Raw genomic sequence first — 56070 nt, forward strand, 5'->3', positions numbered from 1 at the left:
GCGATCGCCGCGCTGGCTGCCGACCTCATAGCCTGGACCCAAATGCTCGCCCTGACCAGCCATGATGCCCGCCGGTGGGAACCCAAACGACTGCGCCACCGACTCTTCTGCATCGCCGGATCCATCGCCCGGCACGCCCGCCGCACCCGCCTGCACCTCGCCGCGACAGCCCCCGACACCGGCCTGCTGATCGCCGGCCTACAGCGCCTGAACCGGATGCGAGCACCCACATGACCGACACGACTTCCTTGACAATCCGATCACGAAACACCCCCACGGGACAGTGGAACCCGACGCCACCCGACGCAACACCGGGCCGCATCACCATGCCCACGAACGAAACCCTCACTCGAGGACACCAATCCGAAACCGATCAGGAGGGGACGACCACCTCACGAAAGATCGAGGCTAGTGCCCCGCAATGCCGCCTACTGGTTTCGTTGAGTGCCGGTAACCGACCAGTAGCTGCCATTTCTGGAATTTACTGGTCGGATATAGTAGCGACACAGTAGTAGCGCTCCGCAATGCCGCCTACTGGTTTCGTTGAGTGCCGGTAACTGACCAGTAGCTGCCATTTCTGGAATTTACTGGTCGGATATATTAGCGACACAGTAGTAGCGCTCCGCAATGCCGCCTACTGGTTTCGTTGCGTGCCGGTAACTGACCGGTAGCTGCCACGCCCACGACCGACGGAATGGCGGACAACCGCGCCCCGAGACGGCAACACCCCCGTCGCAGCGAGCGTGACGGGGGTGTTGGGATACTGCTCAGGCTTTTCTCGCGGCCTGCGCCATTTCCATCTCCTTGCGGGGGAGTTTGGCGTGTGGAAGGGGAATCTCCACCAAATCCGGCCAACGGCGCCAGGACTTGCACAGGTTGAGAGAGTTTTCAAATGCGATCCTGTTGGCGTTAGCCGCGAAGTGAAATTCGCCATTGCTAATCTCGCCGCGAACATTGCTTACATCACGTCGATGGTCCTCGATTGCCTCCGCGTATTCTTCGTCGGAAAGCTCGCTTTCAAATTCGATCGACAACGCGCGACGAAGAATCGGCTCAGTCAATTCTTCTACCGTAGCATTGCGCCAATCTGACGCGGACACAATCTCGCCGTCCTCATTCATCACTTGATTGCCGGGCTCCACGATCCCGACCTCCCCGGCCGGGCCGAACATGATCAACGACGCGACGCGGTATTCCCGAGCCTGCCGCACGCCCGGCAATCCCCGCGAAATGGCGATCATGTCTATCACGTCGTCTCGCCGTTGCAGCGTTTCACGTTTCCGATTGGATTCTTCGCGGGACGCTGCGGCCTCGGCGGTAATGCGCTCCTGCTCGGCCATGTATTGCTGGCCCTCGGCGCCCTCGTACCAATCCATTTCGGCCTCCAGCCATTCGTCGCAAAGCGCCTCGTGCGCGGCAGCCTCGGCGGCAACGCGGGCCTGTTCAGCCCGGGCGTCGGCCGCGGCAGCCTCGGCGGCAACGCGGGCCTGTTCAGCCCGGGCGTCGGCCGCGGCGCGGTCCTCCGCATCGCGGCGCTGCCACTCGATCCGGTTGCGCATGTCGGCGCCAACCACCGCGGCTTCCTCGAATCTCCGGCGGTGCTTCTCCAACAGTTCCGGCCACTGCTCATACACGGATTCGATGGTGATGGTTCCCGCCATGAGGTCGCGTGCGATCGTGTCCGCCGACGGCCGGCGGCGTGCCGGCACCGCATCGACCACCGCGACGAAATCGAAGTTTGCGACGACCGCTTCACGGGGATATGGAGCCTTTCCGGGGACCAGGTGCTCGCCCTCGTGCAGGAGGTATCGGATGTACTTCGGGAACGCTCCGCGGCCACGAAGGATGCGAACCGAAGGTTCGGGCACCCCGAGATACCACGCAACGTCCGCGACGGTGCGCGCGGTCGCGCACCGTATCGCGAACTGGTAGTGGTCGTCGGCATCGTCCCGGTCGTGGAGGATGTACGCCCACGCGGTCAGCGACCTATGCGTCTCCAGGCCGCGGATCACCGATGCCACGCGCGGGTCATCGGCCCGGAAGCTGAGGGCGAAGCATCGGTATCGTGGTGCTGAAACCTTGACCTTTGTTGAGGCCGGTGTGGTAATATTGGTGCCGTGACGGCGTCGCATCGCCGCCTCCCTTCATATTGAATCTGGTTCCCATTACGACCCTCGGAGTTCCCCGCTCCGGGGGTCGTTCGCGTATGTCGAGTCGGCTCTGCGGCGGGGGTCAGCCTGCCGCGGCCCCGACTCGAATCAGCGTGCGATGGGGGAGGTCGAGTCGTATGGGTGATCGAGGTGAGGGTCGTCACGGCCTTGACTCGGAGCCCTCGAAGCTGACCTGCGGTTATATGCTCTGGCCTGCGGAAGTGTTTGCACACTTGGGTAGGTTCCAAAGTGTGCAAAGGTGTGCAAGCGTTATTGCAGGTCAGGATACCAATGTCCGATTCTTTGCACAGTTTCTGCACTGTTGTGAAATCAAGTGGTGTGCAAGCGCGCGTGCAGGTCAGACGGGGTAAAACCCCTGATTTGCACACTTCGGACACGGATTTCGGCGCTGGGGTGTCCAGGGCGGGGCCGAAAAAGTTAAGAAGTTCAACACCGTAGTAGTTACTACAGTAGTAGCCGCCCCGTTGCCCCGAATCATGGTTCGGGACAAGGTCGTCCGGTCGGTCGCGGACCATGCGCCAGAACGTCATCAAGTTCGCGTCGATGTCGTTGACCGTCTCGTGGGTGCTCGGCCGCTTGGCCAACAGGACCGCCAGCGATCCGCCGCAAACCTCGACGTAGTGCCTGTGCGGCGGGAACATCCCGGCAATCGCCTTGGCCAACCGCTGCTTGCCGCCGAAATATGTGATCGGCGGTGCTATACCGTCGGCGCTCATCGTGCACCACCCGTCACGACGTGATCCGCGATGTACCGGTCCAGGTCGCTGATCCGGTACCGGACGATGCGGCCGATCCGCACATGCGCGGGACCGGCGCCGGTCGAGCGCGCCGTGTCGAGGTACGACTTCGTCACCCCCAAGTACGCGGCGGCGCCGACCACGTCGGTCAGGGGCGATTCGATGGTGGCCGGGACGACCGGCGCGGGGGTGCGGGTGGACGGCGATGCCATGATGCGAACTCCTCAGATGAGGAGCGCTTCCCCCGGTGCCACGTGGCCTTGGGGTCGTATCCATGATCGCGTTCGCCCGGCGGGCGAACGAAGCTCGGGCACGGTCCCGCCGAATGCGGCGGGCGTCGATCCGCGGCCTTGACGCGGCCAACGGGCGGAACGACACCGAGCGGATCAGCTGTCGCAATGCAACAACGCTCTGTAGCACCAAGATACCGTGAATCCGGACACCGTGCAACGCGCGGCACGCATCCGGTTGACTTCCCGACCGTGAACCGCATACCGTAGCTGCATGGCTACAGCATCGAAATCCCGCCTGGCGCCGGGGGAGCACAGCATCGATCGCAACACTCCGCGCGAAAAGCCGGACGGCACTTGGGTTCTTGTTTGGTCGATCCGGTTGCCGAATGGCCGCATCGTCGAGAAGCGCTCTCAGGCAGACACCAAGACCCGGGTGCGCGCCAGGGCGAAGGCCACCGCTGAGAAGCTGCTGTCCACGCGCGAAAGGGCGCCGTGGGCGCCGACCATGCCGGTCGAGAAGTTCATCGACGACGTGACCGTGCCGTCGATCACCGCGGCCGGGCTCGCGGCGTCCACGACCACGCTGTACACCACCGCCATGACCCGCGCGCGCACGGAACTGCGGGGCCTGCCGCTGGCCGACGCCGCCACGTACGGCGAGCTCGAGGCTGCGCTCCAGCACATCGCCGAGCGGTACGGCCTGGGCGCCGCGAAGAACGCGAAAAAGGCCCTGAACGGGCATTTCATCGCCCCACTGCTCCGCCACGGCGTGATCGACCGCAACCCGCTGCAGGCCACGATCGACCTCGTGAGCATGGCGAAGGAAGCGACCGAATCGCCCCGAGGATCGGCGGACCTCACCGATGCGCACCGGCGCGCCGTCGTCGCGCACCTGCTGGCGATCGACCCCACCGACGGCGTGCCGGTGAAGTCCAAGTCCCGCTGGTCCTATGCGCATCGCCTCGCGGTGCGTCGCAACGCGATCGACCAGTGCCTGTTACAAGCCGCGACGGGGCTGCGGCTGCAGGAAGCCGTCAATCAACGCTGGTCCGACATCACGGGCGACGGCATCCTCACCACCACGTTCCCCAAGCCGGTCCGGGTCGGTGGCGAATCCGTGCGCAAGCCCAGGACGATCCCAATCTTGTTGCCCGAGGTTGCCGCTCACCTCCGGGATCGAGCCGGCCATGCGGCAGGCGAGTACGCGATCCCGCACCCGGCCGACGCGGATCGGCCGTGGGGCCTCGCCGCCGCGAAAGAAGGGATGGCGGCGCTTTACGTCGAGCTCGCGGAGACCCTCAAGATCGACCCGCTGCTCACGTTGCGATCGCACGCATGGCGAACCGTCATCAACCGCGCGTTCATCGCGGCCGGGGTGCCAGCGGCGCAGCGGGTCGCGTATCTCGGTCACACCGAAGGCGTCAACGCCGCCAGCTACACCCACGGGGTGTCGCTGACCGCCATCCAGGCACTCATCCCGAGCGATCCAAAAACTACGGTATAAACTACGGTATAGCCGGTGCAATTCAGTGCAATTCCATGCCACTCAGTGCAACGCGGATCATGTCATTCGAGGCTGTGACCTGCATGTATCCGTTTTCGACCTGCACGTTAGCAAAGTATTTGATTGATCTGCGCGGCAAGGCCGCCAAGATCAAGGAGAAGCGCTGACACCAGCGCCGGTCACCGTCCGCCTGGACGAGACCGACCCGCCTGCTCGGTAGTGTGTACCCGTGCCCGAGCAGACGAACTCCCCGGAGACCCCCGAGCCCAGCGATCCCGTATCGCCGGCCGGGGGTCCCGGCATTTCCGGGGCCGACGGCCCCGCCGAGCCCGCCCGGAAGGGCGGCCGACACTCCGCGCCGGACCCGGCACCGTCGGACGGTGAGGGGGAGAAGAAGGCCGGGCGCGAGAAGAAGACCAACTGGCCGCTCGAGGTCGGGGCGATCATCCTCGTCGCGCTGGTGCTGAGCTTCTGCCTGCAGACCTTCGTGGGTCGGCAGTGGTACGTGCCGTCGGAGTCGATGGAGCCCACGCTGATCGGCTGCGCCGGCTGCACCGGCGACCGCATCGTGACGCAGAAGATCAGCTACTTCGCGGGCGACCCGAAGCCGGGCGACGTGATCGTGTTCAAGGGCCCGACCTCGTCGTGGGGGCTGGATCCGGTGCAGAAGGTGCGCTCGGACAACACCGTGATCCGCGGCGTCCAGGAGGCGCTCTCGTACGTGGGCCTGCAGCCGCCGAACGAGAACGACCTGGTCAAGCGGGTGATCGCCGTCGGCGGTCAGACCATCCAGTGCCGCCCCGAGACGGGCGTCACCGTGGATGGCAAGAAGATCGTCGAACCCTACCTGGCGGAGAACGCCAAGGAGTACGCGAAGACGAACGGCTGCTGGCCGATCAACGGCAGCGAGAACGGTGCCTTCGGCCCGATCACCATCCCGAAGGGCAATGTCTTCGTGATGGGCGACAACCGGATGGCCTCGGCGGACTCGCGTTTCCACCTCGAGGACGAGCTGCAGGGAACGATCCCCAAGGCCGACATCCGCGGCAAGGTCGTCGCGATCATCTACCCGTTCAGCCGCTGGCAGACGGTCAAGGCGATCAACCCGCAGCAGGGCTGATCGACCGTGCGGGACCGGTGGCCTCCGCGGCCGGTGGTGCGGGCATCGTCGGGCCTGAGCACCCTGGAGACGGTGCTGGGTCGGGCGGGGCTCGGGCCCGTCGCGGGGATCGACGAGGCCGGGCGCGGCGCCTGCGCGGGCCCGATGACGGTGGCAGCGTGCATCCTGCCGGCGCGGATCCCGCCGTCGCTGGCGCGCCTCGACGACTCGAAGAAGCTCACCGAGAACGTGCGGGAACAGCTGTATCCGAAGATCCTCGACCTGGCCGTGAGCTGGTCGGTCGTGTCGATCCCGGCGCCGGAGATCGACCGGATCGGGGTGCACGTGGCCAACATCATGGGCATGCGTCGCGCGGTGGCGGGCCTGCAGGTGCGTCCCGGGTACGTGCTCATCGACGGTTTCACCGTGCCGGGCCTGGGCGTGCCCTCGCTACCGGTGATCGGTGGCGACGCGTCGGCGTCCTGCATCGCGGCGGCCAGCGTTCTGGCCAAGGTGACGCGCGATCGCGTGATGGCCGAATTGGACGACGATTTCCCGGGATACGGCTTCGCCGTGCACAAGGGCTACTCGACGGCGGTGCACATGACGGCACTGGGGGAGCTCGGCCCGAGCAGCCAGCACCGCATGCGCTACCAGAACGTGCGGGCGGCCCTGGCCGCGTCGGCGGCCGGCGCCGCGGCGGCGCGGTAATCTGGAGCGGTTACGAACGGTGACCCGAGGTGAGGAGGACGACGTGAGCGCAGAGGATCTCGAGAAGTACGAGACCGCGATGGAGCTGTCCATGTACCGCGAGTACAAGGACGTGCTGAGTCAGTTCACCTACGTGGTGGAGACGGAGCGTCGGTTCTACCTGGCCAACGGGGTGGACCTGATCCCGCGCAACGCGGACGGCGAGGTCTACTTCGAGGTGCGGATGACCGACGCGTGGGTGTGGGACATGTACCGCCCGGCGCGGTTCCTCAAGCAGGCCCGCGTGGTGACCTTCAAGGACGTCAACATCGAGGAGTTGGACAAGCCGGAGTTGCGGCTTCCGGACTGACCGCTCCACTGATCCATCCGCCGCAGGCGCCGTTCCCGTTTCGGGGCGGCGCCTGCGGCGTTCTGTGACGCAGATAACGAGACTTGATGTCTCGAATTTGTTAGAGTCTTATATCGAGTCACATTGTCTCGATATAGAAGGAATTTCTCATGTTGCTTGATCGCACCGATCGTCCCAGGGGTGCCTACCGCACAGCGCCTGCCGTGGTGAGCACGGCCTTCGCGTTCCTGGTCGTCATGATGGGTACCACCCTGCCCACGCCGCTCTACTCCCTCTACTCCGCGCGGCTCGGGTTCAGTTCGCTGACGGTGACGGTGCTCTTCGCCGTCTACGCTCTCGGCGTGGTCGCCGCGCTGACCGTCTTCGGTCGCCTGTCCGACGACGTCGGCCGCCGCCCCGTGCTCCTCCTCGCGGTGCTGTTGGCGATCGTCAGCGCGCTGCTGTTCCTGCTGCCGCCCTCGTTGCCGTTGCTCATCGTGGCGCGTGTGGTGTCGGGGCTCGGTGCCGGGCTCATGAGCGGCACCGGCACGGCCGCGGTGATCGACCTGTTCGCGCCCGAGAACAAGGGCGCCGCCGGAACGCTCGCGGTCGCGGTCAACACGGGTGGGCTCGCGGTCGGGACGCTGCTGGCGGGTGTGGTCGCGGACCTCGCGTCGGCCCCGCTCGTCGTGCCTTTCGCGGTGCACCTCGGCCTGTCTCTGACGGCGTTCGCCGGGCTGTGGGCGTTCTCTCCTCGGGCCGCGGTGGCGGGCCGGGCGCGGCTGCGACCCCGTCCGCTGCGCGTGCCCGCCGAGATCCACGGCGCGTTCGTGCGGGCCGTGCTGGCCGCGGGGTCCGCGTTCGCGGTGACCGGCGTGCTCACCGCGGTCTCGGCGATCTTCCTCGCGCGGTTCCTGGACCTGCCCTCGCACGCTCTCGCCGGCGGTGTCGTGTTCCTCGCGTTCGCCGGGATGGCGATCGGGCAGCTCGTGGCCCGCCGACTCGCACCGCGCACGGCGCTCGTCGCCGGGTGCGGCGGGCTGGTCGTGGCGGCGGCGCTGCTCGCGACGGCCCTGGCGGCGCAGTCCCTGGCCGCGCTGCTGGCGGCCGCCGCGGTGCTCGGCGTGTTCGGTGGCCTCTGCATGAACGCCGGCATCGCGACCACCGTCGAGCAGGTGGCCCCCGCACACCGCGCCGAGGTCTCGTCGTCCTTCTTCGCAGGGCTGTACGTGATGCTCGCGTTCCCGGCCATCGGGGTCGGTGCCCTCTCCGCGGTGCTCGGGCTACGGGCGTCCGGCCTGGTCTTCTGCGCTGTCGTCGCCCTGCTCGCAGCGTCGGTCGGGCTGATCGAGATGCGGTCGGAGGCTCGGGCCGGGGCGGCCGGATCGCTGCTACGGTGACGCGATGACGCAGACCGAGCGGCACGTCGGACGGCCGCGCAGTGAGGAGGCGCGCGCCGCCGTGCTGCGGGCCGTCGACGACATGCTCGTCGAACAGGGATACGCCGCCATGACGATGAAGGGCATCGCTGAGCGAGCCGGGGTCGGCCGGCAGACGGTCTACCGATGGTGGTCGACCAAGGCCGAGATCCTGCTCGAGGCGAGTGCCACGGACGCCGCGGGCGAGCTCACCGTCGAATCCGGTTCGACGGTGCGCGGCGAGGTCGAGCACTTCCTCGCGGCGGTCGTCCGGTTCCTCACGGAATCCGATGCGGGCCTGGCCTATCGGGCGCTGATCGGGGAGGCTCAGCACGACGCGAAGGTCGCCCGGCTGATGGCCGGTGCCGACCCGCTGGGCGACGCCGCGCGCGCCGTCGTCGCGCGGAATCAGCAGGCCGGGCGGTTGCCTGCCGGGCTGGATCCGTCGGCGGCCGCAGCCGAACTCGTGGGGCCGGTCGTGTTCCGGGTCCTCGTGCAGGGGGCGTCCGTCGGCCGGACGGAGATCGCCGCGATGGCGGGACGCTTCGTCCGACAGGAATGAGTCCACGGCGCGCGCTGTCCACAGGTTTGCGTACATAACCTTTTTCCTCCACAGGCACCGCTTTCCCGGGCGGTGCCTGTGGTGTCCGCGGCGCATGATCGGCGCATGGGGAACAACGAGGTGGGGCGTGCGGGTGAGGACGTGGTCTGTCGATTCCTGGCGGACCGCGGCTGGACGGTGCTGGCCCGGAACTGGCGGTACTCGGGTGGAGGGCTGCGCGGCGAACTGGACGTGATCGCCCGCGCGCCCGATGGCCTGCTCGCGATCGTGGAGGTGAAGACGCGGACGGGGACAGCGTTCGGTACGGGCTTCGACGCGGTGACGCCGCGCAAGGTCGCGCAGCTGCGCGCCCTGACCTCGCGCTGGCTCGCCGAGACGGAGGGCGCGTTCGCGCAGGTCCGCATCGACGTGGCCGCCGTCTTCACGCCGCCGGGCGGACCCGTCACGCTCGAGTACCGGGCCGGGGTCGCGTGATGTCGGCGCTGAGCAAGGTGCACACGGTGGCGATCACGGGCGTCGACGGTGCCGTGGTCGAGATCGAGGGCTGCATCGGCGCGGGGCTGCCGGCCGTGCACCTCGTGGGCCTGCCCGACACGGTGCTCAAGGAGTCCCGCGACCGGATCCGCGCCGCCGTCGTCAACATCGGCATCCGGTTCCCGGACACCCGGGTCACGGTGGCCCTCTCGCCGGCCACGCTGCCGAAAGTGGGCTCGGTGTACGACCTTCCGCTGGCGGTCGCGATCCTGCTCGCCGCGGAGCGCGTGCCCGTCGGCCGGCTCGACGGTGCCGTGCTGCTCGGGGAGCTGGCGCTCGACGGCCGGGTCCGGCCGGTCCGCGGGGTGCTGCCCGCTGTGCTGGCGGCCAAGGAGTCGGGCTTCTCCCGTGCGGTCGTACCGCTGGCGAATCTGGACGAGGCGGGCCTCGTGGACGGCATCGAGGTGCTCGGCGCCGCGCACCTCGCGGAGGTCGTCGCGTGGCTCGACGGCTCCGGTGTCCTCGCGGAGCCCGGTCCGCTCGTCGTCGACGACGTGGATCCGACGGTGGCAGACCTGGCCGATGTGGTCGCGCAGCCGGAAGCGAAGTTCGCGCTCGAGGTCGCCGCTGCGGGCGCCCACCACATCATGATGACGGGGCCGCCGGGGATCGGGAAGACGATGCTGGCGTCCCGCCTGCCGGGCATCCTGCCCCCGCTCGGGCGGAGAGAGGCCTTGGAGGTGAGCGCGATCCACTCGATCGCCGGCGACCTCCCGGCCGATCGGCCGCTGATCACCGTGCCTCCCTTCGTGGCGCCGCATCAGACCTCGACGGTGAGCGCACTCGTCGGTGGCGGCAGCGGCTTGGCCCGGCCCGGTGCGGTCTCGCTCGCTCACCGTGGCGTGCTGTTCCTCGACGAGTGCGCCGAGATGGGGCCCAAGTCCCTGGAGGCATTGCGGACCCCCTTGGAGGAGGGGCAGATCCGGCTCGCGCGGCGCGACGGCGTGGTCAAGTACCCGTCCCGGTTCCTGCTGGTGATGGCGGCCAACCCCTGCCCGTGTGCACCCGCGCGGGACAACGACTGCACATGCACGGCGACGGTCCGCCGGCGCTACCTGGGCAGGCTGTCCGGACCGCTGCTGGATCGGGTGGATCTGTGGGTGCGGATGGAACCGCCCACGACCGGCGCTCTCCACGCGGAGGACACTGCGGAGGAGCCCAGCGCGGTGGTGCGCGAGCGAGTGCGCGCGGCGCGGGAGGCTGCGGCGTCCCGGTGGGCGGCCGAGGGCTGGTTGACCAACTCCGAGGTGCCGGGTGTGGTGCTGCGCCGCCGATTCCGACTGCCCGCGAAGGCGCTGCGCCCACTGGAGACCTATCTGCGGCAGGGGAAGGTCACGGCGCGGGGCGCGGACCGCTCGCTGCGGCTGGCGTGGACGCTCGCGGACCTGCAGGGTCTGGACCGGCCCGGTGAGAGCGAAGTGGGGCTGGCACTGCAGTTCCGGGAGAAGGGGTGGACATGAACGACGACGGCCGACGCGCATGGGCGTACCTGAGCCGGGTGGCGGAGCCGCCGTGCGGGCCGCTGGTCGCGCTGATCGATCTCGTGGGTGCCCCGGAGGCCGCGGAGATGGTGCGGCGGCGCGAGTTCCCCGAGGGCTTCGAGGCGGTCGCCGATGCGACCACGGGCCGCGCTGCTGCTGATCGTGCAGCCGCCGATCTGGAACACGTGGCACACCTCGGCGGCCGGCTGGTGACCCCGGACGACGACGAGTGGCCGGAGTACCGCTTCCAGCCGATGGCGGCCCGGATTCCGCCGGAGGCCCCGCACCACGAGGACGAGGTGCGCGAGCTGCGGCCGGTCGCGCTGTGGGTGATCGGCGAGGGCCGGATCGACGAGCTGCTCGAGCGATCGGTCGCGATGGTGGGCACGCGCGCACCGTCGAGCTACGGGGAGCGGGTCACCGACGATTTCGCGGGTGACCTGTCGGCGGAGGGGTTCACGATCGTCTCCGGCGGCGCGTACGGGATCGACGGTGCCGCCCACCGTGCCGCGCTCGCGGCGGAGGGGCGCACGATCGCCTTCGTCGCGGGTGGCCTCGACCGGCCGTATCCGGCGGGCCACGCCGGGTTGTTCCGGCGGATCGCCGAGTCGGGCGTCGTGGTGTCCGAGTATCCGCCGGGGACGGTGCCCGGCCGGCACCGGTTCCTGAACCGGAACCGGATCGTCGGCACCGCGACCGGGGGAGTCGTGGTGGTGGAGGCGGGATTCCGGTCGGGGACACGGAACACCGCCACCTGGGCGGGGCGACGGGGCGTCCCGGTCTGCGCGGTCCCCGGACCGGTCACGGCGGCCACCTCGGTCACCTGCCACCAGTTGATCCGGGACGGCGCGAGGTTGGTCAGCAGGTCGAGCGAGGTGATCGAGGAGGTCGGCCGGATCGGCGAACTCGCGCTCGAACTCGAGGTCCCCGAGCGGCCGACGGACGGCCTCGAGGGGCCCGCGCTGCGGGTGCACGACGCGCTGCCCGCGAGGTCGGGACTGCCGGTGTCCGAGATCGCATCCATCGCAGGGCTTCCGGCGCGGGCGGTCATGATGCAGCTGGCCGTGCTCGAGACGAAGGGCCTCATCCGCCGCGATGGAGCGCTCTGGCGGCTGGCGAACTAGGACGTGCCGGACGGGAAGCGTAGGCACGGCGAGGAACGGCGCCGCGGCCACCCTGGCGGCCCTGATGGACATGTTCCGCGAGATGGCCCGCCGTCGGACGGTGGTCGTGGCTACTCCTCGGACGTGCGAGAACGATTTCTCGAGTGGACGCTGGACGACGCGATGCGGAGCCGGATCAGGCGGCCGGCAACGACGTACGCGGACATTCACGTCCACGTCGAGGTGCTGCAGCGATACAGGCTGTCTCGCAATATCCGGGGCAGGCTCGATGAACGCGTCGGGCGGGCGCTGGACATCGATGAGAGGGTGGTCGTCGATCGGCTCCTGCGCGAGGGACGGAACGTGACCGTGCTGGCGCGCTCGAAGAGCGGGAGCCCTACTCCCGACATCGCGGTCGACGGTGAACCGTGCGAGATCAAGACCTCCACCAACGCGAATGCGAAAGCGTTCGGACGGCGGGTCGCGGACGTGCGACAGAGGCAGGGGACGGGCCGTGTGTTCGTGAATGCGATGCGCAGCGGGATCCCGACTGCAGAGCTCGCCGCGGAGATGAAGGCGGTGGTCGAGGTCGGCGACGCGACGTATATTCGGATCATCGCTCGTGAGGTCGATCAGGAGTACGGGAGGTGGTCCTAGTGCGGTACGACATGGTCCTCACCGGAACCGGCAGCGGCGCGATCCACGGTGATTTCGGGTTGTTCGCCCGTGCCCTCGCCACGCGCCTTCGAGCTCGATCGCTCTCGATCACGGAGAACGGACGACAAGCCGATATTCGCGTCGGGGACCACGGACGGGTCGCGCCCGGCATGGTGGCGACTGCTCCTGACGAGTTCGCGGTGCTCATAGAGTCGGATTGGGCCGACGATATGGAGCACAACGCGTTCGGCGATCTGGTCCACACCGCCGTCGCGGACGTCCTCCCCGGCGTGCAGGTCGTGCTGCTCAACCCGGCCGACGACGAACCGCTCCGGACGATCGTGCGTCACGGTCCGAGCGCTGCGTAGTTCCGCCACGGCCCTCAGTCGCCGTCGACGAGCTTGCCGCTGCGGGCGAGTTCGGGATCGGTGCAGGAGGCGAGGTCGAAACAACAAGGGCGGCGCTTGCCGTTGCGCATCTTGTCGATCGTCACGTCCACCCGCTTCGAACGAGTCGCGGGGTTACGGGTCGCGCCGATCCACCGCACCCATTCCCATCGGGCCATCGACGTGATGCCCATCCACACGTCCGAGGTATCCGGTGCGGCGTCGAGCGCCGCGCGCAGGTCGTCCGGGACCTCGGGCTCGGGCCAGTCCTCGGAGGGGGTCACCTCGAGGGCGACGGTGTCGCCGGGCACGGCCGTCGCACCGTCGATCCCGTCGAGATCGAGCCAGTGCCCCTTCCTCCCGTCGGGCTCGACGACGTCGGCGAAAGCGGCGCCGTCGACGGATCCGACCACCGCCACCTGCCCGCGGGAGGGGAGCGCCGCGCTCGCGGCGTCCGGCAGCCGGACGATCGTGCGATCACCGATCCGCTCGACGACGGCGGTGCACCGGACGGGGTCGAAGGTCTTCGCGGCCATGGGGATCTCCTCGGGGCGGGTCGGGACGGTCTGCGCTCCACAGTAGGAGGGCCCCGGGGCGGGCCGCTTCTCGATTCGTGATCGATGCCGGGTCGGCCGTCTCAGCCGGACGGTGCTGCCGACTCTGTATCGTTCTCCCGTGACCGAGTCCCTGGTGAGCGCATCGCGCGACGAGCGCCCGCAGCGACGGACCCAGATCCTCACCGGATCGGTGGGGCATCTTGTCGAGTACTTCGACTGGAGCGCGTACTCGTTCCTGGCGATCTACTTCTCGCGGCAGTTCTTCCCCGGCGACGCGGACTCGGTCGTGCCGCTACTGGCGACCTTCGGCGTGTTCGCGGTCGGTTTCCTCGTGCGGCCCGTGGGTGGCGTGCTGATGGGTCGGCTCGCCGATCGCTACGGGCGGCGACCGGTGCTCGCCGGCGGCGTCGCGCTGATGGGGCTGGGCAGCCTCCTCATCGGGCTCGCGCCGACCTACCAGCAGGTCGGCCTGCTCGCGCCGGTCATCCTGACGGTGGCGCGCCTGATCCAGGGCCTGTCGACCGGGGGCGAGCTGTCGACGGCAACGGCGTTCCTCGTCGAGTCGGCCCCCGGGGACCGTCGGGGCACGTACGGCAGCATCACGAACGTCAGCTCGAGCCTGGGCAAGGTCCTCTGCCTGCTCGCGATCACCCTGCTCGTCCGGTCCATCGGTGCCGACGCGATGGCGGACTGGGCGTGGCGGGTGCCCTTCCTCATCGGCGCGGTGCTCGCCGTCGTCGCGTGGTGGATCCGGCGCAGCGCCGACGAGACGCTCGAACCGGCCCGCGCGCAGTCCGCGGCGAACCCCTACCGGGAGATCCTGACCGACCACCGGGGCGCGTTCTGGCGGGCCTTCGTCCTCGCGTCCGCCACCGCTGCGGTGTTCTACACGTGGAGCACCTACGTGCCCACGTGGGCGATCCTCACCGCGGGCCTGAACAAGGCCGACGCGGTGACGATCTCGGCGATCGCGTTCGTGCTCTACGGCCTGGTCCAGATCCCGCTGGGCCGGCTGTCCGACCGGATCGGGCGCAAGCCGCTGATGTACGCCTTCCTCGTGGCCGGCGCGGTCTGCACGGTCCCGCTGTTCCTCGCGATCAGTGCCGAGCCCGGCGTCGTCCTCGCGGTGCAGAGTGCGGGGATGGCGATCACGGCGCTGATGATGGCGTGCCTCGGCACGGCGCTCGCGGAGATGTTCCCGGCCCGGGTCCGCGTCCTCGCCACGGGTGCCGCGTTCGCGCTGGCCACCGCGGTCTTCGGCGGCACGGTCCCCGCGATCGGCACGGCGCTGCACGGCGCGGGCCTCGACCTCGTCTTCCCGGCGTACCTCGTCGTTCTGCAGCTCGTCGCACTCCCGGTGGTCCGACGATGCCCGGAGACGGCACACGCGCCCCTGCCCGATTGAACACCGTTACGGAGGGAGAAACCGCAGGTCGGATTCTCCATAACGGTGTTCAATCCGGGTGTGGGGGCGGAGTCGCCCTAGGCTGGGACTCATGAGCGGTGCGTTGGCGGAGTACGAGACGTATCTGCGTCTCGAGCGAGGGCGCAGCGAGAACACGGTGCGCGCGTACCTCGCCGACCTCACCGCCCTACTGGCCTTCGCCGAGGAGCGTGGGGTGGCGGCGGACCGTCTGGACCTGGCGACCCTGCGCGCCTGGCTGGGGGAGCGGGCGGCGTCCGGTGCCGCCCGCACCACGCTGGCCCGGCAGGCGTCCTCGGCGCGGACCTACACCGCCTGGGCCGCCCGGCGCGGGCTGTTGCCCGAGGACCCGGGGACCCGGCTCAAGGCCCCGCGCGCGCACCGCACGCTGCCCGCGGTCCTCTCCTCCGACGATGCCGCCCAGGCCCTGCGCAACGCGGCGTCCGGTGCGGCCGAGGGCGACCCGATCGCGGTGCGGGATCTCGCGATCGCGGAGGTGTTGTACGCCACGGGGATCCGCGTGAGCGAGTTGTGCGGGCTCGACCTCGGCTCGGTCGACCACGGGCGTCGCGTGCTCAGCGTGATCGGCAAGGGCGACAAGGAGCGGACGGTGCCCTTCGGCGCGCCCGCTGCCGCTGCGCTGCGGAGGTGGCTCGACGAGGCCCGGCCCGGCCTGGTCGGCGCGCGCTCGGGCAACGCCCTGTTCCTCGGGGCGCGCGGCGGACGGCTCGACCCGCGGCAGGCGCGCACCGTCGTGCACGAGATCACCGCGTCGGTGCCGGGCGGGCGCGAGGTGGCACCGCACGGGCTCCGGCACACCGCCGCCACCCACCTGCTCGACGGTGGCGCGGACCTGCGCGTCGTGCAGGAGCTGCTGGGCCATTCGTCGCTGGCCACCACCCAGCTCTACACGCACGTGAGCGTGGCCCGGCTCCGGGCGGCGCACGAGCAGGCGCACCCGCGCGCGTGAGTCTCTAGTCGCGCCAGCTGCGCTCGAAGGGCAGTCGCCAGGCGTTCGGGGCGATGAGCTGGTGGATCGAGTTCGGGCCCCACGAGCCCGGCTCGTACTGGCGCACGGGCGGCGGGTCGTCGAGCAGCGGAATCGACCGCTCCCACAGGGATTCGATGCCCTCGGCGGTGGTGAACAGCGTGTGGTCGCCGTTGATCGCGTCGAGGATGAGCCGCTCGTACGCCTCGAGCACATCGTCGGCCTGCTCGGTGTCCTCGGTGGAGAACTGCATCGACAGCTTCGACAGGCGCATGCCCGGTCCGGGGCGCTTGCCGTAGAACGACAGCGACACCTTCGACTCGTCGGCGAGGTCGAAGGTCAGGTGGTCCGGGCCCTGCTGGCCGATGCCCGAGCCGGACGGGAACATCGACTTCGGCGCCTCCTTGAAGGCGATGGAGATGATCCGCATGCCCTGTGCCAGCTTCTTGCCGGTGCGCAGGTAGAAGGGCACGCCGGCCCAGCGCCAGTTGTCGATCCGCGCCTTGAGCGCGATGAAGGTCTCGGTGTCGGACTCCGGGTCGACGCCCTCCTCCTGCCGGTACCCGGCGTACTGCCCGCGGATCACGTCCTCGGGTCGGATCGGCTCCAGCGAGCGGAAGACCTTGTTCTTCTCCTCGGAGATCGCGCGCGGCTCGAGCGCCGTCGGCGGCTCCATCGCGACGAAGGCCATGACCTGGAACAGGTGCGTGACCACCATGTCCTTGTAGGCGCCGGTGGGCTCGTAGAACGCGGCGCGCGCGTCGAGTCCCAGCGATTCGGGGATGTCGATCTGGACGTGATCGATGAAGTTGCGGTTCCAGATCGGCTCGAACAGACCGTTCGCGAACCGGAACGCGAGGATGTTCTGCGCCGCCTCCTTGCCGAGGAAGTGGTCGATCCGGAAGATCTGCTTCTCCTTGAAGGTCCTGTGCACCTCGTCGTTGAGGGCCAGGGCGGACTCCAGGTCCTCACCGAAGGGCTTCTCCATGACCACGCGCGAACGGTCCACGAGGCCGGCCTCGTTCAGGGTCGCGATCACCTTCGTGGCGGCCTTGGGCGGGACGCTGAGGTAGTAGAGGCGACGCACCCGATCGGGATCGCCGTGCTCGTCGGTGTCGGCGAGCACCTTCTCCTCCGCCGCGACCTTCGCGGCCAGCGCGTCCGGCCCGGCGGAGGTGTTCACGTAGGACAGCTTGGGCGCGAACAACTCCCACTGCGCGTCCGTGAGCTTGCGATTGCCGAGCTCGTCGATCGCCTTCTTCGCGAAGGTGCGGAACTCCTCGTCCGTCATGTCGTCGAGACTGGTCCCGATCACGCGCATGTCCGGCGCGAGCCCGGACACCGCGAGGTAGCCCAGGCCGCACAGCAGCTTGCGTCGGGACAGGTCGCCGGTGGCGCCGAACAGCACCACCAGGGTCGGGTCGTCCTGCGAGGTCTTCCGGGAGCGGCGCGTCGATCCGCTCGGGTAGGCGATGGTCTGCGCCTCCTCCAGCCGCTCCGCGTTCGTCTCACCGTCGCCCGTGCCCGACGGTGCGCTGTCCGGGGTCTGTTCGTCCGTCACGGGACCATCGTTGCACTCCCGCTCCGCGTGCGCCGTGTTTGGCATTCCCTCGGCGGAGGCGACACCGCCCGTGTCGTCATGCGCCGCCGGCGTCCGGGAGCAGTCGCACGGGCGCGGCACCCACGAGCAGCAGCGGGTTGAAGTACTCCGCGGCGTGGCCGGACCCCCGTCGCAGGCCCCAGTGCAGGCAGGCGCTCGCCGGACAGCCCTCGTGCCCTGCGGCGACACGGCCGAGCGCGGTACCCGTGCCGACCTGGTCGCCCTCCTGCACGAGCGGACCGTCGATCGGCTCGTAGGTGGTGAGGAGGCCGTTCGGATGCAGCACCGAGATGACGACCCGGTCGTCGACGCGTCCGACGTGATTCACCCTGCCCGCGCCCGCGGCGTACACCGCCTGCCCCGGGGCCGCAGCGAGGTCGGCCCCGCGGTGCCCGGGCTGCCACCGCTTCTGGGGGTTCGCGAAGGGCCGCGCCACCGACGGGCGGGGGTCCAGGGGCCAGTCGTAGTCGAGCGCCGTCGCCGACGGTGCGCCCGCGCCGACGAGCAGAACGGCGAGGGCGGCCAGGGACGTTCGGGTGACGGTGCGCATGCCCCGACGATGCCGGACGGCACCGTCGGGAATCGGGCCGGAAGCGCCCGCCTGTGGAGGAGAACCGGTTGTCCACAGGCGCCCCGTGAGCAGGTCTTTCGGACCGCGGTCCGGAGTCCTCGGGGAGTACGATGCGACTCCTGAGCGTGCGCGCCCCGCCGTCGTGCGCGTCTACTCCGAGCCGGTGCCGTCCTGCTTGCGCTGGGAGTTGCGCCGCCACTCGTCGATCTTGCGGCCCATGCCGGTGGCGACATCCGTGACGCCCTGCCCGACCGTGTTCACGGCGGACGAGCCGAAGTCGCGGAGCGTGGTGATCAGCGGGTCCGCCGAGGCGTCGAAGCCCTCCTTGTAGCCGCGCGCAGCGGTGCGGAATTCGTCTGCGGCGCTGGCCTTGTCGTCGTCGGCCCGCTGCGGGTACTCGCCGCCGACGATCCGCCCGTAGTCGCCGCGCTCGACCCATCGGTTCAGGTCCGCGGCGCGCAACACCGAGAACGGGTGCGACTGCAGCTCCAGGTTGAGCAGCTTGAGGACGCCGTCGCGCAGGTCGCCGGTGCGCTCGTACTCGGCCGCCTGCGCGAGGAAGCGCTGCGTGTCCATCTCGGAGATCTTCGTGCCGCCCGCCGTCTTCATGTGCACGCGCATCGCCACATCGGGGTCCTGGACGCAGAGCAGGCCGGCCCGGTCGCCGGACAGCTCGGACTTGCGCTGCCACTCCATGAGCGCCGCGACGATGGCGCGCAGCGCCCAGCCGCCGATCGGCACCCAGCCGAAGCTGCCCGCCAGTCGCAGCAGGTGCATCAGCATCGTGCGGTACACCGCGTGCCCGGACATCGCGTGACCGAGCTCGTGGCCCACGACGAACCGCTGCTCCTCCTCGTCGAGCAGTTCGAGCAGACCCGTGTTGATGACGATGAAGGGCCGGTCCATCCCGATGGTCATGGCGTTGACCGTCGGGTCCTGCACGACGTACAGCTCGGGCGTCGACGGGGCGTCCAGCACGCGCACGCAGTCGGCGAGCAGGTCGTTCAGGTGAGGGAACTGGCGATCGTCCACGCGGACACCGGAGGCCAGGAACAGCAGCCGGTGCTGACGTTCGCGCAGCAGCGAGGAGATCGCCTTGAGGACCGTGTCGAAGCCCTTGAGGTTGCGCAGCGCGACGAGCGCTGCGCGGTCGGCCGGGTGCTCCCATGCGCGCGTGCTGATACCGGGGACTGAGCGATACGTTCGGGACACTGAATCGGTCATGCCTTGAATCTACAGAAGTCTCGGTGGGTAGGGGTTGCTCCTGCACATGTCATACGGAACCCGTTGTGTCGCTGCTCTTCCGGGCCGGTGTGCTTTGCCATTGCAGTGTCGGGGACGATACGGGCCGACACAGTGATCGAGGGGATGACGGCATGCGGACCGTGGCATTGATCGTGCTGGTACTGACAGCGCTCACCGGCCTGGTGGTGCTTGGGGCGTGGCTCGCGCTGTCCAGCGTGCGGCGGGCCCGCACGGGTTCCGGCCGGCACCGTCGGCTGCCCCCGCTCCTGGTGTTCGGGCACGTCGGCTTCGCCGTCTCCGCCGCCACCGCGTGGATCGTCTACGTCTTCGGCGGCCGCGCCTTCGCGGGGTGGCTCAGCCTGGCTCTGCTGGTGATCGTGGCCGCGTCGGGACTGACGATGTTCGTGCGCTGGGTGCCCAGCTACCGGTCCCGCGAGGCGTTCGACGGTGCGCGCCCCTCCGGCCGGCATCGCGCCCGCGATCCGCGGGGGTCGCGGCGCCGGGGATCCTCGGAGCGGAACCTGCCCATCACGGCCGTGCTGGCGCACGGCGCGCTGGCGCTGACCACGGTGACGCTGGTGATCCTCACCCTCCTCGGCTGAAGTCCGCGATACCGCAGGGCCCACGCCGGGGGATCCGCTCAGTGCACAGGTCGCCGGGCCAGGACGAAGGACGCCGCGGCGCCCACCGCGCACAGCACCATCACCGCGCCGAGGACGACGGGGTCGCCGCCGATCCCGGCGAACAGCGCCGCGACGCCGCCGAGCACCATGCGGGCCGCGCCGAGCGCGGCGGACGCGGTGCCGGCGAGCGAGCCGTGATCGTCGAGGGCGAGCGCGGCCACCGTCGGCATCACCAGGCCGAGGCTCGAGACCGTCACGAACAGTGACGCGATCACCAGCGGCGGATGCCCGATCGTCAGGGTGATGAGCGAGGCGACGGCGCCCACGACCATGCCCGCGAGGCCGATCCGCACGAGCGTCGCCACCGGCACCCGCCCGACCAGCCGGCCGCCGATCAGGTTCGTGGCGAGCAGGCCCACCGCGTTCACCGCGAACACCACGCTGAACGCGGATTCGGAGTAGCCGTAGTGGCTCTGGAAGACGAACGCCGAGGTGGAGATGTAGGCGAACATCGCCGCGAAGGCGAGTCCGCCGGTCAGCGTCAGTGCGACGAACCGACGGTCGCGCGCGAGGGACGCGAAGCCGTTCGCCACGGACCGCCAGCCCACCGGTCGACGGTCCGCCTTCGGCAGGGTCTCCGGCACCTTCGCCGCGGCGATCGCGAGCAGCGCCACGCCGAGCACCGCGAGCACCACGAACAGGCCGCGCCAGTCGGTGACCCGCAGCAGCTGCGAACCGGCGAGCGGGGCGATGATCGGCGCGACGCCGCCCACCGCCATGAGGGCCGCGATCATCCGGGCGGCGGCGACACCGTCGAACATGTCCCGGACGATCGCCAGGCTGAGCACGATCCCCGCTGCGCCCGCCAGGCCCTGGAACAGGCGCGCGGCGTCCAACAGGTACACCGACGGCGCCACGGCGCACAGCAACGAGCTGACGACGAACAGTGCCATCCCGACCACCATCGGCCGGCGCCGCCCGATCGAATCCGACAGCGGCCCCACGAACACCTGCCCGAGGGCGAGGCCGATGAGGCAGGCGGTGAGCGTGGCCTGGATCGCGGGCTGCGAGGCGCCCAGGTCGTCGGCGGCGGCGGGGAGCGCCGGGAGGTAGAGATCGGTCGTGATGGGACCGAACGCCGACAGCGAGCCCAGGATGAGGGCGAGCCGCACGTTCCCCTTCTGTGCGCGGGAGGTGGAGTCTGACACCCGTCAATCCAACCGCACGTGCGCGCTCTCCGCGAAATCCGGGGCGAGGAACAGGGTTCCGTCCGGCCCACGCCGGCAGGCGGCGACCGCGAGGTGCGCGGGCCGGGCCAGGTCCGCGGGCAGCGCCGCGCCACCGTCGATCTGATAGCGCGTGTTGGTGACCTTCCAGGACCGCGCCGTCGGGTCGGTCGGGGAGCGCGGCGGCCCCGCGACCCGCGCGGCGACGTACACCTCGGTGACCTCGGGCGGCCAGTCGAACGTGAGGCGTCCGCTCGTCATCGCCACGTTGGTCACGGCGGGGAAGTCGGCCGGGGGCGCCGCCGGCGGTCCCGACGGTGCCCGCGTCGCCGGCGCCGGGGTGACGGGGACGGGCGGCGCCGCTTCGGCGCGGGGCGCGGCGCTCGAGCGGGCCTCGTCGGACGCGACGCCGTCGACGACCGCGATCACGGCGTAGGTCGGGACCGTGCGGCGCGGCGCACCGCCGTCCTCGAGTTCGGTGGCGCGGGTGCGCCCCACCACCTTCCACGCACCGTCGGGCTGCTGCCGGCTGACCCGGTAGTCGGCGGTCGAGTGCGGCGAGGCCCACGTGACGAGAACGGCACCGTCGGCCTGGCGGGCCGTGACCGCCGTCGGCGCCGCGGGCCTCGCCGAGGGTGCCGGTGCAGGGGGTGCGCCCGCGGCCGGGGTCGCGGCGGGGACCGGCGGCGGAGGGGCGACGGGGGCCGGCGCGGGGCCACCGAGCGCGCGCTGCGCCTCGTCGATCGCGGTCTGGAGGTCGGGCTGGCCGGGCGGCGCGGGCGCGTCCACGGCTCGCCGCTGCAGCTGCGCGAGCACGCGGGCGGCGTCGGCATAGCGTCGGTCCGCCCGCGCCGCGGCGACCTCGCGCCAGAGGGCCGCGGCCTCATCGAGCAGCCGCTGCGCCTCGTCGGCGACCGTGCGGACCTGCGTGGCCACGGTCCCGTCGTCGAGGTCCCGGGCCTGCGCGGCGAGCCGGGCCGCCTCGGCGGGCCGGCCCCGGCGCAGTGCGGCGCGGGCCGCCCGCAGCGGCGCGTCCCACGCCCGATTCCCTCCCGCCGGAACCGGATTCGACGGTGCCGGCGGTGCCGGCGCGGGCCGGCGCGGGGTGGGCGCGGGGCGCGGCGGCGCGTGCCCGACCCCGCCGCCGTACTCGGCGGCCAGGTCGGCGAGCACCTTCTCGGAGGCCGCGCGGTCGAGACCCAGGCGCACGCCCTCGTCGGCGAGGAACTCGTAGTCGGGGCCGAGCAGCCTGTCCTCGATGAGGATCGCGGCGCGCACCTTGGGGCGCAGTGCGTCGGCGACGTCCTCGACCACGGCGCGCGCATAGGCATCGGCGAGGGGCCCGCCTGCCACGAGCACGTCGCGCACGTGCACCACCAGCTCGTCGAGTACGGCCCGCAGGCGGCCCGCGGGCAGTTCCCGCGCCCGCCCGTGCAGGACGTCGGCGCGTTCCCGGATCTCCACCACGTCGTGCGCGTCGGCGGGACCGAGGCCGAGGAGGGCGAACAGGGTGGGGACGAACTCGTCGCGCAGGCCGCTCCACTCCGCGAGCAGCGCGGTGATCTGCGCGCGGCGCTGCGTGGTCAGGCCGGATGGCACCGGTGGTGCCGGGGCCGGCGTCGCGGGGTCGGGGAGCACGCGGTGCCGCCGCAGCCGCGCCGCGACCTCGCCCGCGCTCAGCCCGCCCAGCGCGCCGATCTCCTCCAGCCCGGGCACCTTCTCGGCGGGGACGCCGCCGTACCGCTCGACGAGCCGGGAGATCGCGGCGTCGAGGATCTCGTACCGGCCGGCGTCGCGCTGCTCCCGCGCCGCGCGCACCCGCTCGGCCTCGGCCCGCCGGTCCGCCGCGCCCCGCAGCGGTGCGCTGCGGCGATCGTGCTCGTCGACCAGTTGCGCGACCAGGGTGCGGTACTTGGGGTGGTCGCGTTGGCGCTGCCAGAAGCCCCACACCTCGTCGAGGCGGCCGGCGACCGCGGCGTCGGGCAGGTCGGCGGCACCGTCGAGCGGGAGGTCGTAGAGCTCGAAGGCGTCCGAACGGTCGGGACCGCCCCGCTTCGCGACCTCGGCCAGCACGCGCTTGCGGTAGCCGTTGGGGTCGAAGGGCTGCATCGACGACATCGTGGCTGCTCCCGTCAGTCGCGGCGGCGCGACCGCTGGACCTGGCCGAGTTCGCGCTCCACGTCGGCCTGGGAGAGCATCGCGCCGGTCTGCGCGGACAGCGTGAGCGGCATGTCCGCGTCCACGTGGTGCGCCGTCACGTGCAGCACCCCGTCGAAGCCCATCTCGAAGGTGATCCGCACCTCGCTCCCCGCCGGGTACCCGGGCGGGATGTCGCGGATCGTGCCCTCCACCAACAGTTTCGCATCGGACAGGCGCGGGGAGGCGACCTGGCCCTGCTGCTCGACGACGGTCACCTCGATCTGCCGCTGGTCCTCGCGCATCGTGCCGAAGGAGCGCCGCACCCGCACCGGCAGCATCTGGTTGCGCTCCACGAGCCACGTGACTCCCAGATCACCGCCGTCGCGCACCGCCAGCACGCCGAAGCCGCGGGAGACGACGGTGTCCACCTGGATCTCGAGCATCCGGCGCACCAGCGAGACGGGCTGCGCGAAGGACGCCGCGACGCGCGCGATCGAGTTCTCCAGCTCGATCGCCGAGGCGTGCAGCGGGGGAGCACCGTCGGGCAGCAGCCCGCGGGTCACCAGGTCGGCCGCGACCAGCCGCTCCATCTCGAGCTTCTCGCCGTACAGCGCGGCGCCGCGGGCCACCGCGAGGTCGGGGTCGTGCAGCGCGCCGTCGAGGCCGAGCTCGTCGCGCAGCGCGCGGGCCACCGCGGGCATCCGCGAGGATCCGCCCACGAGCAGCAGGCGGTCCACCTTCTGCACGCCGCGCTTCTGCGCCACCGCGAGGCAGTCGCGGGCCAGGCCGACGGTGCGCCGCAGCAGGGGCGCCGTCATCTCCTCCAGCTCGGCGCGGGTGAGCGGGACGACGGCGCGCGCACCGTCGTGCGAGACCACGACCTCCGTGCGATCGGCGAGCGTCAGCTCGTGCTTGGCCTGCTCCGCGGCCAGCAGCAGCGACTGCGAGCCCGCCGAGTCGTCGAGCGGGTCCTCCGCGTCGGGGTTCGCCTCGCAGAAGCGCTGGGACAGGTGCAGCGCGATCCGCTCGTCCCAGTCGGCGCCGCCGAGTTGGTGATCGCCCTCCACGGCCAGCACGGAGATCCGGCGGTCCGCGAGCTCGATGACGGTGGCGTCGAAGGTGCCGCCGCCCAGGTCGTAGACGAGCACCGTCTCCCGCGGCGCACCCTTGCCGAGGTCGAGGCCCCCGTCGAGGCGACCGAAGCCGTACGACAGCGCCGCGGCGATGGGCTCGGAGAGGACCCCCGCCACGTCGAAGCCCGCGTACGCGCCCGCCTGCATGGTGGCGCGCCGCTCCTCGTCGCCGAAGTACGCCGGCACGGTGATGACGACACGGCGCACGGGCTCGCCACCGCTGAACTCGACATCGCCCGCGAGACTCTTGAGGATCAGCGCCGAGACCGCCGGGGCCGACCAGGTGTCACCATGGGCGCGGAACCGCCACTGCGAGTCGCCCATCCGGCGCTTGACCAGGCTGCACACGTGCTCCGGGTCCAGTCGGGCCTGCCGCCGCGCGCCCTCGCCGACGAGGTGGTCGTAGGCGGACGCGAACAGCACCACCGACGGCACCGTCGTCTCGCCCCCGAGCCCCCTCATGATCTCCGGGCGACCGTCGACGCCGATGCGCGCGATCGCAGAATTGGTCGTGCCCAGGTCGATTCCGTAGACCCCCATGGCGGCATATTAGCAGCGCAGAGGGCGCGTAGGGTGGGCGAGCATGAGCACTGACGAGGCCGTCGACGGGCCTGCCGACGGGGCCGAGACCGCCGCCGGAGCCGCGGACGACCGGCTCGCCGAGCGCATCGAGGACCTGGCCCGGGTCCTGGCCCGGCAGGCGGGCACCGTCGAACGGCTCGCGGACGCCGAGCAGGCCCGCGCGACCCGGGACCGGCTCGGCGCGGACCTGCCGCTCGTGGTCGACCTGTTCGCGCTCCTCGGTGACGTGACGGCGTGCGTGCGGACCGCCGAGTCGGACCGCGAACGCGAGGCCTTCGAGGCCGTCGCCGGCCGCGTCGAGCGGTTGCTCGTCGGGAGGGGCGGCACCGTCGTCCAGCCACGGACGGGGGAGGCCTTCGACGCCGCGACGATGGAGGCGTCGGACACGGTGGACACCGCCGAGCCGGACGAGGACCGCACCGTCGCCGAGGTCATCGCGCCCGGGCTCGGCGTGCCCGGCCGCTCCGTACGCCCCGCCCGGGTCGTGGTGCGAGTATTGCGCTCACGATGATTCCAGGGGAACACCGCGCCGTCGCGCGGCGTTGCCGCTGTTCATGTCCTCCTCCACCTCCGCGGCACCCTCGCGGGTCCCCGCTCTGCTGAAGAACTTCGGCTTCCAGATCGTCGTCGGCCTGATCGCCGGCGTGCTGCTGGGCCTGCTCGCCCGCGGCATGGCGCCCGCCGCCGACGGCAACGTCAACTGGCTGATCGGCACCCTCAAGACCATCGGTTCCAGCTACGTCAAGCTGCTCACGGTGGCGGTCGTGCCGCTGGTGGTGACCGCCGTGATCGCGTCGATCGCGAACCTGCGCAACGTCACCAACGCGGCGCGGCTCGCGGGCAAGACGCTGCTGTGGTTCGCCATCACCGCCTTCATCTCGGTGATCATCGGCATCATCCTCGGCCTGGTGCTGCAGCCCGGCGCGCACACCACCGTGACCGGCGCGGGCAAGGCACCGTCGAGCACCGGTTCCTGGTGGGCCTTCCTGACCGGCCTGGTCCCGTCCAACTTCCTCGGCCTGCAGGCCAAGGCGTCCGACGGTTCCGTCTCGCTGAGCTTCAACGTGCTGCAGGTGCTCGTGGTCGCCGCTGCGATCGGCATCGCAGCGCTCAAGGTGGGCGACAAGGCCGCGCCCTTCATCACCTTCAACGCCTCGCTGCTGGCGATCGTCCAGAAGGTGCTGTGGTGGATCATCCGGCTCGCGCCGATCGGCACCGCGGCGCTCATCGGCACCGCGGTCGCGACCTACGGCTGGGACGCGATCGGCTCGCTCGGCGTGTTCACCGGGGCGATCTACCTGGGGCTGTTCATCGTCGGCTTCGTCGTGTACCCGCTGATCATCAAGGCGCACGGGCTCTCCGTGAAGCAGTTCTTCAGCGGCGTCTGGCCGGCAGCGCAGTTGGGCTTCGTCTCGCGCAGCTCGATCGGCACCCTGCCCGTCACGGAGCGGGTCACGGAGCGGAACCTGGGCGTCCCGCGCGAGTACGCGTCCTTCGCGGTGCCGCTCGGCGCCACCACGAAGATGGACGGATGCGCGGCGATCTACCCCGCGATCGCGGCGATCTTCGTCGCGCAGTTCTTCCACGTGCCGCTGGGGTTCACCGACTACCTGCTGATCATCATCGTCTCGGTGATCGGCTCCGCAGCCACCGCTGGCACCACCGGCGCGACGGTCATGCTGACGTTGACCCTGTCGACGCTCGGGCTGCCGCTCGCCGGCGTGGGCCTGCTGCTGGCCGTCGAGCCGATCGTCGACATGGGCCGCACCGCGCTCAACGTGACCGGCCAGGCGCTGATCCCGACCATCGTCGCGAAGCAGGAGGGCATCCTCGATCTCGACGCGTACAACGCGCCGCGCACGGACGTCTACGCGGACGAGTCCGCTGAAGAGTCCGCCGAATCCGATGCGGCGGAGCGGGTTCCCGCTACAGCGTGAGCACGGTCCGCCGGCCCGCGGTGTCCTGTCGCCAGATCTCGGCGACGGACGCTGCGGGCACGGCGGTGACGTCGATCTCGATCCCCAGCTCGACCACCGCCTCGAGGATCCTCGGCCGCTCCGCGATCACCTCGGCGGCCGTGAACGAGCCGAAACCGCTGCCCAGCAGCCGGATGTCGGTCGAGCGGAGGAGCGCCCCGGGCAGTGCGATCTCCGCGCCCGCCATCGTGCCGATCTGCACGAACTCGGCCGGCCCGCGCTTCTCCAGCGCCGCCAGCGTCAGCTCCGCCGGGCGGCCCCACAGGTAGTCGACCACCACATCGATCTTCTCCGCGCGCAGCGCCTCCGCGATCTCCGCCTCCGGTGCGCCGAGGTCGATCACCGCGTCGGCGCCCACGACCGCCAGCACCTCGGTGTTGCGGCCCGCCGCGATCACGCGCGCGCCCAGGTGGCGGGCGACGGCGACCGCGGGCCGCCCGGAGCCGCCCGTCGCGCCGAGGATCAGCACCGTCTGCCCCCGGCGGACGGTGGCGCGGACCGTCATCGCCATCCAGGACGACATGACCGCGTTCATCGCGGCGGCGGCCTGCAGATCGTCGAGCGCGTCCGGGACCTCGACGAGCGACTCCTCCGGGACCGCAACCGTCTGCGCCGCGGTGCCGGGCGCCGAGACGTAGACGCGTCGGCCGTCCTCGGTGACCCCCACCCCGTCGACCCCGATGACGAAACCCGGGCTCGCGGGCGAGGTGTAATGCCGGCCGTCGGCGACGCCCCGCGCCAGGTTGTGCAACGGGACGGCGCGCATGGCGACGGTGACGAGGCCGGGGCCGCCGGCCGGCTCGGGAGTGTCCGCCCAGATCGGGGTGTCGGCGTAGGTGGCGAGGGCGGCGTGCATGACGGTCTCCTTAACGGCGTTAAATTCGGATCGAGCTTAACACCGTTAAGGTGGGCGTGTGGGATTGAACCGGGCGGACGTGGTCACGGCGGCGCTGGCCGTCCTCGACGAGGTGGGCGTCGAGGGCCTCACGCTGCGCCGGATCGCCGACCGGCTCGAGGTCAAGGCACCCGCCCTCTACTGGCACGTCTCGTCCAAGGGCGACCTCGTCGACGAGATGGCCACCGAGCTCATGCGGCGCGCCTTGCCCGTCGGCCCGCCCGGCGCCGACTGGCGCGTCGAACTCCTCGACGGTGCCCGGCGGCTGCGGTCCGTCCTGCGCGCCCACACCGACGGCGCCCGGGTGTTCAGCGGGTCGAAGTTCACCGACGTCGCGGTCGTCCGCGCCGGTGAGCGGCCGCTGCGCGTGCTGGTCGACGCCGGATTCGCGGTGCGCGACGCCGCGCTCGCGATGTCCACGCTGCGCGACCTCGTCGTCGGTTTCGTCATCGAGGAGCAGGAGGTCTTCGGCCCCGACGGTGCGCCCCTGCTGGGCTACGACCCGGACGCCCGGGCTGATGCCATCGGCGCGGAGGACTACCCGCTCGCGGCGCAGGCGGGCCCGACGGCGTGGGGTCCGCCCGACGAGCGGTTCGAGGACGCCGTCCGATTCCTCCTCGACGGCCTCGCCGCGCGGCTACCCGGCTGAGGCCCACAGCGCACGCAGCGCGACGTTCACCGCGCCCGGGTGCTGCGTGTGCGGGTAGTACCCGGGGACGCGCAGTCGCCGGGCGCCGATCCGCGCCGCCACCGCGTCCGCGCAGGCCAGCAGCGGTTCTCCCGCGTACCTCCGGTACTGCTCGGGTGCGTCGTTCCAGGTGCCGGTGATGACGAGCGAGGGCCACGGCGCAGCGGCCAGGGGTGCCAACGGTGGGTCCGCCTCCCACACCGGCCGCTCGCGCATCGACGTCCGGACCGCCCGGAGCCGCTCCGGCGTGGGCGTCGGCATCGTCATCCCCATCCCCGCCGTCGACAGGCGGAGGAACTCGGTGGGGTCGATCTCCGGGTGCGGCGGGTCGGCGGCCGCGCCGACTCGGGCCAGTAGGGCGCGCACCGCGGGATGGCCCGCGGCGGCCCGCAGTGCCGACGGCTGGATCAGCGCGAGCGAGCGGACGGCGTCCGGCCGCAGTGCCGCGGCCAGCATGGCGGCGAGGCCGCCGTTGGAGTGGCCGACGAGGTGCGCGCCGGTGGTCTGCGCGTCGAGGAGCGCGACGAGATCGTCTGCGTCGACGTCGAAGTCGCTCCGTTCCGTGTCGGGCGAGAGTCCGTAGCCGCGCCGGTCCATCAGGAGCAGGGGCCGTTCGTCGGCCAAGGGGCGCTGCCCGGCGAAACCGTAGGCCGCGTCGTCGCCCCAGGTGAAGACGCCGTGCACGAAGATCGCGGGCGCGGCGTCTCGGCGGCGGGGATCGGCGGGCGACCACACGGTGACATGGACGGGCTCGCGCATGCGGCGTCTCCTCGGGTCGGTCAGCGCGACGGGATCGGCGCGAAGGGGGCGGGCGGACGACCGTGCCACAGCCTGCGCGACGGCTCCTCGGGATACGGCGCCGTCGTCGACGGGTCGTCGAGGAGGCGGGTGCTGCGGGTGTCGGCGTCGAAGCGCGGCCAGCCCGGATCGCCGGTGGCGCAGAACCGCGCCCACGCGCCGAGCAGTTCGTTCGACAGCGCGCGGACCGCGGGCGCGGGATGATCGCCGAAGAACATGCGGCCCGTCGGGCAGTCCGGCGTCCCGAAGGCGAGCGGGACGTCGATGCTGTGGCAGGCGCCGTACGTTTCGGTCTCCCACCGTATTTCGAACAGGAACGTGGTGCCGCGGGCCGCGGCGTTCGCCTCCGCGAGCAGTACCGACGGCATGCGGAAGGTGGCATCGGAGGAGACGATCTCCATCATCTGCTCCGCCGTCGCGTCCGGGTACGCGGCGCGGTAGTCGGCGGGGTCGCCGGGCGCGAAGGCCGCCAGCGCCCTGGCCGCATCGGCCTCGGTGAACGTGCCGCGCACGCCCATCATGACGCTGAACAGGCGGAACTCGTCGCGCATGTGCCCGGCGAGCAGGTCGATGCCCGCGGCGTTCCCGTCGGCCAAGGACTCCCACGGGGTCTGCGGCAGCAGGTCCCCGTCGATGACCGGGCAGACGACGATTCCCAACTGCGAGAGGCGGCCCCACCGTTCGCGGTGGGCCGGCGCATCGAGGCAGAGGGCCGTCACCGCGTCGGCCAGGCGCTGCGGCGCGACCTCGGCGAACCCGGCCGCGGTCGGTGCGACGCCGAGGCGCCCCGCGAGCGCGGAGGTGACCTCCTGCGCCAACTCCGGCGTGATGTGCAGGCCGGGAACCGAATGCGTGATGGCCCTGCGGAACAGTGGCCGGGCCCGGGGGATGGCGAGTAGCGCCGCGACCGAACCCGCGCCTCCCGAGGTACCGGCGATCGTGACCGTGTCGGGATCGCCGCCGAACGCGGCGATGTTGCGCCGGATCCACTCGAGTGCGGCGATCTGGTCCAGCAGTCCCCGGTTCGACGGTGCGCCGTCGAGCAGAGCGAAGCCCTCGGCGCCCATCCGGCACTGGACGCTCACGACGACGAGGCCCTCGGCCGCGAGCGCCGACGGATCGAACATGGGATCCGCCGCCGTCCCCGCCATGTATCCGCCGCAGCAGATCCACACCAGGACCGGCAGCCCGGACCGCGCGGGGTCGGGGGTGCACACGTTGACGGTGAGCCAGTTCGCGTCGTCCGAAGACTCCGCCTGCGGACCCGGCCCGGATTGTGGTGGCGGGGGACCGAAGTCGATCGCCGGCCGCACGCCGTCCCAGTGTGGAACGGGCTCCGGGGCGGCGAAGCGCAACGCGTGGACCGGCGGCTGCGCGTACGGGATGCCGCGGAAGGCCGCGGCGCCGGTGCGGTACCGGCCCTCGACGATGCCCTCCGTGGTGCGGACTCGGGGATGTTCGCGCATCTCGGTCGCCTCTCGTGTGGCGCGTCGCCCGGCCGCCGTTTTCAGCCGGTTGTATTATTTCGAGTGTATGGGAACGGTCAAGGGGGTGTGAGGTGCCGAAACAGGTCGATCACCGGGAGCGTCGCGAGGAGATCGCTCGCGCGCTGTGGCGCGTCGTGGACATCGCCGGCGTGCAGCGCCTGAGCCTGCGTGAGGTGGCGAAGGAGGCCGGGATGTCGCACGGCCAGCTGCAGCACTACTTCGCCTCGCGGCAGGAACTGCTCACCTTCGCGATGGACTTCGCCGCGGAGCGGAGCGCGGCGCGCGTGGCGGACGGGATGGCGCGCCTCGGCGCGGACCCGCACCCGCGCTACGTGCTGCGCCTGGTGCTCGTCGAGATGCTGCCGCTGCACCCGGATTCGCGGGCGACCAGCCGCATGAACGCCGCCTACGTGCTCGAGGCCCTGCACGACGAGGCGATCCGCGAACGGACCCGCGACGGGTTGTCGCGGGGGCGCGAGCAGGTCGAGGGGCTCGTCCGCGCCGCGATCGCCGACGGCCGGATCGCGGCGGACCGCGCACCGTCGACGGAGACGGACCGGCTGCTGGCGCTGACCGGCCTGACGCCCCTGCTGGAGCTGCGGGTCATCGAGCCCGACGACGCCCTCGCCGCGATCGATCGGCACCTCGAGGACCTGTTCACGACCTGACGGGTCGGCTCCCGGACGGGGCCGGACGGCACCGTCGACCTGCGGGTCCGTGACGATTTCGCAGGTCGATGCCGCGGGCGTACACTGGCGTTCGCACTCCGTCCAGATGGCGGAGTGACTACGCGTGTTCCCCCGGCGCCGCTCGCGGCGTGCCGTGCAGCGCGGTCTCCTTCGAAGAAGGAGTGCAGCGCGGCGGAACACCAGGACACCGCGCACCGTCCGGCCCGTTGAACTGCGGGAACCGGTCGTCGCGGCGTGTACAACTGCAACTACGAAAGAGGCATCATGGCTGTCGTAACCATGAAGCAGCTGCTGGACAGCGGCGCGCACTTCGGTCATCAGACCCGTCGGTGGAACCCGAAGATGAAGCGCTTCATCTTCACCGACCGCAACGGCATCTACATCATCGATCTGCAGCAGACGCTGACCTACATCGACAAGGCCTACGAGTTCGTCAAGGAGACGGTCGCCCACGGTGGCACCGTCCTCTTCGTCGGTACCAAGAAGCAGGCCCAGGAGTCGATCGCCGAAGAGGCCACCCGCGTCGGCATGCCCTACGTGAACCAGCGCTGGCTGGGCGGCATGCTCACCAACTTCCAGACGGTCCACAAGCGTCTTCAGCGCATGAAGGAGCTGGAGACCATGGAGCAGACCGGTGGCTTCGAGGGTCGCACCAAGAAGGAAATCCTCATGCTCACGCGTGAGAAGAACAAGCTCGAGCGCACCCTCGGCGGCATCCGCGACATGGCCAAGGTCCCCTCGGCGATCTGGGTCGTGGACACCAACAAGGAGCACATCGCCGTGGGCGAGGCCCGCAAGCTGGGCATCCCGGTCATCGCGATCCTCGACACCAACTGCGATCCCGACCTCGTCGACTACCCGATCCCGGGTAACGACGACGCGATCCGCTCCGCGGCGCTGCTGACCAAGGTCGTGGCCTCGGCCGTGGCCGAGGGCGTGCAGGCCCGTGCGGGCGTCGCCACCGGCGATGCCAAGCCCGAGGCCGGCGCCGGCGAGCCGCTCGCCGAGTGGGAGCAGGAGCTGCTCGAGTCGGCCACCGTGGCCGCCGAGGCCCCCGCTGCCGAGGCTGCGGCGACCGAGGCTCCGGCCGAGGCGCCCGCCACCGAGACCCCGGCCGCCGAGTAACTGCGTCCGGTCGCTCTTCCCTACAACGCATAAGGAGCCGCATTAATGGCGAACTACACCGCCGCTGACGTCAAGCGTCTCCGCGACCTCACCGGGTCGGGGATGATGGACTGCAAGAACGCGCTCACCGAGACCGACGGCGATTTCGACAAGGCCGTCGAGGTGCTGCGCATCAAGGGCGCGAAGGACGTCGGCAAGCGTGCCGGTCGTTCCACCGCCGAGGGCCTTGTGGCCGCCAAGGACGGCGTGCTCATCGAGGTCAACTCCGAGACCGACTTCGTCGCGAAGAACGCGGAGTTCCAGGAGCTGGCCGATGCGATCGTCGCGGCTGCCGCCGCGTCGGACGCCGCCACCGTCGAGGCCGTTCTCGAGCTGCCGCTCGAGGGCGAGACCGTCGCGTCGCGCATCGAGGCCGCGTCGGCCAAGCTGGGCGAGAAGCTCGTGCTGCGTCGCATCGCGCGCTACGACGGCCCCACCGCCGTCTACCTGCACAAGCGCAGCTCGGACCTGCCGCCCGCCGTGGGCGTGCTGGTCTCGTTCGCGGGCGAGGGTGACACCGCTGCCGAGGCCGCTCGCGGCGCCGGCATGCAGGTCGCCGCGCTCAAGGCGAAGTACGCCAGCCGGGACGAGGTTCCCGCCGACGTGATCGCGAACGAGCGTCGCATCGCCGAGGAGACCGCGCGTGCCGAGGGCAAGCCGGAGCAGGCGCTGTCGAAGATCGTCGACGGCAAGACCGTGGCGTACTACAAGGACACCGTTCTGCCCGACCAGGCTTCGGTGACCGACAGCAAGAAGACCGTCCAGCAGGTGCTGGACGAGGCCGGTGCGAAGGTTCTCGCCTTCACCCGGTTCGAGGTCGGCCAGGAGTAACTCCTCCGTCCCTGCGCACGAGGCCCGCACCGATCCGTCGGTGCGGGCCTCGTCGTCTCTCCACCCCGCCCCCGATCCGTTCCGCCCCACCCGGAACGTCGCTGCCTCCCGCCGATCCGTCCGGTCCCCACCGGAACGCCGCGTGTTTCGGTGGGGCTGCGACGAATCGGGGGGGCTGCCGGGCGTGCGGATTTCTTCAAGCCCGACGGTGCCCTCGGCTGCCAGTCTTGAGGGCATGAACAGCACACGTCAAGACACGAACATCTGGCCCGGACTGACCTACGACGATGCGCTCGCGGCGCGGGAGTGGTTGCGCCGCCTCGGCTTCGAGGAGGGGATTCTCGTCGAGGGCGACGCCGACGGTGAGGTCGTCCACTCCGAGATGCTGTGGCCCGACGGCGGCCGGGTCATGGTCCACTCCGCCTGCAAGCAGGACAAGACCTTCTCCGCTCCGACGGGCAGCGGCAGCCTGTACGTGGTGGTCACCGACCCCGATGCCGTGTACGCCCGCGCGCAGGAGCTCGGCTCCCGCCTGGTGCGGGACATGGCCGAGGAGGACTATGGGTCGCGAGGCTTCTCCATCGCCGACCCGGAGGGCAACACGTGGAGTTTCGGTACCTACGCGGGGTGAGCGCGCCCGGGATCGCCCGTGCCGCGGCCTACGACATCACCGGCGTCCTCCCCGGGACGCACCTCGCCGTGCCCTCGCCGACGCTCACGATGATCATCGACCTCGGGCACGGCCTGGACCTCACCGGTCCGGGCCTGCCCGGGCTCACGACGTTCCGCCTGTGCCTCTCGGGCATGCACCCGACGCCCTACCTGGTCCACCACGACGGCCTGCAGCGCGGCGTCCAGGTGGACGTGCGGCCCAGCCTCGTGCGCGCCCTCACCGGCGCCCCAGCGGCCGAACTCGGGGGAGAGGCCGTCGAGCTCGACGACCTCCGCCCGGGGCTCGCAGCGGAGCTGTACGGCCGTGTCGCGGCGGCGCCCGAGGCGCACCGCGAGGCCGTCGCGGCGGCGGTGCTCGCCCGGCACGCGGTCTCCGACCACGAGGTGCAGCCGGACGCCGCCGCGGCGTGGACCTACCTCGCGGCCCGCGGCGGCGCGGTCACCGTCGCCGAGCTGGTCGAGCGGTCCGGCTGGTCGGCGCGCTACCTGGCGATGAAGTTCACCGCCGAGTTCGGCATGGGGATCAAGCAGGCGGCACGGCTGATGCGCTTCGACGCCGCGCGGCGCGAGCTCGAGGCGGGTGTCTCCGCGGCGGACGTCGCGGTGCGCCGCGGTTACGCGGACCAGGCGCACCTCAGTCGCGAGGTGCGCTCCTTCCTGGGCCTGTCACCGTCGGCCTACCTCGCGCGTCGACGGACCGAGTTCACGCCTGTGTAGTCTCGCCGAGGTGTCCTGGATCCGGCGTGCGATCGCAATGGCCCTCGTGGCCTGCCTCGTGCTGGCCGTCGCCGGGTCCACCGCGATCGGGGGCGGCAGCGGCTACACGCACTACCAGAGCAACGCCGTGAGTTACATTCCCGACCTCCCGGGAGGCGCCCAGTACGTCTCGATGGGAGACAGCTACGCCGCGTCGGGCACACACGCCAAGGTGCAGCCGATGGAGCTCTGCGCGCGCAACGGCGACGATCTCGGCCACGTCCTGGCACAGCGATTGCAGCCCTACTCGTTCACCGACCGCGCCTGCTCCGGCGCCACGCTCGACGACCTCACGCAGCCCTCGCCGAAGCCCGACACCTCACCGCAGATCTACGGGGTGGGGCCGTTCACCCGACTCGTCACGATCGTCATCGGGGCGAATTCGCTCGGCTTCGGCAACATCGTCGTGCACTGCTTCGGCGACCCCGACGATCGCTGCGGCGCCTCCGCCACGCAGGACCTCCCGGGCTCACAGGGATGGAACTTCGTCCGCGCGCAGTACGCGGCCACCGTCGACGCGATCAAGAAGGCGGCGGCGCCCGACGTGCGCATCGTCCTGGTCGGTTACCTCCCGCTGTTCCCGCTCGACGGTCCGCCGGACCGCGCCTGCCTCGACCGGGCCGGCATCCCGGAGCAGAACGTCGGGCACTGGCGCACCTGGTACCGCAGCGTCGACCGGCTGATCCGTGAGGTGGCCGCGGACCGCGGGGTGATGTACGTGCAGCCTCCGCTCGACCACACGGCCTGCGACCCGGATCCGTACGCGCGACTGAGCGGCCCGAAGCTCAAGGCGCAGGAGCCCGAGGCCAACGGATTGCACCCGACGGCCGCCGGACAGCGTGCATTGGGCAACCTGATCGAGGACCGGCTCCGAGGAATCGCGCCGCCCGCATAGGATGGTCGGCGTGACGGACACGGCCCAGGGACTTCAGACGGATCAGGACGCGACGCAGGATCAGGCACGGCACGGCTACAAGCGGGTGCTGCTCAAGCTGGGCGGGGAGATGTTCGGCGGCGGCGAGGTGGGCCTCGACCCCGATGTGGTGACCACGGTGGCGCAGCAGATCGCCGAGGTCGCCCGCAGCGGCCACGAGATCGCGGTGGTCATCGGCGGTGGAAACTTCTTCCGCGGCGCCGAGCTGCAGAACCGCGGCATGGACCGAGCCCGGTCGGACTACATGGGCATGCTCGGCACCGTGATGAACTGCCTCGCGCTGCAGGACTTCCTGCAGAAGGAGGGCGTGGACACGCGCGTGCAGACGGCCATCACCATGGGCCAGGTCGCCGAGCCCTACCTGCCGTTGCGCGCCAAGCGGCACCTCGAGAAGGGGCGCGTCGTGATCTTCGGCGCCGGCATGGGCATGCCGTACTTCTCCACCGACACCACCGCGGCCCAGCGTGCGCTGGAGATCGGCGCCGAGGTCGTGCTCATGGCCAAGGCGGTGGACGGCGTGTACGACAGCGACCCCCGCACCAACCCCGACGCGAAGCTGTTCGCCGAGATCACCCACCGTGCGGCGCTGGAGAAGGGCCTCAAGGTGGCCGACGCGACCGCGTTCAGCCTCTGCATGGACAACAAGATGCCGATGCTGGTGTTCAATCTCCTGGAGGAGGGCAACATCGCCCGTGCCGTCGCGGGGGAGAAGATCGGCACCCTCGTCCGGCCCTGACGCCGGACCGAAGACCACCACTGGACAGACAAAAGGACGTGTGACGCAAGTGATCGACGAAACGCTCTTCGACGCCGAGGAGAAGATGGAGAAGGCCGTCTCGGTGGCCCGGGAGGACTTCCAGTCGATCCGCACCGGCCGCGCCAACCCCGGGATGTTCTCGAAGGTGGTCGTGGACTACTACGGCTCGCCCACTCCCATCACCCAGATCAGTTCGATCACCACGCCCGAGGCGCGGCTCGTGGTGATCAAGCCCTATGAGGCGAACCAGCTCGGCAACATCGAGACGGCGATCCGCAACTCGGACCTGGGCGTGAACCCCACCAACGACGGCCAGCTGCTCCGCGTGAGCATCCCGCAGCTCACCGAGGAGCGCCGCAAGGATCTGGTCAAGCAGGTCAAGGGCAAGGGCGAGGACGCCAAGGTGTCCATCCGCAACGTCCGGCGCAAGGCCAACGACCAGCTGGCCAAGATCGTCAAGGACGGCGACGCCGGCGAGGACGAGGTGGCCCGCGCCGAGAAGGAACTCGACAAGACGACGGCGAAATACGTCGCCCAGATCGAGGACCTCGTGGCGCGCAAGGAAGCCGATCTGATGGAGGTCTAGCCGTGCCGGAAACCCCCGACTCGGTCGGCGCCGACAGCTCCGCCCCGGGCTCGCCCGACGCACCGTCGGAACCCGGGAAGCGCAAGATCAGCGCCGGGCGCAACCTCCCGGCGGCGATCGGCGTGGGCGTGAGCCTGGGCGCGATGATCGTGGCGATCCTGGTCTTCGCCCCGCACCTGTGGGTGCCGCTCGTCGCGGCAGCGGTGGCACTGGCCACCTGGGAGGTCGTCAAGCGGTTCCGCGCGGCGGGCACGAATCTCGAGCTGTGGCCGATGCTGATCGGCGGCCAGGCGATCATCTGGCTCAGTTGGCCGCTCGGCCCGGAGGGGGTGCTGGCGGCGTTCGTGGCCACGGTGCTCGTCGCGATGATCTGGCGGCTGTTGGGGCATCAGAGCACGGCGGCACCGAACTCCTTCACCCGCGACATCTCCACGACGGTGTTCGTGCTCGCCTGGATCCCGCTGTTCGCGGCGTTCGGCACCATGCTGGTGCTGCCGGAGGACCGCGGGCCGCAGCGCGTGGTCGCCCTGGTGCTGCTCGTGGTCTGCTCGGACGTGGGTGGCTACGCCGCGGGCGTGCTCTTCGGCAAGCACCCGATGGTGCCGGCGATCAGTCCGAAGAAGTCCTGGGAGGGCTTCGCCGGATCGATGGTCGCGGGCGCAGTCGGCGCGGTGCTGGTGCTCAAGTTCCTGCTCGACGTGAACCCGCTGTGGGGTCTCATCCTCGGGCCGGTGGTGGTGATCACGGGGACCCTCGGCGACCTGCTCGAGTCGCAGGTCAAGCGCGACCTGGGCATCAAGGACATGGGCACCCTGCTGCCCGGTCACGGCGGTCTGATGGACCGCCTGGACTCGCTGCTGCCCAGCGCGGTCGTGGTCTGGGCGGCACTGACCGCCCTCATGGGCAGCTGACGGTCCGCGGTTCCGCACGGTGCGCGGCCCGACGGTGCGCGGCCCGACGGTGCGCGGCCCGACGGTGCGCGGCCCGGGTCAGCGTGTCCGGCGGAGGGCCTCGCGCAGGGGCCGCGGCACGACGCCCTCGCGGCGCCGGGCCTTGCGGCGCGTGATGACGACGCCGATCAGCGCGATCGCCCACAGCGGGTACTGCGCGAGCCAGGCCGCACGGAAGCCGTCGAAGGTCAGGCCCGCGCCGGCGCCCATGATCGAGCCCATCGCCTGGATCAGGACGAGGCTGGCGAGGAAGCCGCCGATGTTCACCATGCCCTGTGCGGTGCCGAGCACCCGTGAGGTGTTGAAGGATCGGGCGTAGTCGAAGCCGATCGCGCTGCTGGGACCGCCGACGGAGATCACCAGGACGAGCACCGTGAGCAACCACACCGGTGAGGGCTCGTCGCGGACCAGGACCGCCGTCCACACCGCGGCGCTGCCGATGATGATGGCGATCACCATCCACGAGCGGCGGGTCGGGAACCGTCCCGTGAGGTAGCCGATGACGGGGCCCGACGCGAGCGTCGCGACCACGCCGAAGGTCACGATCGCCCCCGCCTCGCCGGACGACAGGCCCTGCGCGGTGGTCAGGTACGGGACGCCCCACATGAGCATGAACGCCGTCACCGAGAACATCGCGCCCATGTGGGTGAAGAACCCGAGCCGGGTACCCGGGTGCATCCACGTGGAGCGGAGGATCCCGGGGATGTCCTGCGCGCGGACGGTGACCTTCGGCGCGACCTTCTCGGGCGGAGCGTCGCGCACGAACGCCAGCACGGCGATCGCGGCGATCAGACCGAGGCTCGCGGCGCCGAGATAGGCGGGGGTCCAGCCGTCGGCGTGCAGCAGCGCGAGGAAGGGGACAGCGGACAGGATCTGTCCGAGCTGGCCCGTCATGCCGGTCAGTTGCGTGACCAGCGGAATCCGGCGTACCGGGAACCACGCCGGGACCAGGCGCAGGACCGACACGAAGGTGAGCGAGTCACCGATGCCCACGGCCACGCGGCCGGCGATCGCCAGCGGCAACGACTCGGTGAGCGCGAGGGTCATCTGGCCCGCGGCCATGATCATCGCGCCGGTGAACACGAGGCGCCGCGACCCGAACCGGTCCAGCATGAGACCTGCGGGAATCTGCATGCCCGCGTACACCACGAGCTGCAGGACGACGAACGCCGAGAGCGTCGCGGGCGCCGCACCGTACCGCGCGGCGGCGTCGGTGCCGGAGACGCCGAAGGAGGTCCGCTGCAGGACGCCGATCACGTAGGCGAGAGTCGCCACCGACCAGACGATCCATGCGCGCATGGATCCATCGTTCCACCGGCCCTCCGGAGTGTCCGGAGCGGGTGAGTCGACGCCGGGGGCGCGCCGACCCGGCTCGCGGACCGCGCCCCTCAGTCCTGCAGCTTCTTCGCCGCGCGCCGCAGCTGGATGATCCGCAGCGCCCCGGCGAGGCCCACGAGCAGCGCTCCGCCGATCGCGGCGATGAGCAGCGAGACGCCCAGCGGCAGTGTGGTCTTCCAGAAGATCAGGTTGATCTCGGTGTTGTTCTGGTTCTGCACGATGAAGACCAGCAGGAGCAGGAGGATGACGGCGCCGCCGAGCAGCCCGGACCAGAGCGCGGCCGACCGCGTGTGCTTGACCTGCTGGTAGGCGTTGCGGGTGTCGACGCCGCGCTTGCTTGCGGAGGTCGTTGCCGTCGGGCCGGTCGACGGTGCCTCGTCGAGGTCCTCCCGCACTGCGGGAAGGTTCGCGGCGTCCGCCGCGTCGTCGGGGACCGGTGCTCCGAGCGACTCTTCGCCGTCTCGAACGCGGTCTTCGTCTTTCGCCATGGCGGCTATCCTGCCACCTCCGCGGGGACCCGGCACGGGGGCGCGCGGTGGCGCGGATCACCCGCCGGTCGTCGTGGTCGTCCGTTCGTCGCTGACGTGGGAGGATGGACTGGTTATGAGCACCTCTCTGCCGCTGGTATTCGACGCCCCCAAGCGCGGCAAGCCGCCGCGCCACCTCGCCGATCTCACCGATGACGAGCTCAAGACCGCGGTCAAGGACCTCGGTCTGCCCGCGTTCCGCGCGAACCAGCTCGCGCGGCACTACTACGGCCGGCTCGAGGCCGACGCGTCGACGATGACCGACCTGCCGGCCGGCGCGCGGGACACGGTCGGGCAGGCACTGTTGCCCGAGCTGATGACTCCCGTCCGGCACATCGCCACCGACAGCGGCACCACCCGCAAGACGCTGTGGCGCCTGCACGACGGGACGCTGCTCGAGTCGGTTCTGATGCGGTACACCGACCGCGCCACGCTGTGCATCTCGAGCCAGGCCGGCTGCGGCATGGCATGCCCGTTCTGCGCCACCGGGCAGGGCGGGCTCGACCGCAACCTGTCGACCGCGGAGATCGTGGACCAGGTGCGCAGCGCCGCCCGGGCCATGGCCGACGGTGACGTGGCCGGCGGCCCGGGACGCCTGTCGAACGTCGTGTTCATGGGCATGGGCGAGCCGCTCGCCAACTACAAGCGGGTGGTCCAGGCCGTGCGCCGCATCACCTCACCCGCCCCGGAGGGGATGGGCATCTCGCAGCGGCACGTCACCGTCAGCACCGTGGGACTCGCGCCCGCCATCCGGAAGCTGGCCGACGAGGGGCTGTCCGTCACCCTGGCGGTCTCGCTGCACACGCCCGACGACGAACTGCGCGACACGCTGGTGCCCGTCAACAACCGGTGGAGCGTCGCCGAGGTGCTGGACGCGGCGCGCTACTACGCCGACCGGACGGGTCGGCGCGTGTCGATCGAGTACGCGCTGATCCGCGATGTGAACGACCAGCCCTGGCGCGCGGACATGCTGGGCGAGAAGCTGCGTAAGAAGCTCGGCCAGTTCGCGCACGTCAACCTGATCCCGCTGAATCCGACGCCGGGCAGCGAGTGGGACGCGTCGCCGAAGGACCGTCAGGACGAGTTCGTGCGCAGGGTGATCGCGCAGGGTGTCTCGTGCACCGTGCGCGATACCCGCGGACAGGAGATCGCGGCGGCCTGCGGTCAGCTGGCCGCCGAGGAGAAGTAGCTCAGTACTTCCACTTGCGGCGGCGGGTGACCAGCCACTGGACGAGGATCGTGCCGAGGATCGCCACGGCGAAGCCGACGAGGAAGATGTCCTCGGTCTTGCCCTGGTGGTTGCCGTGCATCATGAACAGCAGGAGCGCGGCGAACAGCACGCCGGCGATCCGCGCGGAGGTGGGTGCGTTGCCGCTCCAGCCCCAATCGCGCGACGGGACGTCGGCGACGTCGACCTTCGAAGTGCTCTGACGCTCCAGGTCGGTGGTTGCCACTGCGTTCTCCTTCGTCGCTTCCGTCAGCTGTGCATCGGGGCGACCCGCGATGCACACCGGGCGCGGGCCCGGGATACGGGAGAATCCTATCCCGCTACGACCGTGCGTCGTACGAGGGGCGCGCAAACGCCTGGGTAGCGTGGCGGTGTGATCTTCCACCTCGCGTTCGTCGCCGACTGGAACGCCGCCCGTGCGGTCGGCGAGTACACCGTGTCCACCCGTGGAGCGTCGCTCGCGGACGTCGGTTTCGTGCACTGCTCGACCGCGGAGCAGTGGCGCGGCGTGCGGGAGCGGTTCTACGCCGACGTGCCGGTCGCGGACCTCGTCCTGCTGTCCGTCGACCCGACGGGGCTCGACGTGCGGTACGAGCCGCCGGCGCCCGGCGTGGAGGAGCTGTTCCCGCACGTCTACGGCCCGATTCCGGTGTCGGCGGTGGTCGGGGAGAACGCCCTCCAGGTGGTCGCGTTCCCCGACACCTCGTGGAGTGAGTCCGATCTGGACGTGTTGCCGGACGACGGGCACCGCTACGAGATCGTGGACGGGAGTCTGCTGGCGACCCCGCTTCAGTCGGACGTGCATCAGCTCGTCAGCGCCAACGTGCTGATGGTGTTGCGCACCTCGGCCTCGTTGTCGTTCCGGCCCCTGCACAGCATCGGCGTGCGAGTGCCGGGCGGCAGTCTCATCCCCGACATCACAGTCCTACGTCCGGGAGTCGCGAGGGACGTGGAATGGAGCGAGGCGGAGGACGTCGCGCTCGTGGTGGAGATTGCGTCTCGGTCCACCCGTGTCACGGATCGCACACTCAAGGCCGCGAAGTACGCCGAGGCGGGGATCCCGTCGTACTGGCGCGTCGACGCGGACGGGACCGTGACGATCCACACCGATCCCGATGGCCTCGATTACATGCGCACGCAGGTCGTGCGACCCGGCGAGCGACTGCGCGTCGCCGCTCCGTTCCCCGTCGAGCTGGATCCCGCGTCGCTCGTCGATTGACGCCTCCTAGTCTGAAGTGGTGACCACCCGCGTCCTCATCCTCGGCAGCACCGGCTCCATCGGCACTCAGGCGTTGGAGGTGATCGCGGAGAACCCGGACCGGTTCGAGGTCGTCGGGCTCGGCGCGGGCGGCGGCAACGTCGACCTGCTCGCGCAGCAGGCGCGCGCCACCGGCCTCGACGGTGCCCGGATCGGCATCGCCGATCCGTCCCGCGCCGCGGGCTTCGACGGTGCCCTCGCCGGCCCCGAGGCGATGACCCGGCTGGTCGAGACGGTCGAGGCCGACGTGGTGCTCAACGGTGTCGTCGGGAGTCTCGGGCTCGGCCCGACCCTCGCGGCGCTCGACAGCGGCGCACGGCTCGCGCTCGCCAACAAGGAGTCCCTGGTCGCGGGCGGCTCGCTGGTGCTGGCCCGTGCCGCCGAGGGGCAGATCGTGCCCGTCGACTCCGAGCACTCGGCGATCGCGCAGTGCCTGCGCGGCGGCAGCGCGGCCGAGGTGGACAGGCTGATCGTGACCGCTTCCGGTGGGCCCTTCTTCGGGCGCACCCGCGCCGAGCTGGCCGAGGTGACGCCGGAACAGGCCGCGCAGCACCCCACGTGGTCTATGGGGCGGATGATCACGCTCAACTCCGCGACGCTGGTCAACAAGGCGCTCGAAGTGATCGAGGCGCATCTGTTGTTCGGCGTGCCCTACGACCGGATCGATGTCACGGTGCACCGCCAGTCGGTGGTGCACTCGATGGTCACCTTCGTCGACGGCGCGACCATCGCCAAGGCCTCGCCGCCGTCGATGAAGCTGCCGATCGCCCTCGCGCTCGGGTGGCCGGACCGGGTCCCGGGCGCGTCCGCCGCCTGCGACTTCACGCAGGCCCACACCTGGACCTTCGCCCCGGTCGACGACGAGACCTTCCCCGCGATCTCCGTCGCCCGCGACGCCGGCACCCGCGGCGGCAGCCTCACCGCGGTGTTCAACGCCGCGAACGAGGTCGTCGCGCAGGCCTTCCTCGACGGCCGCACGTCCTTCCTCGCCATCGTCGACACGGTCGCGCAGGTCGTGTCCGACGGTGCCCAGTGGCAGGCCGAGCCGCGCGACATCGCAGATGTGTTGGCCGCCGAGGAGTGGGCCCGCCGGCGGGCGTCCGAGCTGGTCGGGCTGGTCTGATCCGACCGGTATTCTGGGGGTCATGATGTACGCACTGGGTATCGCGGCGTTCGCGCTGTGCATCCTCGCGTCGATCGCGTGGCACGAGTGCGGGCACATGTGGGCGGCGCAGGCCACGGGCATGAAGGTTCGGCGCTACTTCGTGGGTTTCGGCCCCACGCTCTGGTCGACGCGCCGGCCGAACACGCCCGACGGCATCGAGTACGGCGTCAAGGCCCTGCCGCTGGGCGGCTTCTGCGACATCGCCGGCATGACCCTGCTCGACGAGCTGAAGACGCCCGTCGAGCAGGAGAAGGCGATGTACAAGCAGGCCGCGTGGAAGCGCCTGTTCGTGATGTTCGCCGGGCCGGGGATGAACTTCATCCTGGGTGCGCTGCTCATCTACGGCGTGGCCGTCACCGCCGGCCTGCCGGCGATGAACACGACCCCGCGGGCGGCGGTCGCGGCCACCGGGTGCGTCGCCGACGCCACGACCAAGCCCAGCAAGGAGCAGCCGAGCAAGCCCGTGGGCGAGTGCCGCCCGAGCCCCGCGGCGCAGGCGGGGTTGCAGCGCGGTGACGTCATCACGTCCGTGAACGGCAAGGCCGTCGACGCAGACTCGGTGTTCGACGCGCTCCAGAATGCATCGGGCCCGATCGCGCTCGGGATCGAGCGGGACGGGCAGGAGCGCACGGTCACCGTCGACCCCCTGATCAGCAAGAAGTGGCGCGCGACGCCGGACGGCAAGGACCTCACCGAGGTCTCCGGGCCCACGATCGGCATCAGCGTCGGCACGCTCGGCGTGGTCAACCACTACAACCCGATCACCGCGATCGGCGGCACCGCGGCGTTCACCGTGGACCTCGGGAAGAAGACCGTCGTCGCGATCGGGCAACTGCCGCAGCGGATCCCGGCCCTCATCGACGCGATCAAGGGCGAGGAGCGCAGCCTCGACACCCCGCAGTCGCTCCTCGGCGCCTCGATGATCGGCGGCGAGGTGGCCGAGCGCGACATGTGGAGCGTGTTCTTCCTGCTGCTCGCGGGGCTGAACCTCATGCTCGGCCTGATCAACCTGCTGCCGGTCCCGCCGTTCGACGGGGGCCACATGGCCGTGATCCTCTTCGAGAAGCTCCGCGACCTGGTCACCGGGCGCAAGGGCGGCCCCGTCGACTACATGAAGCTCGCGCCGCTGACCTACATCGTCCTGGCCCTGGCAGGCGGGTACATGCTGCTCGTCCTGACAGCCGACATCGTCAATCCGATCAAGCTCTTCAACTGAAACCGGAGAAGCAGCACATGTCCGTAGGTTTGGGAATGCCGGCAGCCCCGGTCCCCGTTCTGGCCCCGCGCCGCAAGACCCGCCAGCTGAACGTGGGCGGAGTCGGCGTCGGTAGCGACAGCCCCATCTCGGTGCAGTCCATGTGCACCACCAAGACGCACGACGTGAACGCCACGCTGCAGCAGATCGCCGAGCTCACGGCGTCGGGCTGCGACATGGTGCGCGTCGCCTGCCCGCGGCAGGAGGACGCCGACGCGCTGCCGATCATCGCCAAGAAGGCGAACATCCCGGTCATCGCCGACATCCACTTCCAGCCGAAGTACATCTTCGCCGCGATCGATGCGGGCTGCGCCGCGGTGCGCGTGAACCCCGGCAACATCAAGGAGTTCGACGGCCGCGTGGGCGAGGTCGCGAAGGCGGCCGGCGCCGCGGGCATCCCGATCCGCATCGGCGTCAATGCCGGCTCGCTCGACAAGCGGCTGATGGAGAAGTACGGCAAGGCCACCCCGGAGGCCCTGGTCGAGTCCGCGCTGTGGGAGGCGAGCCTGTTCGAGGAGCACGGCTTCGGCGACATCAAGATCTCCGTCAAGCACAACGACCCGGTGATCATGGTCGAGGCGTACCGGCAGCTCGCCGCGCAGTGCGACTACCCGTTGCACCTCGGCGTGACCGAGGCGGGCCCGTCGTTCCAGGGCACGATCAAGAGCGCCGTCGCCTTCGGGTCGCTGCTGTCCGACGGCATCGGTGACACCATCCGCGTGTCCCTGTCGGCCCCGCCGGCCGAGGAGATCAAGGTGGGCGACGCGATTCTGCAGTCGCTGAACCTGCGGCCCCGCAAGCTGGAGATCGTTTCCTGCCCGTCGTGCGGGCGCGCCCAGGTGGACGTCTACAAGCTCGCCAACGAGGTCACCGCCGGCCTCGAGGGCATGGAGGTGCCGCTGCGCGTCGCCGTCATGGGCTGCGTCGTGAACGGTCCCGGCGAGGCCCGCGAGGCCGACCTCGGCGTCGCGTCGGGCAACGGCAAGGGACAGATCTTCGTCAAGGGCGAGGTCATCAAGACCGTCCCCGAGTCGAAGATCGTCGAGACGCTCATCGAGGAAGCCCTGCGCATCGCGGAGGAGTCGGGGGATAGTGAGACCGGTGCGCCGGTCGTGACGGTGACGTAGGGCCGTCCCGCCCGGCGCCGTGAGAGTGCGCGCAGCCGAACGAATGGACGCGCCAGAGGTGTGAGGAGCTGCCGGTGCTGAGGATGCTGCACGAACGGCCGGTCCCCGCGCGGGATCTGCCGAAGGTGTCGGCCGTCCTCGACGCCGATCCCGTCGCCTCGTGCATGGTCGCGGGCCGCGTCCAGGAGTGCGGCACCGATCCCGGCAGTCTCGGCGGGGAGCTCTGGACGCACCGCGACGCGGGCACCTCGCTGTGCTTCTCGGGCGCGAACCTCATGCCGCTGCGGGGAGACCTCGACGACATGCGGTACTTCGCGGCCCGGGCCGCTCGCAACGCGCGGACCGCTGCGTCGATCGTGGGTCGCGCGGAGTACGCGATGCCGCTGTGGGAGGAGCTCGAGCCGGCCTGGGGTCCCGCCAGGGAGGTCCGTCCGGAGCAACCACTGATGACGATGACGGAGCCCGCGCGATCGCCGCACCCCGGGGTGCGGCCGGCGCGGATGGCGGAGATCGATCGCTACCTCGACGCGTCCATCGCCATGTTCACCGCCGAGGTCGGCATCGATCCGCGCGGCGCCGACGGGGGCCGCGCCTATCGGCGCCGCGTCGCCAACACCATTCTCGGCGGGCGAGCGTACGTCCTGTTCGACGGTGCCGAGGTCGCCTTCAAGGCCGAGGTCGGGGCCGTCTCGCGCACCGTCGGGCAGATCCAGGGCGTGTGGGTGCGACCCGACCTGCGTGGGCAGGGCCTCGGCGGCGCCGGGACCGCCGCGGTCGCGGAATCGGTGCGACGTTCCGGACGGATCCCGAGCCTGTACGTCAACAGCTTCAACATCGCTGCGCGGCGTGCGTACGAGCGCGTCGGCTTCCGCCAAGTGGCGACCTTCGCCACCGTTCTGCTTACCTAGTACCTCGTGAACACATGGGGGTACGTGGTCGTCGCCGTGCTGATGGCGATCGGACTGTTGGGAATCCTGATCCCGGTGCTGCCGGGCTCGACGCTGGTCGCGCTCGGAATCCTGATCTGGGCGATCTTCAGCGGCGGGTCCGCGTGGTGGGTCTTCGCCGGCGCGCTCGCGGTGATGGTGCTCGCGTGGGGCGTGAAGTACCTCGTGGGCGGCCGGACGATGGCCAAGGCGGGCGTCGGGAAGTGGTCCCTGGTCGTCGGCGGTGTCGCCGGCATCGTGCTGTTCTTCGTGATCCCGGTGGTGGGGCTGGTGATCGGGTTCATCGGCGGCACGTTCGCGGCCGAGGCCGTGCGGCTGCGGGACGCCCGTGAAGGGTGGAAGGCGGCCCTGGCCGCCACCAAAGCCGCAGGCCTGCTCATCCTCATCGAACTGGCCGGTGCGCTGTGTGCGATCGGGATCTGGCTCGCGGCCGTGATCAGCTGAGCCGGGCGGCACAATCCGGATCGGACTGCGGATCGTGGATCGCGCTACCACTGCCGACACGACGACCTACGCCGAGCGACGGGACCGGAACGGGTACTCGGGCCGCCGACCATGCTCGAGGAAGGCTATGGCTCGGTCACGGAACCGTGTTCCCGGACGCGCGGCGAGGTGCTGCGCAGGATCCCAGACCACCCAGTGCAGTTCGGTGGCGAGCGCGTTGGCGAACGCCAGTACCTCGTCGAAGGCATCGGTGATGCGGTGTGCGTTCGGCGCGATGGGCATGGAGATCACCATGATCCCGCCTCTGCGTACCTCCAGCACGACGCCGCTGTCGGCGTCGGCGAAGATCTCCGTATCCAACCGCCCCCAGCGCAGTTCCATGTTCTGGACGAGGTGCACGTCACCCGCGTAGCCCGCGCAGAACTCCCGGACGGCCAGGAGTTGCTCGTCGCGGTCCGAGTCCCCGCGGCCGTTGAACCTGGATTCGGTGTCCGGGTCGCGATCGAAGGCGGCGTCGTACTCGCGGCCGTAGTCGCGGTCGTCGGAACGGCTGAAACCGTTGTGGTAGTTGTAGCCCAGCGGATCACGGCTCCCGCAGTCGTGACACTCGTACTGGGATTCGTAGCTGCGCTCGTACGAGTCGTACCCGTATCCGGTGCGCCTCCCGCGCGGCCCGATCACGAACGCGTACTCCTCCGCGATCGGCCCGTTGAGGAACTGCGTCGTGACGCTGGCCTTCGTCGCGCGGATCTCCGACCGCGATCCGTCGTGCCCCTGCGCCACGACCCTGCCCTTGAGGACGTGACCCATCGGCTTGAGGTAGTGGCGAACGAGGAATCGCAGCCACTCCGCCGAGCGGTCGAAGTCGGGATCTCGATCCCAGACGATCGCCGTGCCGTCCGGGTTGGACACCCAGTGACATCCGCCGCGCGGAACCTTCGCCCGCTCCGGCACCGGTTGGTTCTGCGCGGCGATCGCCGTGCGTTCCTCAAGCGTGAGGGGCGGGTCCACCGCGAACTCGCCCTCGAATGATGCCTCGTTGATCATGGTTCCCCCGATCGATCTGTTCCCCTTACCTATTGGACGCGCGGGGCGGCCGTTCGGTTCCGTAGGGTGTCGCCATGACCTTCGACGCGGCGGCATTGTTCGACCTCACCGGACGCACTGCGCTGGTCAGCGGTGCGAGTTCGGGGATCGGGGCGGCGATCGCGGAGGCGCTCGACGGTGCCGGCGCCCGCGTCCTGCGCGCCGGACGCGACCGGGCTCGGCTCGGCCCGGACGGGATCAGCGCGGATCTCACCCGTGGCGCAACGGAACTCATCGAGCAGGTCGACGCGCGGCTGGGGGAGGGCGGCACCGTCGACGTGCTCGTCAACTGCGCGGGCAGCAACCCGCGCCCACCCCTCGCCGATATCGACGACGCGCTCTACCGTGAGATCCTCGCCGTGAACCTCGATGCGCCCTTCCAACTCGGCCAGCACTACGGGCCGCGAATGGCGGAGCGCGGCTGGGGGCGGATCATCAACGTGGCCTCGACGCAGGCGCACCGCGCCTTCGGCAACAGCGGCGTCTACGGCGTCGCCAAGGCCGGCATCGCGGGCCTCACCCGCTCGCAGTCCGAGGCGTGGGCGCCGCGCGGGGTGACGGCGAACTCGATCACGCCGGGCCTCGTCGCGACGCCCATGACCACCGCCGTGCTCGCCGATTCCGAACGTTCCGAGTACTTCCGGCGCCGCGCGCACACCGGGACGCTCGGCGCACCGTCGGACTTCGCGGCCGCGGCGGTGTTCCTGGCGGGCCCGGGCTCGGCGTGGGTGACCGGCCAGAACCTCTGCGTCGACGGTGGCCTGTCGGTGACCTGAGCGCCGGCTACACGCGCTCGAGCACGACGCTGGCGCCGTGGCCGCCGGCCGCGCAGATCCCGAGCAGCGCGGTGTCCTTGCCGGTGAGCGCCAGCTCGTTCGCCATCGTGGTCACCATGCGGGCGCCGGTGGCGCCGAACGGGTGCCCGATGGAGACGGACCCGCCGTGCACGTTCAGGCGGTCGAGGTCGATCTCGCCGACCGGCTCGTCGCGGTCCAACCGCTCCGCGGCCCAGGTGGGGCTCGCGAGCGCGTCGAGCACGGACAGGGTCTGCGCGGCGAAGGCCTCGTGGATGTCGACGAGGTCGACGTCGCCGAGCTTCAGGCCCGCCTTGTCGAGCGCGCGCGGCATGGAGATCGCGGGTCCGATGAGCACCTCGTCTGCCGGGTCGACGCTGACATAGCTCCACGACCGGACCGCCGCGAGCGGCGTCAGCCCGAGCTCGCGGGCCTTGTCCTCGCTCATGATCAGCACGGCGGAGGCACCGTCGGTCAGCGGACTGGCGTTGCCCGCCGTGACGGTGCCGTCGCGGTCGAAGGCGGGCTTGAGCGCCGCGAGCTTGTCCAGGCTCGTGTTCGCGCGGACCAGGCCGTCGCGCTGGACGACGGTGCCGTCGGGGGTGGTTACCGGGACGACCTCGCGGTCGAACCGGCCGGAGGCGATCGCGGCGGCGGCGCGCCGGTGCGAGCGGAGGGCGAACTCGTCCTGGGCCGCGCGCGTGATCCCGTGGATCCTCGCCATCTTGTCGGCGGACTCGCCCATGACCTCGCCGGTGGTGCGCTCCTCGATCCTGGGGCGGCTGGGCAGGAGGCCGGTGAACGGCGCCAGACCGACGGCGGCGGAGAGGTAGTCGCGCGGAGAGGGCTTGCCGAGGGCCAGTGGCGCCGCGGCTTGGACGAGCTTGCTGGGCAGGTTCACCGCGGCGTTGGACACGGAGTCGGAGCCGCCCGCGATCATGATGTCGTACTCGCCGCGCTCGATCGCCGCGGCAGCCGTCGTGATCGCCTGCAGGCCCGACGCGCAGGCGCGGGTCACGGTGTGGCCTTCGACGCCGTGTCCGAGTCCCAGATCGAGGGCGACCTCGCGAGCGATGTTCGGGGTGCCGGCGGGGAGGATGACGCCGCCCCACACCATCGCCTCGATCCGGGTCCGCGCCTGCGGGACCGCGTCGAGAAGGCCCCGCACGGCCGCGCCGGCGAGGGCGATGGTGTCGAGGTGGACGAACTCGCCGAAGGCGCGGACGAACGGAGTGCGGGCGCCGGAGACGATCACGGCGCGGCGGCTGGACGGAGTGGTCATGCGGCGATCTTACTCATGAGTCAGTTCGCAGTGTGGCGGGGCACACACCATCACTTCCGCCTCAGTCTTCACAGCCCAGCGCGGCACCCGGGAAGTGTCGGTGCCCCGTCGTAGCCTTGCGGCGTGGAGAAGCTGCGCGCCCGTCTGGTGGTGATCGTCGTGGTCGTCGTGGCGATGATCGCGCCTTCGGCGTGCGCGCCCGCGAACACGAACGGCCCGGGCCCCGTCGCGGTCCGGTTCGGGGCCGCGCTCGCGGACAAGGACTTCGACGGGGCCGCGGCGCTGACGACCTCCCCGGACGCCGCTGAGGCGGCGCTGCGCGCGGCGTTCGACGGCCTGCAGGCCCGGGGTGTGCAGATCAAGGTCGGTCAGGTGCGCACCACCGGCGCCACCAGCGAGGTCGAGTACGAGTACGTGTGGGACCTGCCCGCCGACGCGGGGCGGTCCGGCCGCACCTGGGACTACCGCGGATCGCTCACGAGCATCCAGGAGAACGGGCAGTGGAAGGTGCGGTGGGCGCCGTCCGTCCTGCACCCGCGGCTCGGCGCCAACCAGACCATGGTGCTGCGCTCGCTCGCCGCGACCAAGGCGCCGGTGAACTCCGCGTCCGGCGGGGCCGTGCTCGTGCCGGGCGTGATCAATCGCATCCGGCTCGAGGCGTCGAAGGTCCCTGCGCCGACCACGGTGCTCGACGTCGCGGGGCAGTTGGTGCGCGCGTTGCAGCCGATCGTTCCGGGTCTGGACCCGGTGCAGATCACCGAGCAGGCGACCTCGTTGCGCGCGCCCTACGTGGTGGCCTCGGTGAACCAGGCCGACCTGCGCAAGCTCGCCGGGGACGTCACGGCGCTGCCCGGCGTCACGCTGGTCGAGCAGGCCGACCTGGTGCCCACCGACCGCACCTTCGCGCCCGCGCTGATGTCGTCGATCAAGAAGAACGTCACGGGCGACCTCGCGGGCAAGGACGGCTGGGAGGTGATCGCGCAGGCCGACACCGGGGCGCGCGTGACGACCCTCTCCTCGACGGCGCCGCAGACGGCGTCCGCGGCCACCGTGAGCATCTCGCCGCTCGCCCAGGCGGCGGCGCAGGCCGCGGTCGACACCCGGCGCGACAGGCAGGCGATGATGGTCGTGATCCAGCCGTCCACGGGCAACGTGCTCGCCGTCGCGCAGAACCCCGAGGCCGACAAGTTCGGTTCGCTCGCCACCACCGGCCAGTATCCGCCGGGTTCCACCGGCAAGATCGTCACGGCCACCGCGGCGATCTCCACGGGCCTCGCGACGCCGGACACGATCGTCCCGTGCCCCGGCACCATCACGATCGGCGAGCGATCCGTGCCGAACTACAACGAGTTCTCCCTCGGTGACGTCACGATGCAGCGAGCCTTCGCCCGCTCGTGCAACACCAGTTTCGCGTTCCTCGGCGCGAAGATGAAGCCGGATGCTCTGCACACCGCCGCCGCCGAGTTGGGGATCGGGCCCGAGTACACGATCGCCGCGCTCCCGGTCTCGTCCGGTCAGTACCCGCTGCCGAAGGCGATGGTGAACCAGGTGGAGGACAGCTTCGGCCAGGGCGAGGTCCTGGTGAGCCCGTTCTCGATGGCCCTCGCGGTGGCCTCCGTCGCGCACGGCGGGGCAGTGACCCCGCAGCTGATGCTCGGCAAGCCCACGAAGGTCGACGGGGAGCGGCCCCCGCTGGATCCGAAGGCCGTCGACGGGGTGCGGGCCATGATGCGCGAGGTGGTCGCCTCGGGCACCGCCGAGCTCATCCGCGGCGCCGGCGACGTCCTCGGCAAGACCGGTGAGGCGGAGGTCGACGGTGGTTCTCACGCCTGGTTCGTCGGCTACCGCGGCGACCTGGCCTTCGCCACCCTCGTCGTCCTCGGCGGCAGCTCCGACAACGCCGTCGCGGTGACGAAGCAGTTCTTCGACCGGTTCGACGCACCGGTCTCCGCCGTCCCGAACTGAGCGCCGCGGAGAGGGTTCGCGGGGCGGGCACTGCGGGACGTATGCGCTCCGGATTTCCGGCTATGAAATCCTGACCGCCAGTGACGGAACGGACGGCATGTCGAGCCCGTCGGACTCGAGGCAGGCCTGACGGCTCAGTAGGGCGCCGCGATTCCCGGCCAGGACGTCGATACCTTCCTCCCGCGGGAGGTTTTCACTCGATATCGGGTTGCAGCCCGATGATCTGGCAGTAGCTCCCGCGGGAACTTCCGCCGGGCACCATGGATGTCCGCTTTGTCACTGGCGGTCACGGTTGCATAGTCGCTCCCCGGCGGTGTGGTCCGCTTCGCGGCGAGGGTGGACACCTGCCGCCGCCGCGAACCCTCGCACCTCCCCGCGCCCGCCCGTGCCCGCCCGTGCCCGCGCACCGTCGGGCGCCCGATACGCTGGTGCGATGACCCGCGCTGCACTGGTTCCCGGCACCGTATCGCCCCGTCTGGCCGTCCCCGCGAAGATCGTGCGGCCCGAGTACGTCGACAAGCCGTCGGCGAACGAGGGGAACGAGCCGTGGGTGCAGACGAGCGAGACCATCGAGAAGATGCGCCTGGCGTCGCGGATCGCGGCCGACGCGCTGCAGGCCGCGGGTGCTGAGGTACGGCCCGGCGTCACGACCGATCACCTGGACCGGGTGGCGCACGAGTACATGCTCGACCACGGCGCCTACCCCTCGACGCTGGGCTACCGCGGCTTCCCCAAGAGCTGCTGCACCAGCCTCAACGAGGTGATCTGCCACGGCATCCCGGACTCGACCGTGATCGAGGACGGCGACATCGTCAACATCGACGTCACCGCGTACATCGACGGCGTGCACGGCGACACCAATGCGACCTTCCTCGCCGGGGACGTCTCCGAGGAGCATCGCCTGCTGGTCGAGCGGACGCACACCGCGACGATGCGGGCGATCAAGGCCGTCAAGCCCGGTCGGGAGCTCAACGTGGTGGGGCGCGTCATCGAGTCCTACGCGAACCGCTTCGGCTACAGCGTGGTCCGCGACTTCACCGGCCACGGCATCGGCGAGACCTTCCACAACGGACTGGTCGTGCTGCACTACGACGCGCCGAACGTCGAGACGGTGCTCGAGCCCGGCATGGTCTTCACCATCGAGCCCATGATCAACCTCGGCGGCCTCGACTACGAGATCTGGTCCGACGGCTGGACCGTGGCCACCAGCGACAAGAAGTGGACGGCCCAGTTCGAGCACACCCTGGTCGTCACCGAGGACGGCGCCGAGATCCTCACCCTGCCGAGCGATTCCGCCGCCTAGCGCGATGGAGCTGCACGGCGCCCTCCTCATCGCCGGCGCCACCTCCGACGCCGGGAAGTCCACCGTCACGGCCGGACTGTGCCGTCTGCTCGCCCGGCGGGGTGTGCGGGTCGCGCCGTTCAAGGCGCAGAACATGTCCAACAACTCCGTCGCCACCGTCGAGGCCGACGGCACGAGCGGCGAGATCGGCCGGGCCCAGGCGACCCAGGCCCTCGCGTGCGGCCTGGCACCGTCGACCCGGTTCAACCCCGTCCTGCTCAAGCCGGGCAGTGACCGCCGCAGCCAGCTGGTCCTGCACGGCCGCGCCGTCGGCGACGTGGGCGCCCGCGACTACATCACCCGCCGGCAGTGGCTGCTCGACGAGGTGACGACCACACTGAACACACTGCGCGAGGAGTTCGACGTGGTGCTCTGCGAGGGCGCCGGCAGCCCCGCCGAGATCAACCTGCGCGCCACCGACATCGCGAACATGGGCCTCGCCCGCGCCGCGGACCTGCCGACGCTGATCGTCGGCGACATCGACCGCGGGGGAGTGCTCGCGCACCTCGCGGGCACCGTCGCCGTGATGCCGCCGGAGGACCAGCGCCTCGTGTACGGCTTCCTCGTCAACCGCTTCCGCGGCGATGTCTCTCTCCTCGAGCCCGGCCTCGAGCAGCTCGAGGCGATCACGAGGCGCCCGACCCTCGGCGTGCTCCCGTACCTCACCGATCTCCGGCTCGACGCCGAGGACTCCCTCGCCGCGCTCGGCACGGACCTCGTCGGCCGCGGATCGACCGCCCCGGACCCGATCACCGTCGCCGCGATCGCCCTGCCCCGCGTCTCCAACACCACCGACGTCGAGGCGCTGGCCGTCGAGCCGGGCCTGACGGCCCGCTGGACCACCCGCCCCGCCGACGTCCTCGCCGCCGACCTCGTCGTCCTCCCCGGCACGAAGAGCACCGTCGGCGACCTGGCCTGGCTCAGGGACACCGGCCTCGCGGACGCCCTGATCCGACGGGCCGCCGCCGGCGGGCCGGTCGTCGGTATCTGCGGCGGCTACCAGATGCTCGGCCGCACGATCGCCGACCCCACCGGGGTCGAGGCACCGTCGGGCACCCGGGTCGAGGGGCTCGGCATCCTCGACCTCGACGTCGAGTTCGCGTCCGAGAAGACCGTTCGGAACGTCGCGGGGATCGGCCTGGGTGTGCCCGCGGCGGGCTACGAGATCCACCACGGCACCGTCGTCCGGACCGCGGAAAGCCCTGCGCTGCAGGGGCCCGACGGTGCCGAGGGCGCGCTGAACGGCGCCGTGCTGGGTACCCACTGGCACGGGCTCTTCGGATCGGACGGCTTCCGCCGGGAGTACCTGCGCCACGTGTTCGGGAACCGGGACCTCGGCCCGACCGTGAATTACGACGGTGCCCGGCTCGCCCAGCTCGACGTGATCGCCGACGCGATCGAGGAGCACTGCGATGTCGATGCGGTCCTGCGTCCACTGCGTTCCGAGGGCGCGTTTTCGGCGATCCTGCCGTCCATTCGGATCATCAGTGACTAGCGTTAGCGATCATGGGGATCGATTCAGCGCAGACGGTGCAGGTGCCTGCGGGCTCGTGGACCTTCGACGTGTCGGTCGGGGGGTCTGAGCACGGCGTACCCGTTCTGCTGCTGCACGGCTTCCCGCAGACGGAGGAGTGCTTCGACCAGGTCCGCGAACGCCTGCACGAGGCGGGGCTGCGGACCATCGCGCCGCGCCAGCGCGGCTACAGTCCCGGTGCGCGGCCGCTGGGCGCCGATCAGTACACGATGAAGCACCTCGCGGAGGACGCCGCCCGCATCCTCGACGCGCTCGAGGTGCCGTACGCGCACGTCGTCGGGCACGGGCTGGGCGCCACCGTCGCCTGGCACTTCGCCGCCGCCTACCCGCTGCGCGCGATGAGCCTGACCGCCGTCTCCTTCGGTCATCCGTCGGCGTTCGGCGCGGCGATGGCCACCGATCAGGATCAGCGGCAGCGCTCCCGCTACCTCGAGCTGTTCCTGCAGGCCGGCGCCGCGGAGAAGGCGCTGCTCGACAACAACGCGCGCACCCTGCTGGCCACCGCGCCGGGCGGCGGCATCGAGGCGCTCGCCGACGAGCAGGCACTGACGGCCGCCCTGAACTGGTACCGGGCGAACCTCGTG

57 protein-coding genes (1 of these 57 only partly in view) are annotated in these 56070 nt (G+C 70.8%); 39 read left to right on the forward strand and 18 right to left on the reverse strand.

The annotated features are described in order from the left end of the window. A partial coding sequence (locus AXK61_RS12780; protein ID WP_068745638.1) for a transposase occupies positions 1–234 on the forward strand: 234 nt, incomplete at its 5' end. Positions 235–767: 533 nt separating this feature from the next. Here AXK61_RS12780 and AXK61_RS12785 read toward each other — a convergent pair. From AXK61_RS12785 to AXK61_RS12790, 3 genes are read right to left on the reverse strand one after another with little or no spacing between them, the layout of a single operon-like run. Further along, on the reverse strand, positions 768–2021 hold the full coding sequence (locus AXK61_RS12785) for a hypothetical protein (protein WP_156485650.1): 1254 nt from the start codon (positions 2019–2021) through the stop codon (positions 768–770). Beyond that, positions 2009–2887 carry a DNA adenine methylase gene (locus AXK61_RS24965; RefSeq protein ID WP_156485651.1) on the reverse strand — a complete coding sequence of 293 codons (879 nt, stop codon included), beginning with the start codon at positions 2885–2887 and terminating at the stop codon, positions 2009–2011. Before AXK61_RS24965 ends, AXK61_RS12785 begins: the two co-directional genes overlap by 13 nt. Then, positions 2884–3120, reverse strand: a complete 237-nt coding sequence (locus AXK61_RS12790; RefSeq protein WP_068745642.1) for a helix-turn-helix transcriptional regulator — start codon at positions 3118–3120, stop codon at positions 2884–2886. The genes AXK61_RS24965 and AXK61_RS12790 overlap by 4 nt, the downstream gene beginning before the upstream one ends. A 292-nt stretch (positions 3121–3412) precedes the next feature. Between AXK61_RS12790 and AXK61_RS12795 the strand changes: the two genes are divergently transcribed. The 11 genes from AXK61_RS12795 to AXK61_RS12845 all read left to right on the forward strand — a co-directional run bounded on the left by AXK61_RS12795 (position 3413) and on the right by AXK61_RS12845 (position 12906). After that, positions 3413–4645, forward strand: a complete 1233-nt coding sequence (locus AXK61_RS12795; protein WP_156485652.1) for a site-specific integrase — start codon at positions 3413–3415, stop codon at positions 4643–4645. A 229-nt stretch (positions 4646–4874) separates the two neighbouring features. Beyond that, positions 4875–5765: a signal peptidase I gene (gene lepB, locus AXK61_RS12800; RefSeq protein ID WP_082777880.1), complete on the forward strand. Its 891-nt coding sequence runs from the start codon at positions 4875–4877 to the stop codon at positions 5763–5765. A 6-nt stretch (positions 5766–5771) separates the two neighbouring features. After that, on the forward strand, positions 5772–6455 hold the full coding sequence (locus tag AXK61_RS12805; protein ID WP_082777879.1) for a ribonuclease HII: 684 nt from the start codon (positions 5772–5774) through the stop codon (positions 6453–6455). Between the two features lie 43 nt (positions 6456–6498). Further along, positions 6499–6804 (forward strand): DUF2469 domain-containing protein, encoded by a 306-nt coding sequence (locus tag AXK61_RS12810; protein WP_068570439.1) that lies wholly within the window; start codon positions 6499–6501, stop codon positions 6802–6804. A 149-nt stretch (positions 6805–6953) separates the two neighbouring features. Continuing rightward, positions 6954–8183, forward strand: a complete 1230-nt coding sequence (locus AXK61_RS12815; RefSeq protein ID WP_068570408.1) for an MFS transporter — start codon at positions 6954–6956, stop codon at positions 8181–8183. A 4-nt stretch (positions 8184–8187) separates the two neighbouring features. Beyond that, entirely contained in the window at positions 8188–8763 is a 576-nt protein-coding gene (locus AXK61_RS12820) for a TetR/AcrR family transcriptional regulator (RefSeq protein WP_068570407.1), read from the forward strand. 105 nt (positions 8764–8868) lie between these two features. Continuing rightward, positions 8869–9237, forward strand: a complete 369-nt coding sequence (locus tag AXK61_RS12825; protein ID WP_068570406.1) for a YraN family protein — start codon at positions 8869–8871, stop codon at positions 9235–9237. After that, positions 9237–10757: a YifB family Mg chelatase-like AAA ATPase gene (locus tag AXK61_RS12830; protein ID WP_068570405.1), complete on the forward strand. Its 1521-nt coding sequence runs from the start codon at positions 9237–9239 to the stop codon at positions 10755–10757. The genes AXK61_RS12825 and AXK61_RS12830 overlap by 1 nt, the downstream gene beginning before the upstream one ends. Then, the gene (dprA, locus tag AXK61_RS12835; RefSeq protein WP_068745688.1) at positions 10754–11902 is read left to right on the forward strand and encodes a DNA-processing protein DprA; all 1149 of its coding nucleotides are present in this window, start codon (positions 10754–10756) and stop codon (positions 11900–11902) included. Before AXK61_RS12830 ends, dprA begins: the two co-directional genes overlap by 4 nt. Before the next feature lie 123 nt (positions 11903–12025). Next, positions 12026–12538, forward strand: a complete 513-nt coding sequence (locus tag AXK61_RS12840) for a hypothetical protein (RefSeq protein WP_139057804.1) — start codon at positions 12026–12028, stop codon at positions 12536–12538. Beyond that, a complete protein-coding gene (locus tag AXK61_RS12845; protein WP_156485653.1) occupies positions 12529–12906 on the forward strand; it encodes a hypothetical protein in 378 nt (125 codons plus the stop codon). The genes AXK61_RS12840 and AXK61_RS12845 overlap by 10 nt, the downstream gene beginning before the upstream one ends. A gap of 14 nt (positions 12907–12920) precedes the next feature. Here AXK61_RS12845 and AXK61_RS12850 read toward each other — a convergent pair whose 3' ends face one another. Next, positions 12921–13460 (reverse strand): YdeI/OmpD-associated family protein, encoded by a 540-nt coding sequence (locus AXK61_RS12850; protein ID WP_068570402.1) that lies wholly within the window; start codon positions 13458–13460, stop codon positions 12921–12923. 139 nt (positions 13461–13599) lie between these two features. Here AXK61_RS12850 and AXK61_RS12855 point away from each other — a divergent pair, with 139 nt between their 5' ends. After that, positions 13600–14886 carry an MFS transporter gene (locus AXK61_RS12855; protein ID WP_068745646.1) on the forward strand — a complete coding sequence of 429 codons (1287 nt, stop codon included), beginning with the start codon at positions 13600–13602 and terminating at the stop codon, positions 14884–14886. A gap of 91 nt (positions 14887–14977) precedes the next feature. Next, positions 14978–15874 (forward strand): tyrosine recombinase XerC, encoded by an 897-nt coding sequence (locus tag AXK61_RS12860; protein WP_068570400.1) that lies wholly within the window; start codon positions 14978–14980, stop codon positions 15872–15874. Positions 15875–15878: 4 nt separating this feature from the next. Here AXK61_RS12860 and zwf read toward each other — a convergent pair whose 3' ends face one another. The 3 genes from zwf to AXK61_RS12875 all read right to left on the reverse strand — a co-directional run bounded on the left by zwf (position 15879) and on the right by AXK61_RS12875 (position 19287). Then, a complete protein-coding gene (gene zwf, locus AXK61_RS12865) occupies positions 15879–17384 on the reverse strand; it encodes a glucose-6-phosphate dehydrogenase (protein WP_068570437.1) in 1506 nt (501 codons plus the stop codon). Positions 17385–17529: 145 nt separating this feature from the next. Continuing rightward, on the reverse strand, positions 17530–18042 hold the full coding sequence (locus tag AXK61_RS12870; protein WP_068570399.1) for a M23 family metallopeptidase: 513 nt from the start codon (positions 18040–18042) through the stop codon (positions 17530–17532). Between the two features lie 171 nt (positions 18043–18213). After that, positions 18214–19287, reverse strand: coding sequence for a M48 family metallopeptidase (locus tag AXK61_RS12875; protein WP_068745649.1), 1074 nt, complete (start codon positions 19285–19287; stop codon positions 18214–18216). 152 nt (positions 19288–19439) lie between these two features. On the opposite strand from AXK61_RS12875, the gene AXK61_RS12880 reads away from it, so the two are divergent. Continuing rightward, complete coding sequence (locus AXK61_RS12880; RefSeq protein WP_068570397.1) at positions 19440–19910, forward strand: hypothetical protein; 471 nt, start codon at positions 19440–19442, stop codon at positions 19908–19910. 38 nt (positions 19911–19948) lie between these two features. Here the strand turns inward: AXK61_RS12880 and AXK61_RS12885 are convergent, their stop codons facing one another. From AXK61_RS12885 to AXK61_RS12895, 3 genes are read right to left on the reverse strand one after another with little or no spacing between them, the layout of a single operon-like run. Then, the gene (locus AXK61_RS12885) at positions 19949–21139 is read right to left on the reverse strand and encodes a multidrug effflux MFS transporter (RefSeq protein WP_068745651.1); all 1191 of its coding nucleotides are present in this window, start codon (positions 21137–21139) and stop codon (positions 19949–19951) included. 3 nt (positions 21140–21142) lie between these two features. After that, positions 21143–23266, reverse strand: a complete 2124-nt coding sequence (locus tag AXK61_RS12890) for a hypothetical protein (RefSeq protein ID WP_068745690.1) — start codon at positions 23264–23266, stop codon at positions 21143–21145. 23 nt (positions 23267–23289) lie between these two features. Further along, a complete protein-coding gene (locus AXK61_RS12895; RefSeq protein WP_068745653.1) occupies positions 23290–24969 on the reverse strand; it encodes an Hsp70 family protein in 1680 nt (559 codons plus the stop codon). Positions 24970–25012: 43 nt separating this feature from the next. Here AXK61_RS12895 and grpE point away from each other — a divergent pair, with 43 nt between their 5' ends. After that, positions 25013–25522, forward strand: coding sequence for a nucleotide exchange factor GrpE (grpE, locus tag AXK61_RS12900; protein WP_068745654.1), 510 nt, complete (start codon positions 25013–25015; stop codon positions 25520–25522). A gap of 43 nt (positions 25523–25565) precedes the next feature. Next, positions 25566–26948, forward strand: coding sequence for a dicarboxylate/amino acid:cation symporter (locus AXK61_RS12905; RefSeq protein ID WP_068570678.1), 1383 nt, complete (start codon positions 25566–25568; stop codon positions 26946–26948). Here the strand turns inward: AXK61_RS12905 and AXK61_RS12910 are convergent. Next, positions 26938–27843 carry a quinone oxidoreductase family protein gene (locus tag AXK61_RS12910; RefSeq protein ID WP_068570638.1) on the reverse strand — a complete coding sequence of 302 codons (906 nt, stop codon included), beginning with the start codon at positions 27841–27843 and terminating at the stop codon, positions 26938–26940. The two genes, AXK61_RS12905 and AXK61_RS12910, sit on opposite strands and share 11 nt — an antisense overlap. Before the next feature lie 58 nt (positions 27844–27901). Between AXK61_RS12910 and AXK61_RS12915 the strand changes: the two genes are divergently transcribed. Then, a complete protein-coding gene (locus AXK61_RS12915; RefSeq protein ID WP_068745657.1) occupies positions 27902–28531 on the forward strand; it encodes a TetR/AcrR family transcriptional regulator C-terminal domain-containing protein in 630 nt (209 codons plus the stop codon). Here AXK61_RS12915 and AXK61_RS12920 read toward each other — a convergent pair. Next, positions 28520–29329, reverse strand: coding sequence for an alpha/beta fold hydrolase (locus tag AXK61_RS12920; protein ID WP_068745693.1), 810 nt, complete (start codon positions 29327–29329; stop codon positions 28520–28522). The two genes, AXK61_RS12915 and AXK61_RS12920, sit on opposite strands and share 12 nt — an antisense overlap. A 20-nt stretch (positions 29330–29349) precedes the next feature. Further along, entirely contained in the window at positions 29350–30834 is a 1485-nt protein-coding gene (locus AXK61_RS12925) for a carboxylesterase/lipase family protein (RefSeq protein ID WP_068745659.1), read from the reverse strand. Positions 30835–30926: 92 nt separating this feature from the next. Here AXK61_RS12925 and AXK61_RS12930 point away from each other — a divergent pair, with 92 nt between their 5' ends. The 9 genes from AXK61_RS12930 to AXK61_RS12970 all read left to right on the forward strand — a co-directional run bounded on the left by AXK61_RS12930 (position 30927) and on the right by AXK61_RS12970 (position 38155). Continuing rightward, positions 30927–31523 carry a TetR/AcrR family transcriptional regulator gene (locus tag AXK61_RS12930; RefSeq protein ID WP_068570635.1) on the forward strand — a complete coding sequence of 199 codons (597 nt, stop codon included), beginning with the start codon at positions 30927–30929 and terminating at the stop codon, positions 31521–31523. Between the two features lie 285 nt (positions 31524–31808). Beyond that, positions 31809–32669: a 30S ribosomal protein S2 gene (gene rpsB, locus AXK61_RS12935; protein ID WP_068745662.1), complete on the forward strand. Its 861-nt coding sequence runs from the start codon at positions 31809–31811 to the stop codon at positions 32667–32669. 45 nt (positions 32670–32714) lie between these two features. Next, positions 32715–33539, forward strand: coding sequence for a translation elongation factor Ts (gene tsf, locus AXK61_RS12940; protein WP_068570633.1), 825 nt, complete (start codon positions 32715–32717; stop codon positions 33537–33539). A gap of 235 nt (positions 33540–33774) precedes the next feature. Next, positions 33775–34170 carry a VOC family protein gene (locus AXK61_RS12945; RefSeq protein WP_068745664.1) on the forward strand — a complete coding sequence of 132 codons (396 nt, stop codon included), beginning with the start codon at positions 33775–33777 and terminating at the stop codon, positions 34168–34170. After that, a complete protein-coding gene (locus AXK61_RS12950) occupies positions 34167–34928 on the forward strand; it encodes a helix-turn-helix domain-containing protein (RefSeq protein ID WP_231855531.1) in 762 nt (253 codons plus the stop codon). Before AXK61_RS12945 ends, AXK61_RS12950 begins: the two co-directional genes overlap by 4 nt. A 10-nt stretch (positions 34929–34938) precedes the next feature. Next, positions 34939–35862 carry an SGNH/GDSL hydrolase family protein gene (locus AXK61_RS12955; RefSeq protein WP_156485654.1) on the forward strand — a complete coding sequence of 308 codons (924 nt, stop codon included), beginning with the start codon at positions 34939–34941 and terminating at the stop codon, positions 35860–35862. 1 nt (position 35863) lies between these two features. Further along, entirely contained in the window at positions 35864–36637 is a 774-nt protein-coding gene (gene pyrH / locus AXK61_RS12960) for a UMP kinase (RefSeq protein WP_068570629.1), read from the forward strand. Positions 36638–36686: 49 nt separating this feature from the next. Beyond that, a complete protein-coding gene (frr, locus tag AXK61_RS12965; RefSeq protein WP_068570628.1) occupies positions 36687–37244 on the forward strand; it encodes a ribosome recycling factor in 558 nt (185 codons plus the stop codon). Between the two features lie 2 nt (positions 37245–37246). After that, on the forward strand, positions 37247–38155 hold the full coding sequence (locus tag AXK61_RS12970) for a phosphatidate cytidylyltransferase (protein ID WP_068570627.1): 909 nt from the start codon (positions 37247–37249) through the stop codon (positions 38153–38155). Between the two features lie 78 nt (positions 38156–38233). Here AXK61_RS12970 and AXK61_RS12975 read toward each other — a convergent pair whose 3' ends face one another. Continuing rightward, a complete protein-coding gene (locus AXK61_RS12975) occupies positions 38234–39493 on the reverse strand; it encodes an MFS transporter (protein WP_068570626.1) in 1260 nt (419 codons plus the stop codon). An 89-nt stretch (positions 39494–39582) separates the two neighbouring features. Then, a complete protein-coding gene (locus AXK61_RS12980; protein ID WP_068570625.1) occupies positions 39583–40020 on the reverse strand; it encodes a LapA family protein in 438 nt (145 codons plus the stop codon). A 115-nt stretch (positions 40021–40135) separates the two neighbouring features. On the opposite strand from AXK61_RS12980, the gene rlmN reads away from it, so the two are divergent. Beyond that, the gene (rlmN, locus tag AXK61_RS12985) at positions 40136–41248 is read left to right on the forward strand and encodes a dual-specificity RNA methyltransferase RlmN (protein WP_068570624.1); all 1113 of its coding nucleotides are present in this window, start codon (positions 40136–40138) and stop codon (positions 41246–41248) included. A gap of 1 nt (position 41249) precedes the next feature. On the opposite strand, the gene AXK61_RS12990 is transcribed toward rlmN, so the two are convergent. Next, positions 41250–41513, reverse strand: coding sequence for a DUF2631 domain-containing protein (locus AXK61_RS12990; protein ID WP_068570674.1), 264 nt, complete (start codon positions 41511–41513; stop codon positions 41250–41252). A 147-nt stretch (positions 41514–41660) separates the two neighbouring features. On the opposite strand from AXK61_RS12990, the gene AXK61_RS25405 reads away from it, so the two are divergent. The 6 genes from AXK61_RS25405 (at position 41661) to AXK61_RS13025 (ending at position 47483) form a co-directional block, all read left to right on the forward strand. Then, positions 41661–42506, forward strand: coding sequence for a DUF952 domain-containing protein (locus tag AXK61_RS25405; RefSeq protein WP_082777909.1), 846 nt, complete (start codon positions 41661–41663; stop codon positions 42504–42506). Positions 42507–42525: 19 nt separating this feature from the next. Then, entirely contained in the window at positions 42526–43668 is a 1143-nt protein-coding gene (gene dxr, locus AXK61_RS13005; RefSeq protein ID WP_175399963.1) for a 1-deoxy-D-xylulose-5-phosphate reductoisomerase, read from the forward strand. A gap of 22 nt (positions 43669–43690) precedes the next feature. Further along, complete coding sequence (locus AXK61_RS13010; RefSeq protein ID WP_068570622.1) at positions 43691–44926, forward strand: M50 family metallopeptidase; 1236 nt, start codon at positions 43691–43693, stop codon at positions 44924–44926. Between the two features lie 17 nt (positions 44927–44943). Continuing rightward, positions 44944–46092 (forward strand): flavodoxin-dependent (E)-4-hydroxy-3-methylbut-2-enyl-diphosphate synthase, encoded by a 1149-nt coding sequence (gene ispG / locus AXK61_RS13015; protein WP_068570621.1) that lies wholly within the window; start codon positions 44944–44946, stop codon positions 46090–46092. A gap of 74 nt (positions 46093–46166) precedes the next feature. Next, entirely contained in the window at positions 46167–47000 is an 834-nt protein-coding gene (locus AXK61_RS13020; protein WP_068570620.1) for a GNAT family N-acetyltransferase, read from the forward strand. A 6-nt stretch (positions 47001–47006) separates the two neighbouring features. Beyond that, a complete protein-coding gene (locus tag AXK61_RS13025) occupies positions 47007–47483 on the forward strand; it encodes a DUF456 domain-containing protein (RefSeq protein WP_139057827.1) in 477 nt (158 codons plus the stop codon). 66 nt (positions 47484–47549) lie between these two features. Here AXK61_RS13025 and AXK61_RS13030 read toward each other — a convergent pair whose 3' ends face one another. After that, the gene (locus AXK61_RS13030) at positions 47550–48530 is read right to left on the reverse strand and encodes a hypothetical protein (RefSeq protein ID WP_068570619.1); all 981 of its coding nucleotides are present in this window, start codon (positions 48528–48530) and stop codon (positions 47550–47552) included. Between the two features lie 74 nt (positions 48531–48604). Here AXK61_RS13030 and AXK61_RS13035 point away from each other — a divergent pair, with 74 nt between their 5' ends. After that, a complete protein-coding gene (locus AXK61_RS13035) occupies positions 48605–49345 on the forward strand; it encodes an SDR family NAD(P)-dependent oxidoreductase (RefSeq protein ID WP_068745668.1) in 741 nt (246 codons plus the stop codon). Between the two features lie 7 nt (positions 49346–49352). Here AXK61_RS13035 and AXK61_RS13040 read toward each other — a convergent pair whose 3' ends face one another. Further along, on the reverse strand, positions 49353–50645 hold the full coding sequence (locus AXK61_RS13040; RefSeq protein ID WP_068745670.1) for a thiolase family protein: 1293 nt from the start codon (positions 50643–50645) through the stop codon (positions 49353–49355). A gap of 123 nt (positions 50646–50768) precedes the next feature. Between AXK61_RS13040 and AXK61_RS13045 the strand changes: the two genes are divergently transcribed. The 4 genes from AXK61_RS13045 to AXK61_RS13060 form a co-directional block, all read left to right on the forward strand. Then, positions 50769–52610: a penicillin-binding transpeptidase domain-containing protein gene (locus tag AXK61_RS13045; protein ID WP_139057826.1), complete on the forward strand. Its 1842-nt coding sequence runs from the start codon at positions 50769–50771 to the stop codon at positions 52608–52610. A gap of 433 nt (positions 52611–53043) precedes the next feature. Further along, entirely contained in the window at positions 53044–53913 is an 870-nt protein-coding gene (gene map, locus AXK61_RS13050) for a type I methionyl aminopeptidase (RefSeq protein ID WP_068745673.1), read from the forward strand. A gap of 4 nt (positions 53914–53917) precedes the next feature. Next, the gene (locus AXK61_RS13055; RefSeq protein ID WP_068745675.1) at positions 53918–55447 is read left to right on the forward strand and encodes a cobyric acid synthase; all 1530 of its coding nucleotides are present in this window, start codon (positions 53918–53920) and stop codon (positions 55445–55447) included. Positions 55448–55458: 11 nt separating this feature from the next. Beyond that, positions 55459–56070, forward strand: the 5' portion of a protein-coding gene (locus AXK61_RS13060; protein ID WP_068570614.1) for an alpha/beta fold hydrolase. It continues 222 nt past the right edge of the window; 612 of the gene's 834 nt are visible here — the first part of the coding sequence; its start codon is at positions 55459–55461; the stop codon falls past the right edge of the window.

This window comes from Tsukamurella pseudospumae, from assembly GCF_001575205.1.
GTDB lineage: Bacteria > Actinomycetota > Actinomycetes > Mycobacteriales > Mycobacteriaceae > Tsukamurella > Tsukamurella pseudospumae.

What these genes read in the sequence shown, in the direction of transcription:
- AXK61_RS24965 (WP_156485651.1), bottom strand. Translation starts at nt 2,887, where the DNA reads ATGAGCGCCGACGGTATAGCACCGCCGATCACATATTTCGGCGGCAAG.
- AXK61_RS12790 (WP_068745642.1), bottom strand. Translation starts at nt 3,120, where the DNA reads ATGGCATCGCCGTCCACCCGCACCCCCGCGCCGGTCGTCCCGGCCACC.
- AXK61_RS12795 (WP_156485652.1), top strand. Translation starts at nt 3,413, where the DNA reads ATGGCTACAGCATCGAAATCCCGCCTGGCGCCGGGGGAGCACAGCATC.
- AXK61_RS12815 (WP_068570408.1), top strand. Translation starts at nt 6,954, where the DNA reads ATGTTGCTTGATCGCACCGATCGTCCCAGGGGTGCCTACCGCACAGCG.
- AXK61_RS12820 (WP_068570407.1), top strand. Translation starts at nt 8,188, where the DNA reads ATGACGCAGACCGAGCGGCACGTCGGACGGCCGCGCAGTGAGGAGGCG.
- AXK61_RS12825 (WP_068570406.1), top strand. Translation starts at nt 8,869, where the DNA reads ATGGGGAACAACGAGGTGGGGCGTGCGGGTGAGGACGTGGTCTGTCGA.
- AXK61_RS12830 (WP_068570405.1), top strand. Translation starts at nt 9,237, where the DNA reads ATGTCGGCGCTGAGCAAGGTGCACACGGTGGCGATCACGGGCGTCGAC.
- dprA (WP_068745688.1), top strand. Translation starts at nt 10,754, where the DNA reads ATGAACGACGACGGCCGACGCGCATGGGCGTACCTGAGCCGGGTGGCG.
- AXK61_RS12850 (WP_068570402.1), bottom strand. Translation starts at nt 13,460, where the DNA reads ATGGCCGCGAAGACCTTCGACCCCGTCCGGTGCACCGCCGTCGTCGAG.
- AXK61_RS12860 (WP_068570400.1), top strand. Translation starts at nt 14,978, where the DNA reads ATGAGCGGTGCGTTGGCGGAGTACGAGACGTATCTGCGTCTCGAGCGA.
- AXK61_RS12870 (WP_068570399.1), bottom strand. Translation starts at nt 18,042, where the DNA reads ATGCGCACCGTCACCCGAACGTCCCTGGCCGCCCTCGCCGTTCTGCTC.
- AXK61_RS12875 (WP_068745649.1), bottom strand. Translation starts at nt 19,287, where the DNA reads ATGACCGATTCAGTGTCCCGAACGTATCGCTCAGTCCCCGGTATCAGC.
- AXK61_RS12880 (WP_068570397.1), top strand. Translation starts at nt 19,440, where the DNA reads ATGCGGACCGTGGCATTGATCGTGCTGGTACTGACAGCGCTCACCGGC.
- AXK61_RS12890 (WP_068745690.1), bottom strand. Translation starts at nt 23,266, where the DNA reads ATGCAGCCCTTCGACCCCAACGGCTACCGCAAGCGCGTGCTGGCCGAG.
- AXK61_RS12895 (WP_068745653.1), bottom strand. Translation starts at nt 24,969, where the DNA reads ATGGGGGTCTACGGAATCGACCTGGGCACGACCAATTCTGCGATCGCG.
- grpE (WP_068745654.1), top strand. Translation starts at nt 25,013, where the DNA reads ATGAGCACTGACGAGGCCGTCGACGGGCCTGCCGACGGGGCCGAGACC.
- AXK61_RS12905 (WP_068570678.1), top strand. Translation starts at nt 25,566, where the DNA reads ATGTCCTCCTCCACCTCCGCGGCACCCTCGCGGGTCCCCGCTCTGCTG.
- AXK61_RS12910 (WP_068570638.1), bottom strand. Translation starts at nt 27,843, where the DNA reads ATGCACGCCGCCCTCGCCACCTACGCCGACACCCCGATCTGGGCGGAC.
- AXK61_RS12920 (WP_068745693.1), bottom strand. Translation starts at nt 29,329, where the DNA reads ATGCGCGAGCCCGTCCATGTCACCGTGTGGTCGCCCGCCGATCCCCGC.
- AXK61_RS12925 (WP_068745659.1), bottom strand. Translation starts at nt 30,834, where the DNA reads ATGCGCGAACATCCCCGAGTCCGCACCACGGAGGGCATCGTCGAGGGC.
- rpsB (WP_068745662.1), top strand. Translation starts at nt 31,809, where the DNA reads ATGGCTGTCGTAACCATGAAGCAGCTGCTGGACAGCGGCGCGCACTTC.
- tsf (WP_068570633.1), top strand. Translation starts at nt 32,715, where the DNA reads ATGGCGAACTACACCGCCGCTGACGTCAAGCGTCTCCGCGACCTCACC.
- AXK61_RS12945 (WP_068745664.1), top strand. Translation starts at nt 33,775, where the DNA reads ATGAACAGCACACGTCAAGACACGAACATCTGGCCCGGACTGACCTAC.
- pyrH (WP_068570629.1), top strand. Translation starts at nt 35,864, where the DNA reads ATGGTCGGCGTGACGGACACGGCCCAGGGACTTCAGACGGATCAGGAC.
- AXK61_RS12975 (WP_068570626.1), bottom strand. Translation starts at nt 39,493, where the DNA reads ATGCGCGCATGGATCGTCTGGTCGGTGGCGACTCTCGCCTACGTGATC.
- AXK61_RS12980 (WP_068570625.1), bottom strand. Translation starts at nt 40,020, where the DNA reads ATGGCGAAAGACGAAGACCGCGTTCGAGACGGCGAAGAGTCGCTCGGA.
- rlmN (WP_068570624.1), top strand. Translation starts at nt 40,136, where the DNA reads ATGAGCACCTCTCTGCCGCTGGTATTCGACGCCCCCAAGCGCGGCAAG.
- AXK61_RS13010 (WP_068570622.1), top strand. Translation starts at nt 43,691, where the DNA reads ATGATGTACGCACTGGGTATCGCGGCGTTCGCGCTGTGCATCCTCGCG.
- ispG (WP_068570621.1), top strand. Translation starts at nt 44,944, where the DNA reads ATGTCCGTAGGTTTGGGAATGCCGGCAGCCCCGGTCCCCGTTCTGGCC.
- AXK61_RS13030 (WP_068570619.1), bottom strand. Translation starts at nt 48,530, where the DNA reads ATGATCAACGAGGCATCATTCGAGGGCGAGTTCGCGGTGGACCCGCCC.
- AXK61_RS13035 (WP_068745668.1), top strand. Translation starts at nt 48,605, where the DNA reads ATGACCTTCGACGCGGCGGCATTGTTCGACCTCACCGGACGCACTGCG.
- AXK61_RS13040 (WP_068745670.1), bottom strand. Translation starts at nt 50,645, where the DNA reads ATGACCACTCCGTCCAGCCGCCGCGCCGTGATCGTCTCCGGCGCCCGC.
- map (WP_068745673.1), top strand. Translation starts at nt 53,044, where the DNA reads ATGACCCGCGCTGCACTGGTTCCCGGCACCGTATCGCCCCGTCTGGCC.
- AXK61_RS13055 (WP_068745675.1), top strand. Translation starts at nt 53,918, where the DNA reads ATGGAGCTGCACGGCGCCCTCCTCATCGCCGGCGCCACCTCCGACGCC.